We start from the raw sequence: 57,671 nt of genomic DNA, 5'->3' as shown, positions 1-57,671 counted from the left end.
CAACCAATGGGGCGCCACACTTTTTTGTTGCCCGGAGCCAGGTATTCCACCTTAAAATACGATTTTAAGGCCTCATCGAATTTCCCCAACTCAAGCAAACAATGCCCGATATTAAGCTGGATATTCAGGTTATCTTCATCCAGTTTTTCCGCCATGCGATAATATTCCAACGCCTTTTCGGGTTGTTTCAGATTGCGGTAACACAAGGCAATTTTATTGAGGTTCCACTTCCGGTTCAGGTCGTATAACTCAGCCTTTTTGTAGGTTTCAAGCGCTTCGCCAAAATCGTTGAGTTGCTGGTAACAATAACCCAGCTTTTGATACAACTCACCACTCTTTTCAAGTTTAAGCAGGTAATCGAAAACCTCTGCTGCCTCGCGATAATAATTCTTCGAAAAATAGTATTCAGCAATATTCCGAAGAATGGTATCGTCTTCTTTTAAAATTTCGCCCAGTGTTTTTTTGTTATGAAAATCGAAGCGCCAGGCAAAAATGTCCTCAAATCCGGCTTTGCGTGGATGCAGTTTATAGAAACGATACAAATCCTGGATAACCTGGTTCGATATCAATCCGGCTTTTTTCCCCGGATCGGTTAATTCTTCATCGTCCTGTAACTCGTTAAATTGATCCATTTCCGCTTTCATTCCTTCGGCCATAAACTCACGGTTTTCGGCAGGCAGGTTTTTCAAACTAAAACAGAACGAATATTTATCGGAGTTACAAAGTATCGGAGCAAAATCGATGGCTTTAATAAAGCGTGAATTTACCTCATCATTCATATCTATTGAATTGCTAATCTCCGGGTTTGAAGCAAAAAACGGCATGAACCAGTTTGTTACTTCACTAAAAAACGGGAACATTTTCAGCATCGAAAAAGAGCTCATAAAAACATCGGCTCCTTCCATCTGCATTTCTGAAAACTCTTCCATTTTATTCATCAAGCCCGGGGAATCTTCAAAAATCTTCTCCCACTCCGGATTTTTATCTTCACCCAAACTCTCGTCCATCAAACTGTCGAGATTTATCTTATCCTTCAGAGTCGGACTTATTTTGATCATTTCAGGAATGATCTCGTCGGTGATCTTTTTTTGTATTTTTTCGGTTTCCTTACTGCGGATGAACTGAATGATCACCGTTTCAAGGTTGCGCTTAAAATCGGGATTCTCGTTCAGCAATTTTAAGCGTCCGGTAATCGCCGGGTAAAATTCCATGCGATCGTCGTACTGATAAAATGCAACCAGCAATGCGATCATCGCACGCTGACTAATTTCGGGGAATTCGTTTTCGTAAGCATCAAAAAGAACCGAAAACTTTTCGGTATCGAAATAGCGTAACAAACTCATCAATAGCGAAGAGGTGATAAACGATTTATAAGGAACAGGAATCAATTCGCTTTGGTAAAAGTTGCCAAGAAAATCACTTTCAACATCACTTAATTTGTTGGAGAACCAGATGTGGTAAAACAAACGCACATATTTGTTCTGCAATTCCGAAGCATCCGCCGTTGATTTGTCGCGTACCACATCCGCTTCGCTGAGCAGGTTTTCCAGGTCATCTTCCAGCTCAAAACTTTCAAGCTCGGATAAATACCCTGAAAAATCGATTCGGCTCTCGAAACTCCGCTTCTTTTCAAACTCCAGCGACGACGAATATTTCTGCCGTACACCATCGTAAACCTTGTCCAGCAAACTAAAGGCTGAAACAATCAGACTCCGGTAAATTCTTTGACGTTCCGGATCCTTGATTCCTTCCACCGTATACTTCAGCATAAAACTGTAGGTTTGCTCCAGGTTGCGCCATTCATCCAAGAATAAAGGTTGCTCGCTTTCCTTTATCAATGTTTCCAGTTGATCGAAAGCCGGTTTTAATTTGCGTTCGGTTAAATGGCGACAAATTAATGCGTATTGTATATTTTGTTCCTTATCGGTCATATAATCAAAATTAAGTCACTCCCCAGAGAAACTCAAAAAACAATCCAAAAAACTTTTTTAGTAATTGTAGCTGACAATCGAACCGAAAGCCTGACAATGTTGCCAGAATATATGGAAGGAAGGATTGAAGGGTTGAAGGATTGAAGGGTTGAAGGATTGAGGGACTGCTGTAATGCATGAATGCCATAATGCGAGAATGCTCTAATAAAATTAATAGCTAAGATATGCTAACAAGTATCCAATATTCTATTTAGATGGTAAAAACTCGCAGCCCGGGGCTCACAACTTTTGTAACAAATTCCTCCCACCAACTGGCGGATTCGGAATAAGGAGTTAGATAAATATTTGAGCGGCGAAATACTATATATTTTCTTCTGTTTTACTTCTGCGCCGCCAGATATGATACATTCTTTGTCATCCCGAACGCATTGAGGGATCTGTATGTAGGCTGTATCGAAAATCCAGTATCCACAAACAAGTATCTAGTGTGAAAATGATAGCCATATTTTAATAATCCGGCAATTTGCCGTTCGAATGAATGATTTATATTTGCAGCATGTTTTTACACTACTGGGCGATAGGTATTCTTATTGGCATTTTGGCCATACTTCCGCTGGGACCACTGGGAATCGTGGTTATTCAGCGTACCTTGATCCATAACCGTAAAACAGGTTTTTATTCGGCGCTTGGCATTGTTTTGTCCGATACCATTTACGCATCGGTTACCGGGTTTGGAATGGCCTTGATTTTAGGGATCATCAGACAGCACGAATTGTGGTTTAAACTGGCCGGTGCACTCATTTTAATCGTTCTTGGCATTGTAATTTTTCTTTCGCACCCCGAACGTCAAACAGCAAAGAAACTCCGAAAAACATCCACTCCTGCCAAATACCTCGGAGGTACCTTCATGGTCGCCATTTCAAATCCATATGTGATGTTCTGGCTCCTGGCTATTTTTTCCGGTTTTGGTATTGCACTAAGTATTAACAAACCCATTATGGCATTCTTCATTCTGTTGGGCTTTTTTACTGGTGAAGTGCTATGGTGGATATTCGTTACCTGGCTGATGGACCGGCTGCGAAACCGTTTCAGTCTGAAATTTTTGTTATGGTTTAACCGGCTCGCCGGCGCAGGAATTGTGATTTTTATGATCATTTTCCTGGTGCACACCATCTACAAGGAAGTAGCGGCGTTATAAATAAATAGTGAGCTTATTTTAGCGGTGAATCAGGTTCGTTTTTGAAAACCTGGTACAGTGCCTGATCAACCAACCAGGCCCAAAGTTTGGCCACAAGCACCACTACTTTTCCATCCCAAAATGATATGATCATTTTCCTGCGACGATGTTTAATGGCCCGGTACATAATGCTGGCGCAACGTTCGGCCGACATCATTTTGCTTTCATTTCGTGGTGTGGCACCCTGCTGACTACCGTCTTTGGTAAGTGCCGTTTTTCTGATTTCGGAGGCCGTAAATCCTGGTGCTGCTACCAATACATGGAGCCCCGAGCGCAGGTATTCAATCCGTACGGTATCCAAAAATCCACGAACTGCGAATTTCGATCCTGAATAACCGGTACGACCAGGAAGTCCGATATAACCTCCGGTAGAAATCACGCCTACTATCGATCCTTTTTGTTCGAGAATATGCGGCAAAGCAAACTTGGTGCAGTAAACAGTTCCCCAGTAATTAACGTCCATCAGTTGGCGAAGAACGTCCATCTCAACTTCATCGAACGAAGCTCGCATGGAAATACCGGCATTGTTAATCAGAATATTGATCTTGCCAAATTTCTCAATGGCTTTGTCAATCAGATTTTTGCAGTCTGCTTCTTTCGTAACATCAGTCTGAACCGGCAACACTTCAACATTGCTGAGCTTTGCTTTGAGTTCTTCGAGCCGCTCGATACGACGCGCAGCTAAAACAAGGTTAAAACCTTCTGAGGCATATTTTTCGGCTAAGGCTTTACCAATCCCAGATGAAGCTCCTGTTATAACAACTACTTTTCTTTGCATAAATTTAAGAAGGCTGACGAGTGCTGCATGTTCTTATTGCCCGAAAATACGCATTTTTATTTTTGTACAGCGGATAAAAAATATATTGTTGAACAATTCGAAAAGTGTGTTAAACTAGAATTGACTATTTTTCAAACAATTTCAGCACTCCCTTTCCGAGTTTATCCAGCGAATTTTTCAGGTCGTCTTTTGTCGCATCGGCGATGGCTTTGGTGGTAAGAGCGAGATCGGGCTTTACCTCGGGATTGCCAACCGGACCTTTGATATTTACGCCTGCAGGCAAAATTTTAATTTTCTCGTTCCCCGGAATCACACCAAGCACCTTTTGAATATCGGGGCCAAACACATCGCGCTGTACCATAAAATCCAGTCGCATGTCAATCAGGTTTTCGGTATTCAAACTTCCGGCAACAGTGGTTTCCTGCCCGATTACTTTTGTTGTAAATGGTTTGAGTAGCAGATTTCCGTTTTCAATATTAACATGCGCCATAAAATCATCCACCTTAATATCGCGGAGTTTTTCTTTTTTCAGAATTCCACTCAACTGGTTAAACACCGGTGAATTCACAATTTCGAGGTTGTTGGTACTAAAAGTTCCTTTGCCGTTTAATGATGATGCAATAAGCCCCAGTTGTGGATTTAAGCGGCCTTTTATCCCCAGGTCGGTACTGATTTTTCCGGTGGAACTACCGGTCATCGGCATCATTTTCTGAATGCCTGCCAGTGTGTTATACATAGCCGGAATATCGATTTTAGAGATGTTGAAACCAAAATCAAAAAGTGGCTCATTCTGAACTGTATTCTGGTACGAACCGTTCATTTTAAGCTGACCTTCCAGCATGTCCATATCCAGGTTTTCAAGGGTCAGTTTTTCATCGGCAGCTTTAATAACACCGTTAATATTTCGAATAGGAATACGATTGATTACCGCCGTTTTAATGTTCGATTTCAACCTGAAATTGATACGCGGAGGCACATTAAACGCAAGCACCTCTTCTTCTGAGGTTTGTTTTGAACCGTTTGTTTCGGCCACCTGCAAACGCAACAGTTCGTTTAAATTGGCATGCTGCGAATTCAGCTGCAAGTCGCCGTTTAATGTTCCATTGCTGAATAAGTAGGATAGATAATCACTGACTGCTCCCGATAAATTAAAATCACTTGCTCCTATCAGCATGTGAAACTTACTCAGGTTGATCTGTTTAGGTGAAAAATCCATCTGTCCCTGTGGAACGCGTATCTCTTTGGTGAGTTCCGGTGACTGGTAAACAAAATCATTCAACAAAACAGCACCATCGGTTTTTATCTTTTGGTATTCCTCTTTTTCAATGGCCGAATACCTTCCCTGAGCCATGATGTTGGCATCAATAATTCCCGACATGTTCACGCTGTCGATCGGCAGTGCATTTTTCAGGTGTAAAAGGTTGACTTTTCCAACAAAAGTAGCATCGAAATAAGGATCGCTGACAGGCTGTGTTAGTTTGAGCAAAAGATCAACCGGATTATTTCGGATCTCTGCATGCGCATCTTCCACAACAATTTTGGTGAGATCGAGATCGCCCTGCGGTTTTGAAATACTCACTTTTGCCCTGATATTCTTAATGTCTTCGGGCATTCCTGCATATTGAAAATGGCCGTTGGCAATGCTTGCATTCAGGTTGAAACCCGGATAACTTTCGCCAAAATAGTAGCCTTTAATTGCTCCGTTGATGGTTGCCGAGCCACTGGTTGAAATATCTTTCAGGTACGACTCGTAAACCGGTGGAACAAGCGCCAGGAAGTTTTCGAAATCGGATGAATTGGTTTGGATACCCAGATCGAAAAATATAGAATCGGACGGCATACTTACATCACCGTTCAGTTGCAATGGCAAACGATTGATCAACAACTCATTTTCGGCAATAGTGAAGGTCATTGTTTCAAAATTAACATTGAGCAATGTATTGGTGCTCAGTTTTGTTTTTGAAATATAATTTACGCCGGCATAACTAAACGAAAACTCATTTACACCTCCGCTTGTTTTTAGCTGAGTTGACGAACCAAACATTTGACCCGAAACATCAAAATCGATGTCATCGAGTTGAAGCAGCATATCTGCTGCCTGATCAACATAAATTACCGATACATCACGAATTTCAATTTTATCAAGCTGTAAGTGAAATTCACTTTCAGCATCCTGCGTATCCTGCGTTTTAACTTCGCTGCCTGTGCTTGTTTTTTGAATGTCCCAGTTCGCTTCACCACTTTTAGCTACGAGCAAATTTATTTTGGCATTGTCAACCACAATTTCTTCGATATGCATATCCGATGGATGCAAAACTGATTTAAAATCGGTAGTTGTTCGCAGACTGTTCAGTTGCAATAAAGTGTCGTTTTCAAAAGTCCCTTTTCCCTGGATGACAACACCTTGCAATTCGACACTAACTTTTGGAAAACTACGAAAAAGCGATAGCTTCAAATCGGCAACTTCAACCTGTGCATTAAGTTGTTTGTTCAATGTATTTCGGGCGTAATCCAGTAAATTCTGCTTAAAAAATAAAGGCAGGGCCACTACTGTAGCAATCAGAATTACGACTATTATAATAACTATTGTTACTACTCGTTTCATGGATAAATGTTTGATTCAAAAATACAATATAGAAACGCAAAAAGCTGTTTGAAGTTGTTAAAAGAATGAAATATAGCCACGAGCTTTGAGCTGTGAGCCTGATTCCTCAGTCGTTTCTCCTTCGGAATGACAAAAGTAAGGTAATATTTCGCGGCACAGAAATGAACACCATCAAAACCCAATTCTCAACGTGCCGCAGAAGAATAAACCTCAGCATAGTACATTTAAGTATTTAGGCATTCAGGATTTCAATCCCTCAGACTCTCAGTCCTTCAATCCTTCAATCCTTCAGTCCTTCAACCTTTCATCCCTGTCTTCCAGCAACATTCTTCGCAGCATCTGCAGCGCAGTCTGGCTCGAACGAACAATATTCCTTTCGCGGTGATCACCCACAAACACGTATTTTTGGGCAAAAGTTTTATATGGACCCGAAATAGCGATCCAAACAGTGCCCACGGGTTTTTCTTCTGTTCCTCCGGTTGGTCCGGCAATTCCGGTTGTGGCAACGGCATAATCGGCATTCAACACACGTTTTACGCCTTCCACCATTTCAAGCGCCACCTGTTCGCTCACTGCTCCGTAGTTTTCGAGCGATTCCTTTCTAACTCCCAAAATATTTTGCTTGGCTTCGTTTGAATACGAGGTTACACCTCCCTGGTAATATTCAGAACATCCCGCAACCTCCGTCACTAAATGCGAAATATAACCACCTGTACAACTTTCGGCAACGGCCATGGTTTTTCCCATTTCAACGAGCATCCTTCCGCTAACTTCGGCCAGCGTTTCGGTATTGTAGCCAAAAATACTCTCCGGAATGATCTGCTGCAGTTTGGCAATTTCATTTTCAACTTCCGTTTCAAGTGTTCCCGCATCCGTTCCCATGGCCGACAAACGCAAACGCACCGCCATTGGATTGGGCAAATAAGCCAGTTTGATGTGTTTTGGCAGTGCATCTTCCCAATGCGCAATTCGTTCGGCCAGCATCGATTCAGGAACTCCCTGTGTCAGTACTGTTTTGTGGTAAATGGCTTTGGTTTTGCCGGTTTCGCGTAAACGTGGCAACAGTTCAAATTCAACCAGGTATTTCATTTCGAAAGGTACACCCGGCATCGAAACAAAAATGGTATCGTTTTTCTCGAACCACATTCCGGGAGCGGTTCCGAGTTTGTTGTGCAGAATGGTACATGCGGCGGGAATCAATGCCTGATCGCGATTCAATTTATTCATGTCGATACCACGCAGGTTAAATCGACGGATAATATGATCGAGTGTTGGCTGGTGGAATTCGAGTTCAGTATTGAAATATTCGCAAAGCGCGTGTTTGGTGATATCGTCTTTTGTTGGCCCCAAACCACCGGTAATCACCACCAGGTCGACATTCTTTTCGGCATTTGCTATGGCTTCCAGGATATGATCATGATCGTCGTGAACCGAAGTGATCTGGTAAATTTCAATGCCATTCAGGTTAAACTGCTCTCCTATCCAGGCCGAATTGGTATCTACAATCTGTCCGATTAATATCTCATCGCCAATGGTGATTATTTCTGCTTTCATGTATTGATGGTTTAAACCACCAAAAATAACATAATCAGGGCAGGCCGTGAAAAAGAAGCCAACATATTTATTCTGTTAAAGACCAAATAAGTCTACTAATCCAGTTTTTCCATTTCAACCCAAAAAGGAAAAATCTTTTTGTCTTTTACAAGATAGGTGGGGATTAATTCACCCTCGGAATCAGGTAAAACAACATCGTTTAACACAATAAGGTCAGTATTTTCGCCAATTTCTTTCCGATATACAATCCCATTGTTCTCCAGCAAAAGAGTGCCCCCTGCTTCCACAGGCTGAATAAATTTTATCCTGACCGAATAGGTTCCCTTATTAACTTTGACATTCCATTTGCCAAAAACCGCTTCCTGTGCCCAAATTCCGCGTTCTCCATCAGCATCGTTTCGGTTTAGGATTACCGGATTTTCATTTGGATTACCGATTTCAATCAAGGGTTGGTGCAGGATGTGTTCCGATGCTATCAATTCGCGGTACATACTGTCCATTTCAGATTTTAGAGCAGCTGCCAGTTCTGCATTTTCCGCCATAATGTTTATTTGTTCGTACTGATCGGCTTCAATGTTGAATAATTCGAAATCGCTTGTCTTTGCATCGAAAGAAGTTATACCGACCAACTTGTATTTACCTTTTTGTAGTGCCATATTGTTGTATAATTCGGGATAGCGGCGCGTCCAGTAGAAAAACAGCGAACGCTCGGGCCAGTCAGTGTTTGAGCTTTCAATCAATGGCTGTAAACTTTTGCCATCTATCGTTCTGTCTTGCGGCAGTGGGATGTTGCACATTTCGGCAATGGTTGGTAAAATATCGATGTGAGCAGTTGTAGCATTTATGTGTTTCGCTTCAGCAAATCGGGGATGATGCATAAAAAAAGGCACCCTCACTCCTCCCCGGTACACGCTCCCCTTTCTTCCGCGCATTCCGGCAATATATCTCGGTTGTTGCGGGCCATTGTCAGTCATAAAAATTACGACGGTATTATCTGAAAGCTGTAATTCATCCAGCCGGCTCAAAAGTTTACCTAAATTATCATCGATATTCGAAATCATGGCATAAACTTTCCGGGCATCTTCCTTATTCTTCTCGCTCATGGATGGGAATGGCCGGTCATCATTTTCAAAGCCTGTTGAAGGATCGATGTCCTGATACATTTTGTAGTACTTTTCAGGAACCTGCAGCGGAGTGTGTGGCGCGTTATAAGCCAGGTAACAGAAGAACGGCTTTTCTTTATTGGCATTAATAAAGCGAAGTGCCTCATCGGTAAAAATATCAGTACAGTATCCCGAATACGCCTGCTGCGTTCCATTGTGCCAAAGAACAGGATCGAAATAACTGCTGTCGCCACGAAACCAGGTTGTGATATCGCCAACCTGTCCCATTCCACCCGACAGGTGATAAACTGATTCATCGAATCCCTGATCGACGGGTCGCGAAGGATAGTTGTCACCAAGATGCCACTTGCCGAAAATGCCGGTGGTGTATCCCGCATCTTTCAGCATTTCGGCAATGGTAATTTCAGAGCTTGCCATAATTGCACCACCATTGTACGTATCTCTTACTCCGGTTCTTAAACTGAAACGCCCCGTCATTAAACTCGACCGGGTTGGTGCACAAACCGGGGATACATAAAAATTATCGAAACAAATACTTTCTTCTGCAAAACGATCGAGCACCGTTGTTTTAACATGCGGATTACCCGTAAATCCCAGATCACCATAGCCTTGATCGTCGGTCATGATCAAAATAATGTTGGGACGTTTTTGTTCCTGTGAGAAAAGCGATTCCTGCAAACAGATCAGAAAGAAAAGTAACAGGATCAATTTTATATTACCGTTCATTACGTCGAAGTTTTGGTTTAGTTGATTTTGGTTTATCGGTTTATATTTTGCTCATAAATTTCGATCCATTGCTGTGGTGTTAACTTTTTCATTAATTCCGCAATCAGATCGTACGGAAATTCATTCAGCTTTTTAAAACGTATACAACTTTTTCCCATATCCAGTTGGGTTTTGCAATATTTCGGATATTCAGCCACAAACCAATCATATATTGCTTTATCGGCATATACTCCTGAATGATAAACCGCGATAAAGTTTTTTTGAGAGGCGATGTGTACAAAAGGCAGTGGCAGTTTCGGATCGACATGATAACCGGCCGGATAAAGACTGTGAGGCACGACATAGCCGATCATCCCGTAACTCATCGTTTCTTCAAAACCTTCCGGAAGATTTTTCTGAATGACCTCACGTAGTTTTTGCATTGGTTCCTGTCGTTCTTCGGGAAGTTTCGAGATATAATCACCGGGAGAATTGGCTTGAATCTGCATAAAAGCTAATTTTTGCTTTAAATTATCATTTTTCTGTCAAAACAATAACACTTTCGCCGGCGGTTAGCTGTTCCCCTGAATGAAATAACCTGAAATTACCTTCTGTATTCTGAATTAATAAGGGTAGCATAGTATTTGTCTGATGTTCATTTTCATTCATCCATTGCAAACATGTCATATCTGATGATACCGGGCTACTCGCCTCTTCTACGTTTTCCTGTTGAATTTGCTGGAACCAACTATCAAGGCTAATCGATTTTGAGAACAGCACATTCCGGTTCTCTCCTGTTTCCAAAGCATCGTATTCTTTCGTATTAGCGGAAGACAATGCCACCAAAACTTCAGGAATGAGAAATGATTCTTTAGCCATTTTTGCAGCCGATATATTTACTTCGTTATTCGTTGTAATCCCTACAAAAGCAGCTTGGTTATCTGCATGTATTTCGTCCCAGATTTCTTCGGTCAACGCATTGCCGTATATACTTTTAAATCCTGCCTTCTCCGCCATTTCCGCTAATTCTTTGTTATTGTCGATTAGCAAAACCGGCTCCTGATCTTTTAAATACCGGGCCAAAATCAGGCTCAATGGATTAACACCAAGGAATACGAATCCTTTCCGTTCTTCGATGTACACCAATTCTCCACGTTTCCGGAGCCATTTGGTGGTCCAGCTTAACAACACCGGAACAGTTAGCGTGGTAAAAATGGCCATAAACACCAGGATCGAAAAAATGGTTTTGTCAATAATACCCATTTCGAGACCAATTTCAGCGATGATAATTTCCACCGCTCCCCTGCCGTTCATTCCTGTTCCGATGGTTATTCCTTCGCGCCAGCCATTTTTCGAAGGCAGGTAAAATAAGGCTGTTCCCACAATTTTTCCAACAATGGCCAGTGCGGTGATCAGAATCAACAATCCGAGATCGGTTTGAAATACGGTTACATCAACAAAGAATCCGGCCGACACAAAAAAGATGGGTGCCATAAAACCGATGGAAACATCGTAAAACGCTTTATTCAGTTCCTTCGATATGTTTTTAGGGAAAAGGTTATCCTTTATGAATAAACCGGCCATGAAAGCCCCAAGAATACTGTGCATTCCGGCCAGTTCGGCCAATTCGCTGTAGCCAAAAGCAACAATAAGAATCAGGGTAAAATAAGCCGTGCTGTTTTTTAACCCCGAACGTGAAATGTATTTCCCAAGCCGCGGCAGAACAAACACTCCAATCGATATGGTAAGGCCAAAAAACACGAGTATTTTGCTACCAATGATCAGCAGCTCGCGAACATTTACCACACTGGTTTCGGCAAAATTGGTAATGCCTGAAAATATTACCAGCGCCAGGGTATCAGAAATCAGCGCCCCGGCCATAAGTACATAGGCAATTCGCGTATTCAATAGCTTCAGATCAATGAGAATACGACTCTTGGTGGCGAGTGAAGTTACGCCGATTGCAATGGCAACAAACAAGCCTGAAATCGGTGTCCCACCCGACCAAACAATGGCATAATAACCCAGGAAAAATGGAACAAAGAAACCGCCAAAGGCAGCCAGCAATCCTGGCCAGGAAGCTTTTTTAAGGTCGCGAAAATCAATTTCCATTCCGATATAAACCATCAGCAAAACAATGCCGATTTCGGCCAGTATTTTGATTGATGCGGTATAATCGAGCCAACCTAATACAGCAGGTCCGAGAATGATGCCGATCAGCAATTCGCCAAGAATGGCCGGATAACCGATTTTTCGAATGGCAACACCCCCGAGATATGCTGCCAATAATACCGCCGAAATGTTAAGAATATTGATGTGAATTTCTTCCATAGGTCTGTTTTTAATGTTTTCGCCTTTCCCCAAGATAAGGAAATCGAACTAAATAAAATACCTGCAAGTACTTAATAATTTGTTAATGTGAGTTACAAAATTTAGATGGTCAACGTTCGGCTTAAATCGTGACATTTTTTTTGCAGAGATCAACAATTTAGCCTGATACTTATTTCGATGAAGTTTTCGTCACTTCCTTTTTGAACAAGACAGTAAACAGCACAGAAAGTACAATCAAAATAAACGAAACTGTTACAAAGGCAACACCGATGTTGAAGCTATCGGCCAGAAAACCAAAAACAACAGCAATGCCGGCGGTCATAATGGTTTTCAGGAGTGCCTGTGCCGAAATCACCGAGGCCAGAATATCGTTCGGAACATGATCGGTAATGTAGCCTGTAAGAATTGGCATCCTCAGGTTTTCGACCATGTAGATTCCGGCAAAAAACACCAGCGCCAATACCCTAAAATCAAGGAGGTTGAAGACGCCACTCAAGGTTCCGAAGCCAAAACCAATTAACAAGGTGATCAGTGCAAGGTTGGTTTTATACCTCGAGGCAATTCCATAGGCCATTCGCGAGGCACGGGATGTAAGCAGGTAAATCACAAAATAAAAAATACCGATGAGCACGCCGTTTCGTTGTTTGTTTTCGTAACCGACAAACAAGGGAACCAGAACCACAACATTCAGCATTAACAATTGGATGTAATCTTTAACGGCTTTTAAGTAGGCTGAATGCAAGGCGGCGGTATTGAGAATACGAAGCACGTTTTTGTGCTTCATCACGGTGTAAAGCGACTTAAAAGTGCTTTTAACATCTATCTTTCGTTCTTTGGATTCGGGGCGTTTGGTGTAATTCAGCTCTTTCGGATAGGTAAAAATGTTCACCAGGTTAATGAGGTAAGGAATAATAGAATACAAAAATACATTTCCGTAGTTGCCCTTATAAAACACAATAAAACCCGCAATCAAAGAGGATATTGCTGATCCCATTTGCGACCACGAACGTGTGTGCCCGTAATACGCGATCTTACTTTGTTCCCAGCTGTTCATCCGGAGGTAGTCCATAATCATGGCTTTGTGCGTACCTGAGCGGAAGGCATCACCAATACCGAAAAAAACAAAAGCCGCCAGAAACCAGGCAAAACTTCCCGAGAAATAGAAAATAATAAATGAAGCAATGTAAGCCAGAAACGAGCCAAGCAAAGCATTTTTTCGGCCGTAAACATCGGCAGCAAAACCCGACGGCACCTCCAATACATTGATCACGATTTCGCGAACGGCGTACAAAATACCAATCTGAGTATAGGGCAATCCCTTTTCAACCAGGTACAGAATAAAAAAGGCATCGAAAAAGCGCAGGTTTTTCAAAAACCCGTACATCGAGAACTTGTAATACTGCGTATTCTTTTTAATGCCGGCCATGCCGGAAGATAGTGAAAAATCGATTTTCAGAAATTAAAGACTCGATGAGTTTATTCAGAATTAACACAGATTACAACTCACTATGCAAAAAGCGGTAGTTCAGACTTCGACTTCGCTCAGCCTGGCAAGCAAGAAATGCCTAACAGACTACTTTTCAAACTGCTTTAAATGTGCCAGCCGCTGCAACAAAGTCGGGTGCGAATAATGGAAAAACACATACAATTTATGCGGGGTGAGGTTGCTCAAATTATTTATCGAAAGCTTTTTAAGCGCTGAACCAAGTGCTTCGGGCTTGTAATTCTCGGCAGCAAAACGATCGGCTTCATACTCATTTTTTCGCGATAGCATGTTCATAAAAATGCCGGTAAAAAACGAAATGGGCGAATACAAAACTCCAAAAGCAATCAGGCCGATATGAAAATTCGGCTCATCAACGCCAAGCGCTTTACTGAGTTCCGGACTTCCAATGAACAGTCCGAAAATAAACAGCACAATACCGGTTTGCACCAGGCCAATCAACAATCCCTGAACAACGTGTTTCTTTTTGTTGTGGCCAATCTCGTGAGCCAGCACAGCAACGATTTCTTCGGTACTCAGATCGTTTATCAGCGTATCGTAAAGCACAATTCGTTTTTTAGCCCCCAGGCCGGTGAAGTAGGCATTCGCTTTGGTGGAGCGTTTTGAGCCATCGATCACAAAAATATTATCGAGTTTAAATCCCACTTTCTTCGAAAAATCGCTGATGGCGTCACGCAATTCGCCTTCTTCAAGCGGCGTTTGTTTATTAAACAGCGGCACAATCAGGTTGGAATAGAACATGGCCATAAATATCGAGAAAGCTGAAATTACGATCCACGCATAAATCCAGAATAAATCTCCGGTCTTCTGATAAATAAAAATAACAAGCGCCAGTAAACCGCCGCCGATGACAGCGCTCACTACCCAACCTTTTAGTTTATCGAAGATGAAAGTTTTCGGAGTTGTGGTGTTAAAGCCGTATTTCTGTTCGATTTTAAAGGTATCGTACACCGAAAAAGGTGTATTAATAATGTCGGAAGCAAACATCAGAATTCCGAAAAACAACAAGGCTGCAATTACCGCGCTGGATGTAATATCCCAAACCCAGCCGTCGACAAGTGCAAAACCGAATAAGAGGAACATCGCCAGTGTGATTGCCATGTTCAGGCTGCTTGTCAGCATGCCGAACCGATGGTTCTCGCGGGTGTAAGCCTGTTGCTTTTTGTATTTCTCTTCGTCGTAAATGCCTTTAACCTCGTCGGGCAGGGTGTCGCTCCAACGAGTTGTATTCAGGTAATCGAGGTATTTTTCGAATAAAAAATCGACAACAAGGATTCCAATAATGATCCAAAACAGAATTTCGTGCATGCTTAAAATTTTTAAGAAGCAACAAATATAGCAGACAGAATGTTACAGGCTGTACCAAATGAAATAAACTTGAAGTAAGAACCTTTTCAGAAATTGCAAAATTTTACCACATTTGCACACTCAATTGAAACATTTATGAGCAAGTACATTGATTTGTTAAAGTCCCTCATATCAACACCTTCCTTTAGTAAAGAAGAGTCGGATGCAGCTAACCTGATGCGCGATTTTCTGAGCAAGGAAGGCATTCCTTTTAAAACGAAGGAAAATAATACCTGGTCACACTGCCTGCATTTTACGCCCGATAAACCGACTGTTTTGCTGAATTCGCACATCGACACGGTAAAACCCGCCAAAGGTTACACCAAAGATCCCTTCTCACCCATCGAGGAAGGCGACAAGCTTTATGGCCTGGGAAGCAACGATGCCGGAGGTCCGCTGGTTGCATTGCTGGCTACCTATATTCATTTTTACGAACGCCAAGACTTGCCTTTTAACCTGGTTTATGCCGCCACTGCCGAAGAAGAAATTTCGGGCCGAAGAGGATTGGAAATCGTGCTGCCTGAAATAGCACCTGTTAATTTTGCCATTGTTGGCGAACCCACCCGAATGGAGCTGGCCATGGCCGAAAAAGGCTTACTGGTACTCGATTGCTATGCACACGGAAAATCGGGTCATGCTGCGCGCGAAGAGGGAGAAAATGCCTTGTACAAAGCCCTCGACGACATTGAAAAGCTCCGCAATTTTGAATTCGAAAAAGTCTCGAAAGTGCTGGGTAAAGTAAAGATTTCGGTAACGCAGATTGAAGCCGGAACACAGCACAATGTAGTGCCCGACAATTGTCATTTTGTGGCCGATGTACGTACCAACGAATATTACACCAACAAAGAAGCCGCCCGTATTATCGACGAGTTGCTCGATTCGGAAGTTAAACCACGCTCGGTGCGTTTAAATTCTTCGGGAATCAGCGAAGAGCATCCCTTTGCGCAGATCGCCAAAAACCGAGGCATCAAAATTTACGGTTCGCCTACCACTTCCGACCAGGCCATTATGTCCTTCCCTTCGGTAAAAATGGGCCCCGGCGACTCGGCACGCTCGCACACAGCTGATGAATACATTTATAAAAGCGAAATTCTGAACGGGATTCAGCAGTACATTGAAATGCTGGAGCAGTTAAAGCTCTAAGGGCGCAGGCATAAAGCAGCCAACCATAGCGTATCATTGCATTGGCATTCGCGTTTATTTTACAAATAGTTTTAATCCAATTGAAAAATTGAAACCGGCCCTTAATCCTTCCTTTTGCCGGTATTCGAAGTCATCGTACATATCGCGTTCAAAACATTCGGTTGGCTCAGGATTAATAATGTCAGAAAATGAATTATTCCTGATCTTGAGTCCTATGCCCGTATAAAAATTCAGTCCCAGTTTTCGCCCCAAATTATTAAATGTCCCAATGTTGACATTGAAACCATATTTTTGTCTGAGATAATCCGCCTGGTCATAACTAAAACACCCGCCTTCAACCGGGATATAGCTTGAATTATGAAAAACATCTTTATGATTGATGTAATAAAGTTCGAATGAAGCGTATGTTGTTGCTTTTTGAGATCGCTTCCTCACATAATAAAGTTCCGGTCGAATTTCCCATAATTTATAATCCTCTTCAAATTTATCTGCAAAATAGGTGTAAGAAATGTTTTTATTTCCACAGCCCAAATTGAGTCCAACTTTCCATTTTGGATCGATATCCCGTATATATCCAACTCGCCACCTGGGGCTATAGGTATTTAAGGATGACAATACATCAAACGTGAAAAAGGATTCCAGCTTTGCAGGTGAATCTTCAATCCTAATATTTTCCTGAGCATTCAGCGTTAAGGCGCTTAGAAGAATTGCCAGTGAAATGAATATTCTGTGTAAGTGGTTCATCGGTTTAAAAGTCATGCGAATAGTTGGTAGTAGTTGTAAGAGCGGGATCGAAGAGCGTCACCGTCAGGTAGGTCGATACGGAGAAGAGATGAGTCGAGGCAAGGCACCGCACGAACCCCGCCTGCCATAAAATAATTAGTTATCATGCGTTTTTTAGTTGAAAATTATCAGTGCATCCTGACCAATTGCCGCATCAATTTTTTGTTTAGTCCAATCAATGTTCGTTTCTGTTTCAATTTTGTTGTTTACCACAGTATAATTTTTAAAATAGCTACCTTCTTCCGTTGAACCTTTCTTTTTATGCTGAAATTCAAGTTTTACTCTTTGGGCTGATAAAATTTTCAAAACCGATGGAGATTCGAGAATATGGCCCGGTTCATCAATTATAATTCTCGTATTCCGAGAGAATTGTATTACCATTTGTTTTTTATCTTCGGCATAGTCTATACGCAATATTTTAAGTGCGTTTTGATACGGTTCTCCATGCCAGTCTCCAAATATTTTCAGTGTCCCTCCCCGAAATATACTTTGATTTTTATAGTTTAGTTCAGTCAATTCTTTTGCAGTTCTTTTTTTTGTTTTACTGTTGGCGGTTTGTTCCAGGTTGTCTAAATCGGGAGAAGCAAAAACAACTGCCATAAAATCGACAATTCCGACACGCTGAATTTTTTGAAAAATCTGTATTCCAATCCAAGCTGCCAGTAGTTCAAGAATTACACAAAGAATAATCCCAAGTATATTTTGAAGCTCGTTGTTAATTAATAATCCAAAAATTCCGGCAATAATTAGCGGGGTAATTCCTGCTAGTATTCCGGCAATAAGGTTAACTAGTTTTTTCATGGTTCTTATTTTAGAATGCATGCATAACAGTCACTTCTTTGTGGCCGGGCGGGATTTCGAGATGAAATCCTGTCAGACCCGCAGGAAAGTGGGCGCAAGGTCTGACTTGTCAGACCGCTAAAACCCCCGCTTGCCATATACAAATTGTTAACGCCTGGTTTTTATTAATTCAGTAGTATAGATTCAGTTATATCTATTTTTTTTATTAAGTATTTTAATTTTAAATCATGAATATTTGAATAGTATCCTCGTGATGAATCTAAGAAACCCAAAAGTTTCGCGTTATTCTCAGATTTATCAAACTGAGATGTGAATGTCAATTTTTGTTTCGAGTCACTTTCGTCTTGTACTGTTAGTTTCTCTTTATTTTGGTACTCTCTTGAGTTATTATAGCTTCTCAATAGCATTGATAGAGTATATAAAAATATGTGTGAATCATCTTCTCCCACATTCTCAGGTAAGATTGACTCGACTTGATTAACTAATTCCTGTAAAGAGTACCTTTCGTTTTTCAGATTACAATAAATAGTGTTGTGCTTGAACTTGATATAAATTAGAAATATGAATAAACTTGGTACGACATAATTATTCGCAGGAAATTGTGTTAAAGCTAATCTTGCATGCGCAAATATTTTTTCTTGAACTCTTAATGTTAATCTTTCATAGTTAAACAGTGAGGCGGCAAACTTTATAAAAGTTGAATTGTCTTGTTGTAATTCACGATATTGAATTCTTTGTTCTTCTGCAAAGAATTCATCAAATCCAAAATATTCGTACAAGTATTTTGTAAAAGTTTTTATGTTTGGCTCGGGAATAGAATATTCGATATCAATAAATCTTCTTAGATATTCATTTGAATCTATTAAATCACTACCATAAACACCCCGAACTGCATTTCCTAATTGGATTTTATCAATTGATAATACGAATACTATTCCGGGAACAGAAAATAGATGTTTTAACTGCTCCAGTAATTCGACTGCATAATTTGGTCGACACCTGTCTAATTCATCAATTATGAAAACAACAGGTTTGTTTTCCGTTGTTTGGGAAACAAATTTTTCTAATGATTCTTTGAATTCAACGATGCTTTTTTTCTTACTCGCATAAATTTCAATTTGTTCTTGCAATCCGTCAGCCACGCTGTTTGAAGTTTGATTTATGAATTCTTGTACAAACTCATTGCCGACATGTTTTTCAATCTGAGTTTTAAGTAATCCCAAAGCCAAACTTTTTGCTAGTGGAAAAGCCTTATTAATTACTTTTTTAAATGATTCTTCGTTTTTGGAAGTTTTAAGTTCCTTTAATTCAGAAATCAATGTAACTAAAATATCTTGCTCGAAATCATTCTCCCAAGCATTAAAGTACAAAGTTTTAAAGTCGTTATTGTCCAAATACTGTTTCCACATTTTTACAAATGTGGTTTTTCCCGTTCCCCATTCATTGTCAATTGCTAATACAAATCCGTCATTGAAGTTTTTTACAATATCTGTTAGTACGAGAGCATATTCTTTTCTTCCCAATTTGCAATTTGAGAAAGGGTCTGTTTTATTGATTTCTATATCATTGTGTCTGATTCTCATATTTGTAGAATTTCAGTTTAAACTTGGCGTTAACGGTGGCGGTATGAAATCGTTGGGGATTGCGGGCTACTATCCTGTCCAGTTACACCGAACTTAATGCGTGGCAGAATGTTTGATAACCACTTAAACCCCAATGTTTTATACCGCGTGTTGTAGCCAGTAATTTATTCACAATTCATTATTAATCTGTTGTTTATATTCTCAATCCAACACTTATCTTCTGAATCTTGGATGGTGATTTTTTGATTATCAATACCAACTAAATCCAGATTTTTATTAATCATTATCCTTGGTTGTTTTGTATTAAAATCAATTATTGTTAAAAGTCCAGATTCACTCGCATAAACCCAGCCGAATAATCCAAGGATTTTCGTATTCTCAAAATCTGTCAATAAAAGCAAATCTGTATCAAGTTGATTTAATCTTTTTACTGAATCAGGGACGTAATAATTATTATCAAAGCGAACCCAACCATCAAAGTTTGTTTCAGTCCAGATAGTTCCATTATCTGTCGTAATTTGGATTTGTTGAAAATCGCCAGGGTCATTTTCCCAACCTTTAAGTCTTTTTAGAATTATCGTATCCGCTTTTTCATTATTATTTAAATCAGCGCAAAACGAAGCAATTGTATAAAATTGAAAATCTGGGTTATTTGGATTTAATCTGTCATCACGGTGAAATTCTGTAATCAAGTTGGGGTTTAAAACAAATCTGTTTGTATCTTTTTTGTCAATAGGCTTTGTATCAACTGTAAGCCACATATAAACATAAAATACCCCAACAACCAATCCGATTACATTAAGAACTATCAATCCGTTTTTACGATTATATTTTTTCGTAAAAGTCAAAATCGCTGGAATAAGTGACAGATGAATAATCATTAAAATCGGAATTAGTATTATTCCAAATCCGAATGGACCACCACCTGTCCTGAAAATCTTTATAGTATCAGGAATACAAGGATATATATTTATCCCTATTACAATCAATGCTATTATATGTCTGATGCGTCTCATATTATTGGCTACAACGTACGTGTATATTACTCTGTAACATATATCGTATTAGGCGTCACTTACGTAACTAACTGTAATTCTTTATTCTCCCGGCCAAAATACGGTCTGTTCGGCATTGGAGTTTTGCAAAAGTTGAGTTCATTGTATTTGGTACTTTGGTTTTTTATGTTTCCTAAAAATAAACAATTTTTCTTTGTCATGGCATTCTGCCACAGGCTGTTTATCGAAAACTTGACTACGTGGCAAGTTGCCACGACTTACTTTATCGAAAGGTTTAGCAATGGCAAATTGCCATTTAACGCAGAATCTAAAAACCAGGCCGTGGCAAATTGCCACGCTTCCGGAAAGCTAGAATTGGTAACGTGGCAGATTGCCATGCTCTAAAACAGTATGTAATCGATTGACATTCTGCTGCTTTTGCAATAATTTTAGTTAACCAAGAATTATAAGCGTCTAAAAACATCAAATTTTGTTCTTCGATGCTAATGTAAACCATTCAAAAAAAAACCGATTTATTATGATCCCAATTTTAATGAGTAAAAGCCGCGTCACTGAAGTTGACGCCGTGAGTATGCGCATGATAGGCGCGTACAAAACCACGAGCCTGAGTACCGACACGCACCTCAGCGAGATGTTCATCGATCTTGAAAGCCTTTCAGCGGCACTTACAGTAGCCATTAAGCGTAGCAAAGCCGAAAGCGACCTGGAAGAGAAAGACGAAGCCCGCGACCAGCCACTTCGCTCGTTAAGTTACCTGCTGGTGGGCTACCTCCACCACCCCGATCAGGCCGTACAGGCAGCTGCCGAATTGGTTGACGATGTTTTCGAGAAATATGGCCTGCGCATTATACATGAGAGTTATGCCTCCGAATCGTCGCTGATTGCCTCGCTGCTCGACGACCTGAGTAAACCGAAAATACAGGATGCCATCGCCCTGCTTCCGGGTTGCGCCGATACCGTAGCTGCACTGCAAACCGCACAGGTGGCATTCGAGGCTGCCCGCATTGCCTACGAACAGGAAAAAGCCGAAGAAAGCACCCAGGCCAATGCCACTAAAATGAAGGCTGACGTGCTATCGCTGATCAACGATAAGATTGTGGTGTACCTGCGTGCCATGGAACTGGTAGATGAGCCGGCCTATGGCGCCTTTGCCCGCACCGTGGCCACCATTATCGCCGAAAACAACGAGGTGGTAAAAAAACGCCGCAAAAAGGATGAGGCTGTGGTTGAATAAGCGGCGTTAATATCCCTTATGACTAACCCCAGACTGAAGTATGGGGATGCTATCATCACGATATCCACCCGGGCTTTAGCCCAATCAGCATCATCAAGGGCTTAAGCCCATTCCTGTCTGCTGCTCCTGATCTCCGGTCTAAAGACCGGAGTTATTCATTAACTTGAATATACACCAATGATGGCTCACTAACCCCGGCATTTATGCCGGGGACCAACGAAGCAACCCGAACGAACCGGGCTTTAGCCCAAAACCAGATTCAATGGCCTACATTAAAATATACCTCCACTGTGTATGGGGAACCAAGAACAGAATTCCATTCATTACCACAAGAAATAAGCAGACAATCCTCGATCATATTAAAGAAAATGCCCGTGATAAATCCATCCACATCGATTTTATTAATGGCCATGAGGAGCATATACATTGCCTTATTTCGTTAAAAGCCGATCAGATGGTGTCGAAATGCCTGCAACTAATTAAAGGGGAATCATCATATTGGATTAATAAACAGAGATTGACCAGCGGGAAGTTTGAGTGGGCGGATGAATATTTTGCAGTATCGGTTAGTGACTCTCAGGTTAACCGGGTTCGCGAATACATTAGAAATCAAGAGATACATCACAGGAACAAGAGTTGGGAGGAGGAATACCAGGAGTTTATCTCGAATTATGGCTTTGATACGGCACAGGGCTAAAGCCCATTCCTGTCGGCTGCTCCTGAGCTCCGGTCTAAAGACCGGAGTTATTCAATTACTTGAACTTACGCCCATGATCTCTGACTAACCCTGGCATTTATGCCGGGGACATGCAAGATGATAACAATAATCTAGGGCTTAAGCCCACTACCCTCCTGCGACTTCAAGTCCCCGGTCTGAAGACCGGAGTTATTCATTCGAAGCTCACGAGCAGTCAGCAACAAAAAAAGCCATCCGTCAATACGACGAATGGCTTTTCAATATGTTCTACTTTAAAAAGTCTTACTGAATACCGAGTTTTGCTTTAACCAGCGGCAGTATGTCAAGGCTTTGGTTCGATTTGTACAGAATAGTTCTGTTGTTCTGACCTGAGTCAAAAACATAAATCAAACCTTTTTCTTTAGCTACTTCTGCAATGGCATTTTCAGCTTTTTCGAAAACCGGTCCTAACAATTCGTTTTGTTTCTGGTTCATCTGCTGCTGGGCGGTTACCTGGTAATTTTGAATACGTTGTTGAATCTCTTGTATTTCGGTAACTTTTGCATCTCTTTTAATTTGAGATACTTCCTGTCCCATTTGTTCAAATTCACCATATTTGGTCTGTAAATCCTGTTGCATTTCTCCCAGGATCTCTTCAAGTTCGCCCTGAAATTTATTGTATTCCGCTTCAGCCGCAGTTCTTTCTGGCATTACCTGAACAAGTGCCTGAAGATCGATATGACCAAACTTTAAAGTTTGTGCATTAACAGTAGCAGCCGATACAGTTATCAAAAGTACTGCCAGTAGTTTCATTAAATTCTTCATAATTAACGTGGTCTTAATTTTTTGCTTGCAAATATAGTATTATATCTCTATTTATAACCGAGTTTTTGCAAAACCTGATCGCTTAAATCATAGCGCGGATTTGTATAGAATAAAGTGGTACCTCCGGCCTTGTCGAAAATTAAAGCATAGCTGCCATCAGTAGCAATTTCCTGCACGGCATTAAAGATATCGTCCTGGATAGGTTTTACCAGCCCCTGACGCTTTTTAAACAGGTCGCCACTTGGCCCGAAATACTTACGTTGCAGTTGTTTATAATCTTTTTCTTTTGAAATGATCACATCTTCGCGTTTGCGTTTCATGTCTTCCGACAACAACACGCTTTCGGCCTGAAAATCTTTATACATCTGTTCGATTTCAGCATGCATCGATTCCAGTTCTTTCTGGTACTGCGACGACAACTGATCGAGTTGTTCCTGTGCTGCATTAAATGCCGGAATATTATCCATTATGTATTCCGAATCGATAAAGCCGTACTTCTGTGCATTCGAAACTAAAGCGATCGAAAAAACTGCTATTAGCGTTAAAATTATCTTCTTCATGGCAAATTCTTTTTTAGTTAAACTGATGATCATCTATCATATTTTATGCCAAAACATTCTTTTTGTTTTTTAGAACTGCTGACCGATTACGAAATGGAACTGGCTTCCCCAGTTGTCGTTTGATCTTCCCGGAATCGGGTCGAAACCGTAACCCCAGTCGATACCCATCAATCCGAACATTGGCAGGAAGATACGAACTCCCATACCCGCCGAACGGTGCAATTTAAAAGGTGTATAGTTCTGGAACGCCATACCTGCATTACCTGCTTCGAGGAAGGTGAGTGCATAAATGGTCGCACTTGGTTTCAGCGTAATCGGGTAACGCAATTCCATGGTAAACTTGGTATACATGTTCGAACCATAGGTATTGGTACTTAAACTGTAATCTTTGTAACCACGCAGCGAAACGTAATCGGTACCGTACATGTTGTAACCCGACATACCCGATCCACCTACGATAAATCCTTCAAAAGGCGACTGCCTGTTTTTATCGTAGTAACCCAGGAATCCGAATTCGAACGCAGTACGCAGTACCAGGTTGGTATTTTTAGTTAGCGGATTATACAACTGTCCTTTAAACAACCATTTGTGGTATTCAATCCATTTGTATTTATCAGCATTCGACACATCGGGACTCGAATAATCTACCCCGTTAAACAAAGAGTAAGGAGGCGTAAGTTTCAGTGCCAGCGAAAAGCTCGAACCGCTGCGCGAATACAATGGATTATCTACAGAACTTCTTCCGAATACGGTTTTAAAATTGAAGTTGTTTGCTGTTCCGTTCACTTCTCCGTTTTCGTCGGCCAAGAACGGGAAATAGCTGCTCATATTCTGGAGCTTATAGTGCTCGAACGAGAGTTCGTGATACACCGTAAAGTAGTCATCGGGCCACGACAGGCGGTAACCATAACCTAAAGCCAAAGCTGTAGTTTCCCAGATCCGGTCCTTGCTGTTATCATCGTTTTCCGAATCGTAGTTATAGGAATACGTTGGGTAATAACTACCATAACCGCCATAACCGCCATAAGGATTGTAACCACCACCGTAAGAACTGTACGGATTATAATAACTACCGCCATAATACGAGTTGCCATAACCGTAATTGTTGTAATTCTGGTAGTATTTATTAGCACTGTAATTTACTCGTGAATGCGAAAGCGAAACCGAGAATGAATTTGGTTTCTTACCTCCTAACCAGGGCTCCATAAACGACAAACTTACGGTACGGTAATAACGTCCGCTGGTTTGATAACGCAAACTCAGGGTTTGACCATCGCCGGTTGGCAGCGGGCGCCATGCTTCCTTGTTAAAAATGTTACGCACCGAGAAGTTGGCAAATTTCAAACCTACCGATCCTACAAACATACCGGCACCCCAACCACCTGAAAGCTCGATCTGGTCGTTGGCTTTTTCCTGCAACTGGTATTCAATATCCACAGTCCCGTCTTCGGGGTGTGGCTGTACATCGGGGTTTATCGCTTCCGGATCGAAGTGTCCCAACTGGGCCAATTCCCTGTACGAACGCATGAGCAGGGTTTTGCTGAACAGGTCGCCCGGAAATGTTCGTAATTCGCGTCGTGCCACATGCTCGTGAGTTTTGGTGTTTCCCACAATTCGCACTTCGTTGATGGTGGCCTGTTTGCCTTCGTAAATACGCATTTCGTAATCGATGGTATCCTTGTCGATATTCACCTCAACCGGTTCGAGGTTGAAAAACAGGTAACCTTTATCGAGGTACACATTGTTCAAACCTTCGTCGTTATCGAAAAGACGCTTATCGAGTATTTTTTGGTTGAATACATCTCCTCTTTTAATACCTAAACGCATGCTTAAGTAATCAGAAGGATACACCGTATTTCCCACCCATTTGATGTCGCCGAAGTAGTATTTATCACCTTCTTCAACATCAATATCAATGTCGACACGTGTTTTTTGTTTCCGTCCAACCTGAACCTGCGAAATCGAATCATCCACAATTACGGCGTCGCGGTAACCTTTCTCGTTGTATTTATCAATCAGGTTGATTTTATCCTTATCGTACTCTTCTTGCAGGAATTTCTTTGTTTTGAAGAAATTGCGCAACGATTTTTCGTTGGTTTTCTTCATGGCACGTTCGAGCGTCACGTCGCTAAGTGCCTCGTTTCCCTCAATTTCGATGTTATTAACTTTTACCTTTTCCTTTTTATCCACATAGATATCGAGGATCACGCTGTTGTTTTGCGTGGTATCGTCGCGCTGCACAATATTTACTTCGGTATTCAGGAATCCTTTGGCATGAAAAATACCCATAATGGTACGTTCGGCACTGTTCACCTGGTGATCGGTGATCTGGCTACCACGCAACAAAAGTACTTTTTCGGTAATATCATCTTTTTCCGATTTCGAAACGCCATAGAAATTAACGTCTGCCAGACGCGGGCGTTCCTGCAGATAAATATCGAGCCAAATGTTGTTGCCAATAACTTTGGTTGCTGTGATTTTTACATCGGAAAACAAACCCTGCTGCCACAGTTTTTTGATGGCTTGGGTAATCTCGTCGCCGGGAACCATGATTTCGTCCCCCACTTTCAGTCCTGATAACTGGATCAGAACAGTTTTATCGAGGTAGCGAATTCCGGAAACCTGAATATCAGCAATGGTATATTCCTGAGCGCTCGAATAATAAATAGAAAAATTTGTGCTGTCAAGCTCTTCCTGCGCCATCAATGGCGGAGCCAGGAATATTGAAAGCAATAAAAGGGTTATCGTCGATCTTAAAAATTTACTCATACAACTAGCTCGTTAACTGTTCTCTGGTTTTTCCGAATCTTCTTTCTCTGTTCTGGTAATCTACAATCGCCTCAAAAAGGTCCTCTTTCCTGAAATCGGGCCATAACTTTTGCGTAAAATACAATTCGGAATAAGCAATTTGCCACAAAAGAAAATTACTAATCCGGTATTCACCGCTGGTCCTAATCAACAATTCAGGTTCAGGCACTTCGCTTGTCGACAAATAGCTACTGAACAGGTCATGATCAATGGTTTCTATATCTATTTTCTGGCTGGCAACATCCTGCGCTATCTTTTTTGTAGCGTTCAAAATGTCCCATTGTCCGCTGTAACTAAGGGCGAGAATCAAATTCAGGCCTGTATTGTTTTTTAAGCGGTCTTTACATTTATTCAAATTTTCAAGAACGTGAGCAGGCATGGGATCCAGGTCCCCGATGGCATCCAGCCGCACATTATTTTCCATCAACGAATCGGTTTCTGCTTCAATGGCCTGCACCAGCAATCCCATTAAGGCTTCAACTTCTTCCCTGGGACGGTCCCAGTTTTCGGTAGAAAAAGCATAAAGCGTAAGGTGTTGAACACCAATTTCGCCGGCTCCTTCAACCACCGAGCGAACCGATTCCACACCGTGTTCGTGCCCAACTACACGAATCTTGCCATGACGCTCAGCCCATCTGCCGTTACCATCCATAATGATGGCAACATGCTTTGGTATCTTGTTGTTATCTATCCTGTCTCTGAACGACATCATTCTTAATCTTTACTTTGGTAAGCAGGACAAGCTTTTTTACCGATATAAACTTTATAGGTAACATGAACTCCCAGGTATCCTGTCCAGTCGTTGTTATGATTTTGCGACGTGTAGTTAACCGTTTCGCCGATATCATTCACAAACGACAAGGGATCATCCAGGTCATCCAGTTTGTCACTCATGTGTTTTCTCATTTGGTATTCAACCCCAACACCAAGCCGTTGCCCGATGGCCCATTTCACACCAATACCAAAAGGCAGGGTTGGCACAACCAGCGACTCTTCCCTGTCGTTAGCTACAGGTTTGCCTGTGGCATCGTAATCTATTTCCGGGTAATTGGGATTAAACGTATAAATATCTTCGGGCCTAAAGTTATAGGTGTAGTACGACACTCCCAAACCAAGTGTAACGTATGGACTGAATTTCATTTTTTTTGATCCCAACACGTATTTCAGGTAATTGATTTCTGCCTGAACGGTAAGATCCTGAACGCCTTTATCAAAGCTCCATTCAGCATTCTCGACCATTCCGTCCCGCGACATTGAACCAGTTAAAAACATGGCACGTAACCCGACACGGGCGTTAAAATTATATCTGAAGTAAGCTCCAAAATTCAAATTTAGTTTATCAAACGGAGTGTTGTCGTCCATATCTCCCCATACGGTTCCTGTCCCACCCCAAATTCCGATATCCGCTGTTTTTTGTGCATGTCCTGATAAGGTTATCAAAACTATTGCAAACACCAATAGTAGTTTCTTCATCTTGGTATTCAAATTCGTTTCTTTAACAATGGTTTTGGACATGTTATTTTCTCGTTCTATCCGCTTTGTTTCGCCGGTAATTTTCAGGTGTCTCCCGCTTGTTGATCTTTACGTGTTTTTTCACAAATCAAGGCTTGGTTCGGTCCCAAAAACCACTCTCATAAACAATTGAATATCAGCAAATTTGATCGTTTTAAAACGACACTCTTTTTGTTTATAAAAGCTACAAAAGTAATATAATTCTAAAAATAACATAACCCAATGCTATTATAAAACACAAACAAAGATTAAAAATTGTTAAGTAGGCACGGAAATTCAGTTTCTACGGTCGATTCCCCACATTAGCTTGTTTCTGAGCGTGTAGAAAAAGGGCTGTTCAGGAAGCTGTAAAGTCTTCAATTTAAAGCGTGCTTTTTTTACGGTAATTACGGTTGAGAATTCAACGGCTACCGAACGTGAATCGAGCGAGGTGAGGTAGTTCGAACCACGGCCTTCAACTTTTAAGGTGATGGTGCAGTTATCGGGAACCACAATCGGACGAATGGTCAGGTTGTGCGGTGCCATTGGAGTAATTATAATATTCTCGGAATTTGGAGTCAATATCGGCCCGCCAACACTTAGCGAATAGGCTGTTGATCCGGTTGGTGTGGCAATAATCAAACCGTCGGCCCAGTAATTGTTCAGAAATTCGCCATCAATATAAGCTGCCACGTTCAACATCGATGAGTTGTCGGTTTTCAGTACCGTCATTTCGTTCAGCGCATAATTAAAGTCGAGGTTTTCGCGATCGGAAAACTCAATTTCAAGCATGGTACGCTCAACTACTTTGTAATTTTTACTGAATATATTAACGAGGGCATCGTTCACCTGATCTTCCGAAATGTCGGCCAAAAAACCAAGCCGGCCACTGTTCACGCCAATTACGGGTATCGAAAAATTACGGATCAGCAATACCGACTGCAAGAAGGTTCCATCGCCGCCAACACTAAATATATAACTGTTATCCGGATCGAAATCGGTATGTGAATGAAAAAATGATGTGTAGTATGTTTTCGACTGTAATTCTTCGGTAATAAAATTGTAGAATGGTTTGTACAACTGCACCTCGATTTCGCGTGCCTGCAAAAAGCCAAAAAACTCCTGAAGAACCGGAACAAAATCATCGGAAACCTGGGTGCCAAAAACTGCTACCTTCATGAATTGCGGTTTAAATGTTCATAAATTTCATGAACTGATCGTATCTGTCTTTATAAAGGTCATTTAACATCGACTCATCCTGGTAAACGGCTTTTACATTGTAATCGTATCGCATCAGCGCCTGCACCACACCCGAAAGCTCAACTGTGTTTAACTTCATAATCAGGTCGATGTTGCTGATCCCCGGTTTACGATCGATAAAGAAACTTAGTATCCTTACATCGTTACTTTCAATAATCTGGCAAACCTGGGAAACGGAATAATCACCAACTGTGGTTTCAATAACTATAACTCCCCCAATTTCCTGCAACGAGAATAGGCTGGCAAACCTTCGGGCCAAATCGTACAAGGTAATGGCACCCACGTAATAATGATCATCATCGAGAACAGGCAGCACACTAATTTTTAGCTTGTACATCACTACGGCCAGTTCAAAAATATGCTGACTGACGTGGGCGTGGGTGGTGTTCAGTTTATCCAGTTCTTTAGAGATAGGTTCATCAACCAGGTTCAGGTCGTATATTAACTTATCCGAAACCAATCCTAAATACTTCGAGTCGTCAACTACCGGAATATGCGACACCCGGTACACATCCATGTGACTCAGTGCTTTTCGCCCTTTTTCATCGCTTCTAACCGAAGGAATGGCATCCGATATGAGTTGTTCTGCTAACAAAACTTTAGTTTAAACGTTATTCGTTCAGCCCGAAAATTGTAACTTCGCTAATCAAAATTAGTATAAAATGACCAGGCTTAGTGTAAATATAAATAAAATTGCAACACTGCGAAACTCGCGTGGAGGTCAGGTGCCAAGCGTTAAAATGGCCACCATAAAATGTCAGGAATTTGGAGCACAGGGAATTACCGTACACCCCCGCCCCGATGAGCGCCACATTACCCGCAAAGATGTTTACGAAATTAAACCTCTGATTACCACAGAATTTAATATTGAAGGTTATCCAAACGAAGATTTTCTTCGCATGGTCACCGAAGTGCTACCCGACCAGGTAACACTTGTTCCCGACTCAGATAAACAGTTAACCAGCGACCACGGTTGGGACACCTGGAAACACATGGGTTTTCTGAAAGAAGTGATTGCCCGTTTAAAAGAAAGCGGTATACGCACTTCGATTTTTGTTGATCCGGATGAAGAAGCGGTTGAAGGTGCTGCCGAGATTAAAACCGACCGCATTGAGTTATACACCGAACCTTATGCAACACTCTACCCCATTGACCGCAACAAGGCAATAGAGGCTTTTGTGCATGCAGCAAAAGTTGCAGAGAACCTCGGGATTGATGTAAATGCCGGTCACGACCTGAGTCTGGAGAATTTGAATTTTATGTACCACAAAATACCCAATCTAAAAGAAGTCTCAATCGGACACGCCTTAATTGCCGATGCGCTTTACCTGGGGCTGGAAACAACCATTCAGAAATACTTGGATTGTTTGAAGTAATTTCTGGATACTCGATTTTGGATACTGGGTACTCGATGTTCGATACACGAAACTCGTAGCTCGCAGCTAATTACTAAAAACATGGAATTATTTTATCGTAAAGAAGGTAGCGGATCGCCGCTTGTTGTTGTACATGGATTGTATGGCTCGTCGGATAACTGGCTGAACATCGGGAAACGATTGGCCGAAAAGCATACGGTTTATATGATCGACCAGCGCAACCACGGCCGTTCGCCATTTGCGGAAACGCATACTTACGACGATATGCGAGACGATTTGGAAGAGTTCTTTATTAAGCACAACATTGAAAAAGCAACTTTACTGGGGCACAGTATGGGAGGCAAAGTAGCGATGTGGTTTGCTGCTGATTTCCCCGAACGTATAGAAAAACTGGTAATTGCCGATATAGCCCCAAAAGACTACCTTCAGTTGAAAGATGAAAGTCAGTTCTATTTGCATCGAAACATTTTGCTGGCCATGCAGGAAATCGATTTTTCGCAGGTAAAATCACGAAACGATGTGGATGATTTTATGGCTGAAAAAATTGATGATGCACGAATCCGGCAATTTCTGCTAAAAAATGTAGAGAAAAACAAAACAAGCAAACGATACCAGTGGCGGGTAAACGCTGAAGTTTTATACGATTACCTTGAAGAAATTGTAGGTGGCGTAAATAAAAGCTGGCTCGACGATCGTCTTCCAATTACGGCTTATCCGGTTATTTTTATCCGTGGGCTGCTTTCTAAGTATATCCAGGATGAAGACAAAGACCTGATTAAGGAAATTTACCCCGATGCCAACATTGTTGATATTCCAAATGCAGGTCATTGGTTGCATGCCGAGAGTCCCAAAGAATTTATGAAAGCTGTGATGTTGTGCTGTTAAAGCAGCCAACCGAATTAGTCAATTATTTTAAAAATCAGTCTTGTATTGATCGATGTATACAGCGTTAATTTGTTACCGTTGATTTGGAAACGCCTCGTTTTTCTTAACTCTGAAGAAAACGTTTCCTCCCAATAAGCCGATTCATTCCCCACACATCCTCTAAGGGTTTGGTGACATTTAAGAATTTTCAATTCATTTCCATTCGAAAGCTCATATTCACCTCCCATACCGTTACACGAAAATGAGCCCCCAAAAGTCCCGTCCTCATGAAAAGAAATATAACCGCCAACGCCATCCGCACATTCTTTCTTGTATGGTCGTTCTTTAACTTTTCCTAACAGCTCCCATGTGTTGTATAAATCATAGTCGGTCTGAATGTCAATTGTGGTATCAAAACATTCCGGATTTTCGTCTTCATCACAGGACAAAAAAGCCAGATTCAAAATCAACAAAAGAAATAAGTATTTGTATTTCATAGTTCAGGTTTTAAACTAAAGATCAAAATGCTGTCAAAAAGGTTGCGTAGCAATAAAATGAACTTACCAGAAATTAGCCAGCAGAAATACTATGATCACAAAAATACCCACCAAAGCTGCTACAAAGAAATAGTCGGCAATTCGTTCGCTGTTTTCTGCTCTTTTACTCCTTTTTGTCCGGATCGATACAGATGAAAACAAGGATGAGATAATCAGCAGAAAAGCAACTCCTGAAGTTAGCTCATCGATCAAAACATTTTCGGCGTGATTGGTTAAATGCAAGGAAGTTATTATAAAGAGGCAAAATCCCAGTAGATTTGCTGCTGTACCTAAAATATGTTGCGATGTTTTATTGGGCATATACATTCATTTAGTTTTCAAGCTCTAATAGTCGGGCCAGGTAAAAATTTCATTCGAAAATCGCCTGAAACAAGCCTTCGAAAGTTAAGCAAAATAATTTCCGTCATTCATTATTCAGACCTTATTTATTACATTTACCTTTCTAAATTATGTTTATATGCAGGAAACTGTCATTAGCAGTGTTGAAGTCATAAAACTCAACATTCCATACAAAGAACCATTTGTAATTTCATTGGGAGTTATACCCTCTGCCACCAATGTGGTGGTTAAAATAAACACCAACACCGGGCTAACCGGAATTGGCGAATGTGCTCCCTTTGTGTTCATTGTGGGAGAAACGCAGGAAACCGTTTTCGAACTGGCTCAACAGATCGGAAAACTGCTGAAAGGCAAAGATCCATTTGCAATTGAAGACCGGCTGGCGGAAATCGACCGGGCAGTCCAGGGAAATCCAACCATGAAAAGTGCTTTCGACATGGCTTTGTATGACCTGCTTGCCAAACAGGCCAATCTTCCGCTATACAAACTATTGGGTGGAAGCAACACCCGTGAAATTTACACCGATATGACCATCAGCATCGGATCGCCGGAAAAAATGGCCAATGATGCTTTGGAATTCAAGAAGGCAGGTTTCCCTGCCATTAAACTAAAATTGGGCACCACCACTGAAGCCGATGTAGCACGTGTAAAAGCCATACGCGAAGCCGTGGGTATGGACTACCCCATCAGGATCGATGCCAACCAGGGCTGGGATCCGGTTACAGCCATAAAAACGCTGAACGAACTGAATAAATACAACATTGAACATTGCGAGGAACCTATTCCGCACTGGAACAATAAAGAATTGGTGCGTGTTCGTGAAAACAGCCCGATATCGATTATGGCCGATGAATCTGTTTTTGATCATCACGACGCATTCCGCCTGGCAAGTATGGGCGCCTGCGACTATTTCAATATCAAGTTCTCCAAATCCGGTGGAATTTACAACGCATTGAAAATTGTTGCCGTTGCCGAATCAGCAGGTATAAAATGCCAGGTAGGTTGCATGTCCGAATCACGCTATGCCCTTACAGCGTTGATGCATGTTGTGGCTGCCCGCAAATCCATTGTCCATTACGACATCGATTCCTCGCTAATGCTGGCTGAAGATCCTGTTACCGGAGGAATTGAATACAAAGGCAATGGTAAATGGGAGCTTGGTGACACGCCCGGCATCGGAGCCGGTTTCGACGAAAGCTACCTGGAAAACATGGAACGAGTTATTGTTTAACCGTACACTTTTACAACCTTGAATTTGAAACCGCAGTATATTATCGATGGCGTTACGGGAACAGAGACGATCGTAAATGGTAAAAAATATTTGTATTTCGCCGGCACCGGCTACTTTCAGCTAAACGCACATCCTGAGCTAATAAAAGCAGCCAGTGATGCAACTTTGAAGTACGGAATTGCCACGGCCACTTCGCGTGCAATAACCGGGAACTCACACCTATTGATAGAAATAGAGAAAAAAGCCGTCGACTTTTTTAATACCGAAGATGCCGTTTACCTTCCATCAGGCTACCTCACAAACATCGCCGGACTTCAGGCGCTAAATGAATTGAATACGTTCGATATTATTTTTCTCGATGAAGGTGCACATTACAGCCTTTGCGAAGGAGCAAGAACCGTTGATAAGCCTTTAATCTTATTTAACCACTGCGACACAGAAGATCTGAAACAAAAACTCGAACAGCATTTGCAACCGGGGCAGCGTCCGCTTATAGCTTCCGACGGATTGTTTCCGATTCGTGCTAAAATTGCTCCGATTGAAACTTACCTGGAACTCGCCGATATATACAATGGTACGGTATGGATTGACGACGCGCACGGTGTTGGAATTCTCGGTGAGAACGGTCGCGGTACATGCGAGCACCTGGCACTGAAATCTCCCCGGCTGTTTATGGGAGCCACTTTATCAAAAGCATTTGGCGCCTACGGTGGTATCATTCCGGGAACGGCCAGATTTATTCAGCAAATAAAATCGGGAAGTGTAATGACCGGTTCCAGCTCACCCATGCATGCTGCCGTCGCCGCGGGAATTAAGGGACTCGAGATTGTACAGCAGCATCCCGAAATGCGGGAAAAACTGTGGGCGAACGCCCGCTATCTGAAGGAACAGATGCGCTCAATCGGAATTCAAACCGAAGACAATGAATTGCCCATTGTGGCCTTTTCGCCGGGAAATATGGAAACCATGACAAAAATCCACCAGGAATTGATGGAAAAAGGCGTTTACATCCAATTTGCAAATTACAAGGGTTCGGGAAACGATGGCATTTTGCGTATTGTCGTTTTCTCTACTCACACTCAAACGCAGATTAACATACTGACAGAGAAACTCGATAGTGCAATGAGGAAGTTCATTTCCTGAAAATCCAGCTCCTTTAAGGCATTTCTTAACCTTCCATAGCTCCAGGGCAATTTTATTTAAAGGAGGCAATTTGCATTTTATTAAATAATGTCCTACATCTTAAAATGTAGAGAAAAACTAGCAAAATTCAATTGAAATATTATATTTGTCATACAAATTTCCATCAGTTTTAGTTTGTTATGAAAAGAATTGCTGTTATTGTTTTACTGGTACTTTTCGCCTCATCCGCATTTGCCCAACTTCGTGCATTAGCGAAGAAAAAACACAACGTTAACCGTACTTTGAAACAGGTGGTAGAATACCCCGAATTTACAACTGCTGGTTTTGCATTTCTTGCCATCGATATCAATTCAGGTGCTGTTGTTGCTCAATACAACGCGGATAAATGTCTGAAGCCGGCCTCCACACAAAAGCTAATTTCAACAGCTACTGTTCTTGAATTACTCGGGCCTGATTGCCGGTTTGAAACCACCATTGAATATACCGGCGAAATTGACCGAACAAATAAAATATTACACGGCGATATCATCATCAAAGGCGGCGGAGATCCAACGCTTGGCTCAAAATATTTCGACACAACAAAAGATCATCAGTTTTTAAACGATTGGGTAACTGCCATAAAAGCTGCCGGAATTGATTCCGTAGCGGGCCGAATCATTGCTGACGATCGCATATATAGCAACGAAGTTCCTCCGGGATGGTCGTGGTCGGATATGGGAAATTATTACGGTGCAGGCCCGTGTGGATTGTCGATTTTCGATAATTACTATTCCTTGTATTTCGATACCAACAATTTTGGTGACACGGTCCGGATTGCGAAAATTAAGCCCGAAATTGCAGGATTGACCTTTGACAATACAATTACTGCCGACTCCATCATTTACGATGATTCATACATTTACGGAGCTCCGTATACCTACAACAGGTACATTCGAGGTCATCTGCCAATTCACAGAAACAGTTTTGAAGTAAAGGGTTCGCTGCCAGATCCTGCGCTAACAGCAGCCATTGCACTAGATTCATCATTAAAACTTGAGAGAGTCGGCACTGAGCGCGCTCCAACTACAGTTGAATTGGAAAAAGTGAATCCGGGAAAAGCCACGAAAGTCCTTTACACAACCTACTCGCCAACGCTTTCAGAAATTATTGAACAAACCAATGTACACAGTGTAAATTTATTTGCCGAACATTGCCTGATACAGGCCGGCGTTGCAATGGGGGCAGCTCCCGAAACAGAAATCGCTGCTGATTCTATGGTTTCATTTCTGGAGAAAAATGGAGTAGATACCCGGGGAATGCAAATATTCGATGGTAGCGGACTATCGCATTACAATGCCATTTCGCCACGACAAATGGTGGCTCTGCTGACTCACATGAAAAAGGAAAGTCCTTACTTCGAAACCTTTTTCCACTCAATGGCAAATGCCGGTGAAACCGGAACCATCAGAAATATGTTTAAGGGAACAGCAGCCGAAAGGCAATTGCGTGCCAAAAGTGGAACAATTAACAAAGTAAAAGCCTATGCCGGTTATGTGACATCGGAATCCGGTCGCGAAATTGCTTTCTCGATGGTGGTAAATAATTATAGCTGTTCATCATCGGAAGCCAGAGATCAGCTGGAAAAGCTGATGGTTTCGCTGGCAGAATTGAAAAAATAAAATTGTATGAAAAATTACTTAGATACTTTTAACACACTCAAAACCCCATTTTACTGGTACGATATGGATTTACTTGATCGTACTTTGATAAGCGTTAAACAAGAAGCCGATAAATACGGATTTCATGTTCATTATGCGGTAAAAGCGAATGCCAATCTGCCCATTCTTGAAAAAATTCGAGAATACGGTTTTGGAACTGATTGCGTGAGTGGCAACGAAGTGCTGCGCTCGCTGGAAGCCGGTTTTAAACCAAAAGAAATTGCTTTTGCAGGCGTTGGAAAAACCGATGAAGAAATTGCGATTGGCATCGAAAATGACATCTTCTCGTTTAATGTAGAATCGATTCCTGAACTGGAAGTGATCAATGAGATTGCGGCAAAACTTGGTAAAAGCACCAATGTGAGTCTTCGTCTGAATCCAAATGTGGCTGCAAATACGCACGAATACATCACAACCGGACTGAATGAAAACAAGTTTGGCATTAATATGATGGATATGGAGGAAGTGCTGAAGGTTTTGAAAACACTCAGTCACATCAAACTCACTGGCATTCATTTCCACATAGGTTCGCAAATAACTGATTTGAATGACTTTAAAAAATTGTGCGAACGGATCAATCAAATTCAGGACTGGTTCGAAGAACAGGATATAAAGCTGGAACACATCAACGCTGGCGGCGGACTGGGCATCGATTACCAAAATCCCGACGAAAACAGCGTTCCCGATTTCGCGAGTTATTTCAAAATTTTTGCAGAACATTTGAAACTGCGACCAAATCAACAGTTGCATTTCGAACTGGGCCGGTCGATTGTCGGTCAGTGTGGTTCGCTGCTTACAAAAGTGTTGTATGTAAAAAAAGGTGTGCAAAAGCAATTTGCCATTGTCGATGCCGGCTTTACAGAACTGATCAGGCCGGCACTGTACCAGGCCTACCATGAAATTGAAAATATTTCCTCCACACTTCCTGAAGAAAAATACGATGTAGTTGGGCCGATTTGCGAATCGACCGACTTCTTCAGAAAAGACGTAACACTTGCAGGAACAAAACGCAACGATATTATTGCAATAAAAAGTGCCGGCGCTTACGGTCAGGTTATGACGAGCCAATACAACCTGCGCACACCGGTAAAAGCCTATTATTCAGACAAACAAAACAAGTAAGAATGTACAGAAACTTATTTTTTATAATGCTCACCCTCCTTCCTGTTTTCAGTATAGCACAGTCGCTGATTCCTTATTCCGAAATGGAGGAAAAAAGCGACATCTGCAACCATATTGACGGCCTTAAATCAGCAGAAGCTGAATCAGATAATCCCCTACTCGATGCCTACGATATTACCTTCACAAAAATCGATATTGAAAGCGGCAACAGTTCAGATTATATTCGGGGTTATGCCTACATAGAAGCTAAAGTCACTGCCGATCAGCTGAGTAATTTTGTAATAGAACTGGCTCAGAATATGCGAATTGATTCTATTCAGTTTAATGGGAACACAGTTCAATATAGCCGGAGCGGAGCTGAAATCAATATCGGAATCAATAATCCACTTTCTAAAGAGGAAGCCTTTTCGGCAACCATTTATTATCGTGGTTACGGAAACGACGATTCCGATTATGCAGGCGGCTTGCACCATACGGCAAGCAGCACCTTCAATTACGATCACCTCACCTATTCTTTTACACAACCTTTTGGGGCTAACCTGTGGTTTCCATGCAAGCAGAAAATGAATGACAAAATCGATTCGCTTCATGTTTTTGTAACCACCTATGCCAGCGAAAAAGTATCGTCGAACGGGGTTTTGACCAACGTTGTTGAATTGCCAGGGAACAAACGACGCTACGAATGGAAAACAAAATATCCGATAGCCTACTACCTGGTGGCATTCAATATTTTCGATTATACGGAATACAATTTTTACACGCATCCCGAAGGATTCAGCGATTCCATTTTTATTCAGAACTTTCTGGTCGATCAGGCACATGTAAATGCCATGAAAGATGAGATCGACCGCACGCACGACGCAATGAACCTGTACTGTAATCTTTTCGGAATGTATCCCTTCAGCGACGAAAAATACGGACACACAATTTGGGGAAAAGGTTTTGGAATGGAACACCAGACCATGACATCAATGCCTTATAACATCGATTTCAGACGGCTGTCGCACGAACTCAGCCACCAGTGGTTTGGCAACTCGGTAACCTGTGGCTCGTGGCAGGATATCTGGCTGAATGAAGGTTTTGCCACCTATTTCGATTACCTGGCTATTAAAACCATTATTTCAGAGCAGGCCGGAAAAGACAGAATGAATTATTACCATTCAAAAGCAATGGATTATGTGAATGGCAGTGTTTATGTTCCGGATGCGGCGGCGCATCTCGAAAGCCGGATTTTCAATTACAGTCTGTCGTATTGCAAGGGCGGTGCTGTTTTGGGCATGCTTCGCAACGAACTTCAGGATGATGAATTGTTTTGGCAGGTGCTCCGGAATTACCTCGAAAAATTTAAAGGAGGATTTGCCAGAACACGTGACTTTCAGCATGTGGTTGAAGAAACTTCGGGAAAAGATTTTGCCTATTTCTTCGATCAGTGGATCTACGGCGAAGGTTTTCCAACGCTTTACGGCGACTGGTATCAAAGAGACGGGAAACTAACAATGATTGTGAAGGAGCAAACGTCAAGCACCAATACAACCTCCTTGTTCAAAATGCAGGTTCCCTATCAACTCAATTTTGAAGACGGAAGCGACAGTACCATCGTTCTGTTTCAGGAAAGCAGAAATCAGACCTTTGAAATTCCCTTGGATAAAGCAGTTAAAAGTATATACATCGACGCGGAAAATAAGATCCTGAATAAGAACCTGGGGATGACTAAAATAACGCCAACTTCGGTGAACACCAATAGTCTGTTGGATTGCAAAGTTTACCCCAATCCTTTCAGTGATGAAATTTCAGTTATTACGTCCGAAATTGGAGCTGATTCGAAACTAAGTATTTATAACGCCGGGGGAATTCTTGTGTTAGAACAAATACTTGGTAGTATGAATGAATCGATTGATGCTTCAACCTTGAGATCAGGAATGTACATCGTTGAAATCAGTTCTGAAAAAGGCTTTTTCCGACAGAAATTGATAAAACAATAAGCGATAATTTGTAACCGGAATAGCTTCCTTTTGGCAGTTTCATCAATTGTTTTCGCGGAAAGGTAAGACGAATCAAGAAACAGCCTTATCAAGTAGTTTCAACGTTTTTTTACCCGCATTCAATCTGGCTTTAACACCCGTAGGAAGTGTTATTTTTGAACTGATATGACCAAAAGGTAAGCCGTAAACAACGGGAATACCTAAAGGCTTTAGGAGGTCGGTAATTGCCTGTTTTAAGGTAAGCGAAGGCTCTTCTTCGTTATAATCGCAGCCGTTAAAAATACCAAGCGCAATTCCGGCAGCTTTTTTCAGATTTGTAGCATACAATAAGTGAAAAAGCATTTTATCGATCCGGTAGATCTTTTCATCAGTTTCTTCCAGGTAAACGATCTTGTTTTCAAAGTCAGGCTCGAATTTGCTTCCGATCATTGAATCCAATACACTCAGGTTTCCACCAATCAGTATTCCTTCAGCTTTTCCTTCCGATATGGCATACAGATCATATTCAGGATTTTCTTCGGTTTCCGCTTCCCGTTCGTAGGAATACTTGTATTTACCCTGCGATTTCATCAACACGTTTTCGAAGGCCTCCATCGTAAAATTGTTAAACGACGAAACTCCAACCGGCCCGTGAAAAGTCACCAATCCGGTGCGTTCGAAAATCACTGAAAGCAGTGCTGTAATATCGCTGTAACCAATCAAAGCCTTTGGATGTTGTTTAATCAGTTCGTAATCCAGCATATCGAGAATTCGAATGGCCCCATATCCGCCTCTAACACACAAAATTGCATCCACTTTGTCGTTGGCAAACATGTGCATCAACTCATCCGCTCTTTCAGTGTCGGTTCCTGCAAAATAACCATACTGCGATAGCACACTTGGTAAATAGTAGGTTTTAAATCCGAATTCTTTGAGTTTGCTCGCTGTGTTTTTGAGTTGTTCTTCTGTGATCGGACCTCCAGGCGTTACCAGGCCAATAGTGTCCCCTTTCTGCAAGCGCCGGGGTAAAATATTCCGTATCGACTTGTTCGAATATCCTTCGTTTTCTCCGGCGAGTAATTTTGATAAAGGCGTTACAGATACAGCTGTGAGTGCTGCTGAACTTTCAATAAATCTTCTTCGGCTGATCATTTTTATACGTTTGGTTTTATAAAGAAAGACAATCTTTTGGATTGTCTTTCTTATTACTTTTCAAGTTTTTAGCTATTTATTGGACACCTGAACGTGTATCCCACCAAATCTGGTAGCCCCAGTAATCGTGAACTTCATTCACGTCGGCTGGAACATTGGCACTGTTCAGTTTCCTTTCGGAGTCGGGATAAGAAAAACGGAATGGCGGACGATTATGGCCACTGTGAACCGAGTTTACCGCAGGCGAAAGCGCCGGAACATCAGTCCGTCGCATTTCTGCCCAGGCTTCCCAGCTCTGACGGAAAAGTGCAATCCATTTTTGCAGGTAAACCTGGTTCAGATCGTTTGCAAATTCTACATCAAATCCTTCAATGTAATTCGAAATGTCCCTTCTGCCTATTCCATATTCCTCGCAAGAAGCTGTAATGGCCGATTCGTAGGCATCTTTGGCGCTGCCATTAACGAACCCGCGCATAATGGCTTCGGTTCTGATAAACTGTACTTCAGCAAATTTCAGGAAATACACAGAACCACCGGGATTATTTACAAAAAGGTCGTTTACGCGCGAGTATTTGATATCGGCATCTTTACCAACTTCCAGACCACTGTACGTACCATCGGTAAGAGGTGCGGCGTAGAATTCCAAACGCGGATCTTCCAGATCGTTCATAACATCAACGATCGGTTTCGCCATCCAGTCGTCACCAATTGAACTGTGACGGGCTGTCCATGGCTCAATCCAGTCTTCATCGCCCGGGTAAGCAAGAAAAGCGTTATCCTCGTTGCTGGTAAAAACCGGATAGACATCGGGATTGCTGAGAATCTTCGAAATCTCTGCTTTTGCAGTTGTTTCATCCACATTCGACATCCGGATGGCAACACGCAGGTGCAGCGAATTACAAAATTTCTTCCATTTGGTGATATCGCCATAATACAGCAGGTCGCCGGCTCCCAGCAAACCATTCTCAGCTCCCGGAACCAGTTTCTCGTTGGCTTCATCCAACGTTTTAAGCAAATCGGCATAAATGGCTTCTTCCGAGTCATATTTTGGATGAATCAAACCATCGGCTCCCTGACCGGCTTCGAAATACGGAACTTTACCATACACATCGGTAACCATTTGCATCGCGTATGTTTTTAACACCGTAGCAGCCGCCCATAGATTGTTATTCTCGTTCTCCAGTGCACCTTCAATTACAAAGTTCACATTCGAAAGTGTTGACCGGTAGGTGCCGTTCCACATATCGGTACTTGGGCTTCCCTGGTAGTTGGTAACCGTGGTATAAGTCCCTTTAGTTACATGTCCGACATAAGCGGCCGGATATTCCATTTCTGTTGTTCCAAAACGCTCGGTGATGTCTTCAATCACATTCGCGAAGACGTTAGTCAACGGAGCAATATCCGGGTTGTTCGGATTGGTATTGATCTCTTCAAAGTTCTGTGTACAAGAGGATAAAACAAGAACTGCCGAGCTAAATAATGTTATCAATATTTTTGTTTTCATTGTAAGTCGGTTTTAAAATTTCACATTAAGTTTAAATCCTATCGTACGAGAAGGTGGCAGCTGATAAGCTTCCAGTCCTGCTCCTGCCAGAGTACTACCTGATGCTACTTCAGGATCGATATTAACATCGTTGCTTTCGTGGGTATAAAGCAGTGCCAGGTTACGTCCGTAAACCGACATGGTAAGGTCCTGCAAAAGGATGCTGTTTACGATTTTCTTCGGGAAACGATATGCCAGTACCACTTCTCTGAGTTTCACGTAACTTCCGTCAACGATAGCCAGTTCGGCCCAGTCTCTTGAATTTCGCCAGTAATCGCGTGCTGAAATCACCGATTGATTGGCTTGTCCGCTTACATCTTCTGCTGTTCCGTCGTTGTTCAGATCGAGCATCGTGCCATCTTCGTAAACGCCCTCAGCAATCATTCCTGTTTCACGAATACCTCCTTCAACGGTTGATTGCAGAATACCTGCTTTTTGTCCTACTGATTTTGTCATACTGAACACATCGCCACCAACTCGATAGTCGATCAGTGCAGTCAGGCTAAAACCTTTATACGTGAAAGTATTCCGGATTCCTCCAAAGTAATCGGGATTGATGTTTCCAAGGATTTCTGATTCGGTCGATGTTAAAGGCATACCGTTTCTGTCGACCAGAATATCGCCATTGTCGTTACGGGCAAAAGTGGTTCCGTACAAATCGCCAATTGGTTCGCCGGGAAATGCCATTAGCGACACATCGCCGTAAGAGTAGTAATACGCAAGTTGCAATTCGGTGAGTCCGTCGGCGAGTTCTACTACTTCGCCGGTATTAGTTGCCCAGTTCAATACTATATCCCAACTAAAATCTCGTGTTTTTACAGGAGTTCCGTACAATTGAACCTCGAAACCTTTGTTTAAGATCTCACCGGCATTTTTCATCCATGAACTATAACCTGATGAAACAGGAATATCAACGCTCAAAAGCTGATTTTTGGTAGTGGCATTGTAATATGTCAGGTCGAGTCCCAATCGGTTATTGAAAAACTTCATTTCACCACCTACCTCGAAACTATTGGTAAGTTCTGGTTTCAGGTTGTAGGAAGGCAGTGTTGATTGCGCACCAAAAAGGTTCACGCCGTTAAATGTTGTTCCGATAGAGTAAAAAACAGGCGACAAATTGTACGGCCCGGTATCGTTACCAACAACTGCATAACCACCACGTATTTTGGCATAATTCAACCAGCTTGATTCAAGTCCCAAAGCATCGGTTACAATAAAGCTCAGATTAGCCGAAGGGTACCAGTAGTTCCAGTTGTCGCTTGGCAGGGTCGAACTCCAGTCGCCACGTACGGTCATATCAAGGTATAAATACCGTTTAAAACCAATATTGGCCGAAGCAAAAACACTGTTAGTTACCTTCTTGTATTCGGTAAAACTAACGGTTGGCTCCCCTTCGAAGTTTGAAGTTGAGAAAAAGTCAGGTACAATCAGGTTTGATCCCGAGGTTGTTGCAAAGCGGTCAAAGGCCTGTCGGTAATTTCCACCAATTGTGGCCAAAATATCAAAATCGCCAACTGCTTTTGTTATCTCAAGCAATAAGTCGGCATTGGTTTCTTTTTCAATCCGGTATTGTTCCCAGAAATTTCCATTTGTCGAGAACTCATACATATCGGTCCAGTCGCGGGAATACTGATGATACTTAAATTTACGGTGCTCGTTAAAGAAGTCGGTCCCTACTCTACCAATCAAATCAATTCCCTTCGCAACATTCCAGGTAATGGCAGCATTACCAAATACACGGTTTCTTTCTCTCGACATGGTGTTCTTATACGCATTCCAGTATGGGTTTGGATGTTGCGAATCGTAATCCATCATCCAGTTGAAAGCAGTAGGTTTACCATTGTAAATGATGATATCGTCGTAATGTTCCTTCAGGTACTGTGTATTTACCTGGCGGCCAAACCATGAATTGAATTCCAACAATGGATTCCTCATTGAGTTACCCTGTTGAGGGAGGTTATCGTTCTGAAGGTCGGTGTAGGTTACATTTACATCGAACGACAATTTATCGGTGAGTTTAAACTCCGATTTAATTCCAATATTAATTTGACGCATATCGGTATTCGGAGCTGTACCTTTTTGTGTTTTATGCCCCAGCGTTAATCGGCCATTAGCCTTTTCGCTGCTGGCAGATAAAGCGATATTATTTACCGTTGAAATTCCGGTTTCGTAATAGTCTTTTACGTTATCGGGTTGCGACACCCATGGAGTCGGGATCACATTTCCGTTTTCATCGAGCGGTGAATCCATCTGAGCCACCATCAGGCCGGCATCCAGTCTCGATCCCCAGCTTTCGTCCCAGTCCATCCGGTAACCACTTCCATCCAATCCCCACCGGAATTCTCTCAGGTCGTGAAACTCCTGGTAAGTCAGATCAGAATAGTTTTTTTGCCATTCATATTCACTTCCGTTACGTCCTTGGCCGTATTCATTCTGATAATTGGGCAGAAGGTAAACATTATCGAAAGCTACCGATGATGAAAGCTCAACACCAAGTCCTTTATTCTGGCTGCCTTTTTTTGTAGTGATAAGAATTACACCGTTGGCAGCGCGGCTTCCGTACAAAGCAGATGCACTGGCACCTCGCAGTACCGAAACACTTTCTATTTCTGAAGGATCGATGTCCATAGCGGCATTACCAAAGTCGGTGTACGTACTCGACGACATGGCCGAGTTGATCGTGTTCATGATCGGTGTTCCATCCACCACAAACAAAGCCTGGTTTGATCCCTGAATACTTTTTATACCACGAATAACCACCGATGATGATGCTCCCACCTGCCCGGAAGAAGTAAGTATGCTAACACCTGCAACTTTTCCCGACAGTGCCGAAACAACGTTGGTTGGATTGGCAGCAGCTACTTCGTCGCCACCAACATCCTGGGCGCCATAACCGAGCGCTCGTTTTTCGCGCTTAATACCCATTGCTGTTACAACCACTTCTTCCAGTTGTTCAATGTCTTCTTTTAAACTAACGTTGATCTCAGTTTGAGAGCCAACTGTAACTTTCTCGGTTTTGTAACCTAAAAAGCTAAATACAATAATGTCGGTTCCCGTCGACACCTGAATTGTATAAGCGCCATCCGGTCCTGTGACGGTTCCCACGGTTGTCCCTTCTACCACCACAGAAGCTCCGGGAACTGGATCTCCTGAGGCATCATCAGTAACACGCCCCGTAATACTTGTCTGGGCGAATACCGATAAATTGAGAATTAGCAGGGCAACAAAAAATAATGTTCTTCTCATAATCCTGGTTTTAATTCTATTTATTTCTATTGTTTTCAAATTCCATAATACACTGTTTTTCTTCCACTTAATTCAACACTGCTTGGTCAGCAAAAACAAAAATCCCGGCTTTCACCGGGATTGATGTTCTTATTGGCTATTATTTCTGAATAATCAGCTTCTGAGTTTCGATACTTCCATTGTTTTTCAGAGCTCTAACAATGTACATACCAGTTTCTAAATTGCTTACGTTAACCGATGATCTGCTGCTTTCAACCAATGTGCTGAATACAGTTTGTCCGGCCATGTTAACAATATCGAATCGTTCAACATTTTCAGCCGTGTAATGCAACACATCGCTGGCAGGATTCGGATACAACCTGAATGTGGCTTCATCAACTACCGATTCAACCGCGGTTTCGATTCCAAGTGCACCCAAAGCCTCAACTTCTGCATCGGTAAGACTTATGCTGTAAATCATTACTTTATCAATCACTTTGGCACCGTCACGTGGAGGATCGTTGGCAGGAGCTGCTTCGTTATTTCCTCCTACTTTAAATGCTGCGTTGTCAGGCGACAGATCGGCGCCGTATGGAGCAGGACGTGCATCGAGGAAATTACCTTCCATTGAGCGAACCAAAACTCCGTCGACGTACATTTTAATGTATTCGCCAAGTTTGGCATTGTATACCACCCTGTGCCAGGTATTTTCTTTGATTACAACATCGGAGAAACCAAAGGCATCGGCACTTGATTTTGGAGCACCTATTGTACCAATTTTTCCACCTACAATTTCCATTTCTGAAGTATAACCTGTTGCATTTGGCGTTGGGTTTACTTCGAAAAGTGAATAGATAAGTGAAGTATCCGGAATCATAACATCCATTACAATTGCAAAGTCGTTAACGTAACTACCACCTCCGTTGGCAGGAATTCCGTGCCAGAATTTGAGCCAGTTGTGAGCATTCATCGAAATGGCATTGTCCTCAACACCGTCAACAACTGTCCAGTCAACGTCCTGGGTCGATGGTTTATCATCGGCACTGGTTTCAGTTGCTTCCGGATCGAACTGCATCACTCCGTCGCACTGAACTTTACCAATTCCATCTTCGGTGGCAAAGTTTTTAAACAGGTCGTTGGTATCTTCAAAAGTATAAACGCCGATGAGTATTCCGGCTTCCTCTTTATTTTCAGGTTTACCGAGCGCAGCCACTTCTTCGGCAGATAAACTCTTGTTGTAAACCGAAATCATATCCACATCCTTGTCGCCGTCGCGCGCAGGATCGTTGGCAGGTGCAGCTTCGTTGTTACCACAAACTTTAAAGGCTGCATCAGCCGGATCGGTATCGGCTCCGTATGGCGCAGGACGTGCGTCTGTGAAGTCGCCTTCCATTGATAAAGCCAGAACGCCATCAACATATACCTTGATATATTCGCCTAACTGGGCGGAATAAACAATTCGATGCCATTTATTTTCTTCGATTACCACATCAGAAAATCCTAAAGCTTCAGCACCTGATTTTGGGGCACCAATACTACCAACTCGTCCACCAACAATTTCAAGTTCCGAGGTATAACCGTTTCTGCTCGGAGTAGGATTTACTTCAAATAGCGAGTAAATTTTAGAAGTATCGGCAACGCGAACATCCATTACCAGGGAGAAATTGTTTACATAGCCGCCACCACCGTTAGCCGGTATTCCGTGCCAGATTTTGAACCAGTTGTGCGCTTTCAATGAAATAGCATTGTCGTTCTCCTGATCACCGGGAATTACCATCCAGTCAACGTCTTTTTCCGATGCTTTATCATCGGCATTCGAATCGGTTGCTTCAGGATCGTATTGCATAACGCCATCGCACTGAACAGTACCTACTCCAACTTCGGTAGCGTAGTTTTTAAACAGGTCTTCTGAATCTTCGAAGGTATATTGACCGATTAAACCGGTTTCTTCTTCTTCAACAATCTCAGGTTTTCCAAGCGCCTGAATTTCAAGGTCGGAAAGCGGACGGTTATAAACCAGGATCATGTCAACATCCTTATCACCATCGCGAGGAGGATTGTTTGCAGGAGCAGCTTCGTTGTTTCCACATACTTTAAATGCCGCATCTGCCGGATCAGTATCAGCTCCGTATGGTGCAGGACGAGCGTCGAGGAAATTGCCTTCCATTGAACGAACGAGCACACCGTCGACATACATTTTTATGTATTCGCCCAACTTAGCGTTGTAAACAACCCTGTGCCAGGTATTTTCCTCAATCACAACATCAGAAAATCCGAAAGGATCAGCACCGGAAGCAGGGGCTCCAACGGTACCAACTTTTCCGCCCGAAATTTCCATTTCAGATGTATAACCATTAACATGTGGTGTTGGATTTACTTCGAACAGCGAATAAATTGCAGAAGTATCAGCCACTCGAACATCCATAACAATTGCGTAATCGTTCACATAACTACCTCCGCCGTTAGCAGGGATGCCGTGCCATAATTTAAGCCAGTTGTGTGCTTTCAAGGAGATTGCGTTGTCTTTAGCTCCTTCAACAACCGACCAGTCTACATCTTTAGTCGAAGCTTTATCGTCGGCATTTGTGTCGGTTGCCGCCGGATCATACTGCATTACGCCATCGCACTGAACTTTACCAACACCGTCTTCAATTGCATAGTTTTTAAACAAATCATCAGTATCTTCAAAAGTGTATCTTCCAATTAATCCACCTGTTTCACCTGCTGATCCGGGAGCTCCCAGTGCAGCAATTTCAGCATCAGTAAGATCTCTGTTAAACACGGCGATCATATCAACGTCCTTGTCGCCATCGCGAGGCGGATCGTTCGCAGGTGCTGATTCGTTATTACCACCTATTTTCATTGCCGCATCGTCAGGGCTTGTATCTGCGCCATATGGTGCAGGACGTGCATCAAGAAAATTGCCTTCCATTGAGCGAACCAGAACGCCGTCGACAAATACCTTAATGTATTCACCAAGTTTGGCCACATATGCAATCCTGTACCATGTGTTTTCTTTAATAATTGGCTCGGAAAAACCAAAGGCATCTTCACCCGATGCCGGTGCACCAATCGATCCAACCGCTCCGCCTACGATTTCCATCTCAGAAGTATATCCACTTGCTGATGGAGTTGGATTAACTTCGAGCAATGAATAGATTTGTGCAGTGTCAGATACACGCACATCCACAATTACTGTAAAATCGTTAACGTAACTACCACCACCGTTGGCCGGGATACCGTGCCAAACTTTAAACCAGTTGTGCGCTTTTAGTGAAATAGCTTTGTCGCTAACTCCATCGATCACCGACCAGTCGCTGTCTTTTGTCGATGCTTTATCATCGGCACTGGCATCGGTAGCTGTCGGATCGAACTGCATAACACCTTCGCATTTTACGGTTCCAATACCTGCTTCAGTGGCATAATTCTTAAAAAGATCTGCTTCGTCCTGAAACGTATAGTACCCTACCATTCCTGAAATGTCGATTTGTGCATACGACATTGAGATGGCCACTAAGTACATAACAATGAATAAGGTAAATTTTTTCATAAGCTAATATTTAATTGTGTATAATATGTATGACATCGTATTGGGAATAATATTAATTGATTTTTGATAGATAACCAAAGTATTCATAACATTTTTCATGAAGTGAACTCTGTTTTTTAACAAAAAGGCAATATCACAATTTAGCTTATTTGGGTACTTCTGAGTAATACTTATATGTAAGTTATCACTTTTCTCTCTTGAAGTCAAATGTAAAAGTCAATCATAGTTCTGCCGAACGCCTGATTCCGTTATTCTTACTGTAATCATAATTCAAAACCGCAACTAATGAATATTCTGGACCCGAAACTTTAGAACAAATTTTCACATTACATTCCAATTTTAATAATACTATTGAATTAGTTTAGAATACAGATTATAAGTCATATGTTCATTTTAAACCAACTGAATATAGAAAAATGATGCATATTACTTTACAAAAAAAAAGAAAGTGAAAAAGCGGTGATACACTTACCATTTAACAATAAATGCATCATTCACTTCCATTTTAACAAAATTGTATGACGTGAACAAAACCTGGGGAATCAATCCTATAAAACTTCCAAAATATTGAAGGCGGCAGGACTTACCTGTTGTACTTTTCTGTTAAATCCTTCAGGTACTTTTTTTGATTTTGCCTGAGTTGTGACCAGAAAAAACGCCACTCCCAGTTACCGGTTGCGGTTCCGGGTGTATTCATCCTCGATTTGGAATCCAACTCCAGGACATCCTGCATGGGTACGATGGCAATATTTGCCACAGAAGCAAAGGCCATAGTCACAATCTGCTGAAGCTTGTTTTCAACCGGGCTTTCAACATATTTCCCGAGCATTGCCTTTTCTTCCGGTTTTAAGGCTTGAAGCCACCCCAATGTAGTATCGTTATCGTGAGTGCCCGTATACACAACAAAATTACTGTCGTAATTGTGAGGAAGATCTTTATTGGCAGCATCGGTGGTAAAGGCAAACTGGAGTACTTTCATTCCGGGAAGATCGAAATCATCGCGCATTTTATCCACTTCGGGAGTGATTATTCCCAGGTCTTCGGCAATGAATGGAAGATCGCCGAGATGTCCTTTTAAAATTTGAAGCAGGTTGGTTCCATGCGCAGGCAACCACGATCCGTTCATGGCAGTGGTATCGGTAGCCGGAATCGACCAGAATGACTCCAGCCCCCTGAAATGATCGATACGCACACAATTAAACATACGCAGGTTAAAATGTAATCGGGCCACCCACCAGTCATAATCGCGCTTACGCAGCCGCTCCCAATCAAAAACCGGGTTACCCCACAACTGGCCCGTTTCCGAGAAATAATCAGGTGGTACCCCTCCTACTTCAATGGGTTTTAATTGTTCGTCGAGTTTAAAAATATCGGTATTGGCCCACACATCAGCACTATCGCCACTTACGTACAACGGAACATCGCCAACAATATCAACGCCTTTTTCGTTGGCATAAGCTTTTAATCGGTGCCACTGTCTGAAGAACACAAACTGCAGGTATTTCTGAAAATCAATTTCATCGGAAAGTTCTGATGACAATTGTTGAATTGCCTTTTCTTCCCTGAATTTAACCGACTCATCCCATTTCCCCCATTCAACGCCTTTGAAATGTTTGCGGGCAGCCATAAACAAGGCGTAATCATTTAGCCACCACGAATGTTCATCGAGGAACCGCCAGTATTCATCCTGATAACGATGAAATTCCTTCCCGCGAAAATGTTGAAAAGACGCATTCAAAACAGGATATTTCCAGTCTTCCACTTTCTTAAAAGCTACCTTCTTTTTAATGAATGCAGGACGATCGTCGAGCACTTCTTGTGCCAACAAGCCTTCTTCAATCAACACCTCCGTATCGATTAAAAGCGGATTACCCGCATAAGCCGAATAACACTGATAGGGTGAATTCCCGGCACCGGCAGGACCCAGCGGCAGAATCTGCCAGAGTTTTTGCCCGCATTCTTTCAGAAAGTCGATAAACCGGTATGCCTCGGTTCCCAACGTTCCTATCCCGTCGTTGCCGGGTAAGGAAGTTATATGTAGTAAAATACCACTTTTACGCTTGTTCATTTTTGAATGTCTGTCTGAAAGTTTTTAAATGATCGGCTGTTTCCCTTACAATTCGCTGAACAGCCAGTCCGTGTTTCAAATCGGCAATATTTGCCTGCTGGTCATCTTCTGTAAAAAATAAGTAATGCGCATGTATCATCGATCGTAACCAACCCGGAGGAACATGCCCTGACGGGAAACTGCTCACCGGTTTGTAATTACTACCGATTATTTGTTTTACCCACTGGTTACTGCCTTCAAGGTAATACTCGTAATATTCAGAATGCTGCGATGAGTAGCGAAATGCCCCTTTTTCGGCATATATTTCCAGGTACACCAAATCGCCCGAACCCGAACTGATGCGGCTGGCTGACAAATTCCCAACGGCCCCTGATTTTGGCTCAAACAAAGCCAGCGAACTAAACAGATCGGAGCCTGCAGAAACTTTATCAAAATCACCGGCTTGCAGTGCCGATGTAATTTGCAGGTCTTCGCCCATAAACGCCATCAGCAAACTAATTCCGTGCGAACCCAGATCGGCCATGGCACCACCATCGGGAGCCGGTGTTAAACGTGTAACACGCTTTTCGCGGTAGCTTTCCTGTAAATAATCGCCATGGTAATATTTTAAATCGAAATGAATGGGTTTTCCCAACATACCCGACTTCCAGAAATTCAATCCTTCACGCACCGCCGATGTTTGCAAATACTGAAAGCCAACCTGAATTTTTATATCATCACCGGCCTTTTCCAGCAAGCTTTGCATTTGTTTCTCCTCTTCAAGCGACGAGCAAACCGGCTTTTCCAGATAAATGTATTTCACGCCCGGCATTTGAAGTGCCAGTTTAAAATGTTCGAAATGAACTTTATTGGGGCCAAGTATAAACACCGCATTTATGGCCGGATTGGCAGCGAATTCATCTAACGTTTGGGCTTGCCGGAATCCGTATTTTTCGGCAAAGTTTTCCCTGCTTTCTTTTCGGGACGAAGTCACCGACTCGAGTATGATTTCGGGAACCTCGTCGTAATAAAACTTCAGAGCCTCAATGGCATACACATGTGCCCGGGCAATACCCCCTGCTCCAATAAAACCAACATTAATATTTCGCATAATAAGAAAATGAAATACATGCCAAATTTACGCTTTTGAACGAAAATGCTTAGATTTAACAATACATTTTAGACCTAAAACCAATTTACGCAACAATGGGAATAAACATTCGTCGGATTCTACCAGGCTATTTTTTTCTGATTGGCCTTATTTTACTGGCATCTTGCGGAATTAGAGACAAAAAATGGAAAGGCCAGGCGCCTTTAGAACGGGTGGAAACCGCCACGCGCCCAATCCAATATCAGCTTAAAAAAACATACGCAGTTGGCAATGGCATTTATCTTTCGAATGAATTCGAAGGAGCACGTTTGAACGGAGTTGCACTCACGGGGAAAAACGAAGTTAGTGTTTTGATTACACCCGAAAACACCCCCATCAACGAAAGTCCCTGGTATGCATTTAAGATCTGGTCGGATACACCGCAGGAGATTCAGTTAAAACTAACCTACACTGCCGGATATTCGCATCGCTATTACCCAAAAATCAGCAACAATGGCAAAACGTGGACAAGGATTGATTCCAGTGCCTGTCATCCCGATCCTGCTGCATTAAACACCAAAGAAAGCCCGAAATACTGCACGCTTGATCTTTCGCTTACTTCGGATACATTATGGATCGCCGCGCAGGAATTAATCGTTTCAACCGATATTTACAAATGGGCTGAACAACTTTCCGAAAGTTCTTTTGTGGTTACGTCTGATTTGGCGAAAAGCCGCGAAGGCCGCCCGATAAAAATCATGCAGATAGGCAACCCGGAAAGTAAAAAATTACTGATGATACTGTCGCGGCAACATCCGCCGGAGGTTACAGGCTGGTTGGCCATGAAAGCTTTTGTTGAACGTTTATGTGTTCCTGAAGACTCGCTCGCATCCCTGTTCAGAAATGAATACTGTATTTATGTTGTGCCCTGTATGAATCCCGACGGTGTGGATAATGGCCACTGGCGAAATTCTTCGGCAGGAATTGACCTGAACCGTGACTGGGAAGCTTTTAACCAGCCCGAAACCCAGGCTGTAAGAAAATTTATGCAGGAAAAAATCCTCCAAAAACACACCTTTTATTTTGCCGTTGATTTTCATTCAACTTTTGAAGATATTTTCTACACCATTTCACCCAAATTGAAAGGAAATATGCCCGGGTTAGTTCCGAAAATTATAAAAACCATGGCTAAGCATATTCCGGGCTACGACCCAAACATTCGACCAAACGAAAAAGATGCGCTGCGAATCAATTCAACAGTTTCCATTTTTCATTCCTTTCATGCCGAAGCAATGACTTATGAAGTGGGCGACGATACTCCACGCGAACTGATTAAAAAGAAAGGTGAATTGACAGCTGAAAGTATGATGGAATTGATGCTCAGTGGAACAACCACACAAAACCACTAAGGTACGAAGGACACGAAGAAAATTTAATTTTAAAATCATCCAAACTTAGGGGCTTAGCTTTCTTCGTAGTTGGACTGCTGAATACATTTTAGGAACTAAAATGCCTAAGAAAATATTCACGGGGTGAGTAGGAATTTCATCCCAAACTCACCCGGTGAATTTATTGATTGCAAACGATCTCGTATTTGATATTTTCGAAATCCTTAAAAAATACGGCATAGTACGTTTTGCTGTATTCGGGATACAATTTTGGAGGAGTAACGATCACAGCTTTCATTTCCAACAGCTTACGGTATGCCTCGTCAACCTCTTCGCGGGATTCAGCCCGAAATGCAAGGTGATGCAATGCTCCCGGTTTTCGCCGGTGTACCTCCTCGTTTTTAAAAGCTTCGCGCGGCGAAGTAATTGCAAAAGCCAGTAATTCATGCGAATATTCGATTACATAAAAATCATGTTCCGGAATGAACGCTTTTACCTTGCGACTGATATCGAAGCCAAGAATCGGGAAAAAAGCATCATAGAATTTCTCAGCAACATCGAGATCCTTAACCGTGATTTGAATATGATCGATTACCGGTTTCATTATTTCAGCCACTTATCGAGCCAGTTAAAGAAAACACGCTGCCACAATATGCCGTTTTGCGGTTGCAGCACCCAGTGATTTTCTTCGGGCAAATACAAAAGCTGAGCAGGTACATCGCGTAAAACAGCAGCATTAAAGGCAGCCAAGCCTTGTTCTGCCGGTACACGGTAATCTTTTTCACCCTGAACGATAAGAATTGGAGTATCCCAGTTCTGAACAAATTTGTGGGGCGAGAACGAATAAGACCGCTGAGCTGCAGCATTTGTTTCATCCCAATACGCACCGCCGTAATCCCAATTTACGAACCACATTTCTTCGGTAGTGGTGTACATGTGCTCGAAATTGAAAATACCATCGTGAGCGATAAAAGCTTTAAACCTTTTTTCGTGATGGCCTGCCAAATACATGACCGAGAAACCGCCATAACTTGCGCCAACCGCACCCAGTTTGCTTTCGTCAACAAAAGGTTCTTTGACCATTTCGTCGATGGCAGTTAAAAGGTCTTTTATATTCTGACCGCCGTAATCTTTCGAAATCTGTTCGTTCCATTCCTGTCCAAATCCGGGTAAACCGCGGCGGTTCGGCGCCACAATAATATAATCGTTAGCAGCCATCATTTGAAAGTTCCAACGGTACGACCAAAACTGGCTAACCGTTCCCTGCGGACCTCCCTGATTGTACAACAACGTCGGGTATTTTTTCGATGGATCGAAGTGTGGCGGATAAATCACCCAAACTGCCATATCCTTGTCGTCGGTTGTTTTCATCCAGCGTTTTTCCACTTTTCCCATGGTCAGCTGATCGAGAATACCTTTGTTAATCGAAGTGAGCACTTCATCTTCGCCTGTAATTGGATCAACCATGTACAGTTCGGCCGGTTGCGACATCGAAACCTTTTGTGCCAGTAATTTATCTCCGGCAGGGCTCACACTTAGATAGTTGTGGACGCCATCAGTTAACCGGGCTATTGATCCGTCTGCCAGATCGAGACGATAGATCTCGTCGGTAGCATGAATATCGCTGATGAAATAAATCGATTTTCCATCGGCACTCCAATTTAGTCCGGCGGCATTCTGATCAAAATTCTCCGTGTAGTCTTTTTTCTCACCTGTTTCAAGTTCGGCAACAAACAAGCGGTTTTTATCCGCCTCGTAACCATCGCGTTCCATACTTTCCCAGGCGATGAATTTTCCATCGGGCGAAAACACCGGATTCTGATCATACCCCATCATTCCCGACGTAAAGTTGATGGTTTTTCCGGTTTCAATATTGTACAGGTAAATATCCGAATTGGTGGAAACAGCGTAAGCTTTTCCCACTTTCTTTTTACAGGTATAGGCAAGTGTCTTTCCATCCGGACTCCAGGCAATTTGCTCGGTACCGCCGAATGGTTTCATAGGCGAATCAAAACGCTCGCCTTCCAGAATATCAACACCGCCGGTGATTTTTCCTTTTGAATAATCGGCTACAAAAATGTGATTGTAAGTGTAATCGTGCCAGGTGTCCCAGTGGCGGTACATGATATCATTTTCCAACCGGGCATTTGCCTTTGGAAGATCGGGAAAAAGATCGTGAATATCATCATCGAGCTTCACGCTTTTCAGGTAGTAAATTTTCGACTGATCAGGTGAATACTGAAATCCGCTGATTCCGCCTTCGATATCGGAAATCTGTTTGGCACCGCTGCCATCGGGATTCATTTCCCAAAGTTGCGCACTACCGGAAACGGCTGACAAATAGCCGATCTTTTTTCCATCGGGGCGCCAAATCGCGTTAGCCTCATTGACAGGCGTGTTCGTGATATTCTTTGCCTCGCCACCCGATGCCGGGATGGTATAAATATCGCGGTACGATTTATTCTCCTCGATATTGTAATAAGTTACCGTGTATAAAACTGTTTCCCCGTCGGGCGAAAGTTGTGCGCTTCCCAATCGACCAAAGCTCCATAAAACTTCAGGTGTCATTATGTCCGATTCGAGTTGCGGAGTTTCGGGAACATAATTTTCAGTTTTTTTCATGACCGTTTCTTTTTGTTGACAGCCCAAAAGCATGGCCGCGATGACAATAAGTGCAATTTTTCTCATCTTTTTACTTTTAAAAAGTTCGGCATGAAAGTAATTAATTTGCAAGGAGCATTCAAACGAATATCCTGAAAAAAAGAAAAGGTGCCTCAACAGACACCTTCTCCCAAAACATTCATTCTTGTGAATATTATTGATTTGGCAATTCCAGGTTACTGTAATCGAAATCAACACTAAACGTGTGAGTCACTTCTTCGTAATCGGTTGACGAAATTTCGATTTTAACAACATCTGTTCCTTCCTGTCTTAACTGATTCAGGCTGAATGATACATAAGCCGTGAAATAAATGGCGTCCTGATCATCGTTTGCATTGTGTCGCAATTCCAGTTTAATATCTCCGTCATCGTTCACAGGATCAGTCGGATCCTGAACCAGGTTCAGAAAATGTGTTTCGGAATAACCGGCATAGCGCAATTTGAAATTCAGCAAACTATCTGTCATCCAGTATTCCTGAACAATTATCGGATCGTTTCCAATGCTGTCTGCATTTTCCTCAGTAATATCAAGGATTCCCTTCATCAGAATGTCGCTGATGTCATTCACTTTTACCAGGTATTTTGTAACATCGCCATTCTCGTCAGTCACATCGTCGAGAATTGTAAAATTCACCAACACTCTTCCGCCATCTTCCAGCCAATCAATGTGATCGGGGTGAACATTCCAGGCAACAGCCTGCAATTCATCACCATCATCCAGAATAATCGAATAATTGTCCGATTCAATTTTAATTATTCCAAACCCCAGCCAGTAATCTCCCAGCGAATAGCCGTCGTCATCGTTGCACGAAAAAAAAGCAACACTCAAAACGGCCAATACTACAAATGCAATTTTCTTCATCTTTCTTCAATTTAAATCCTACTCTAAATTTATACACAATCTTCTATATAGATTAGTTCAAACCGAAATGGGTTGCGTGGAAGACTTTAATCTGTCAAAAATTTATTGAACACTGACAGGAATACAGTTCAAATGTATTGGCACGAGCTTTGTATATACATATCTATATTTTTACATATATTTGCAAAATGAAGGGAATTATTTCAATAAGTGAACTAAAAGAGGTTTTCAAAACCAATAGTACGGTTTGGCTTCTTATGTACAAAAACGGATCGGAGCAGAGTGATTGTGCTTTCGCTAATTACCAAAAAGTTACTGCTGAAAATAGTGACGTTTCTCTGTTTTATGCCAATGTTGCAGAAGTTCGCGACATCCATCCGGAATACGGTATTACAAGTGTCCCTACCCTTTTAAAGTTTGAACAGGGAACCGTAAAGAAGATCATTAAAGGTTGTCATCAAGCTGAGCAATTCAAGGCTATGATTTCAGAAAATGCCTTTGTATCAGCCTCAAAAGATGAGAACAAACCGCAAAAGAATGTTGTTGTTTATACTACACCAACCTGTA

General features: G+C 42.1%; 44 protein-coding genes (2 of these 44 running past the window's edge). 13 read left to right on the top strand and 31 right to left on the bottom strand.

Translation table 11 applies throughout. The annotated features are described in order from the left end of the window. Window positions 1–1,931, bottom strand: partial view of a tetratricopeptide repeat protein gene (locus HFD85_RS17320; RefSeq protein ID WP_167612734.1) — the 5' portion only. Its footprint begins 292 nt before the window's first position; 1,931 of the gene's 2,223 nt are visible here — the first part of the coding sequence; it begins with the start codon at window positions 1,929–1,931; the stop codon falls past the left edge of the window. A 556-nt stretch (window positions 1,932–2,487) separates the two neighbouring features. Between HFD85_RS17320 and HFD85_RS17315 the strand changes: the two genes are divergently transcribed. Further along, entirely contained in the window at window positions 2,488–3,129 is a 642-nt protein-coding gene (locus tag HFD85_RS17315; RefSeq protein ID WP_167612732.1) for a LysE family translocator, read from the top strand. 13 nt (window positions 3,130–3,142) lie between these two features. Here HFD85_RS17315 and HFD85_RS17310 read toward each other — a convergent pair whose 3' ends face one another. From HFD85_RS17310 to HFD85_RS17275, 8 genes are all read right to left on the bottom strand, one after another. Further along, window positions 3,143–3,946: an SDR family oxidoreductase gene (locus HFD85_RS17310; protein WP_167612730.1), complete on the bottom strand. Its 804-nt coding sequence runs from the start codon at window positions 3,944–3,946 to the stop codon at window positions 3,143–3,145. A 124-nt stretch (window positions 3,947–4,070) separates the two neighbouring features. Continuing rightward, entirely contained in the window at window positions 4,071–6,551 is a 2,481-nt protein-coding gene (locus tag HFD85_RS17305; protein ID WP_167612728.1) for an AsmA-like C-terminal region-containing protein, read from the bottom strand. A gap of 288 nt (window positions 6,552–6,839) precedes the next feature. Further along, window positions 6,840–8,105: a competence/damage-inducible protein A gene (locus HFD85_RS17300; RefSeq protein ID WP_167612726.1), complete on the bottom strand. Its 1,266-nt coding sequence runs from the start codon at window positions 8,103–8,105 to the stop codon at window positions 6,840–6,842. A gap of 95 nt (window positions 8,106–8,200) precedes the next feature. Then, on the bottom strand, window positions 8,201–9,955 hold the full coding sequence (locus HFD85_RS17295; protein ID WP_167612724.1) for an arylsulfatase: 1,755 nt from the start codon (window positions 9,953–9,955) through the stop codon (window positions 8,201–8,203). Window positions 9,956–9,987: 32 nt separating this feature from the next. Next, window positions 9,988–10,443, bottom strand: coding sequence for a DUF1801 domain-containing protein (locus HFD85_RS17290; protein ID WP_167612722.1), 456 nt, complete (start codon window positions 10,441–10,443; stop codon window positions 9,988–9,990). Between the two features lie 25 nt (window positions 10,444–10,468). Continuing rightward, window positions 10,469–12,265 (bottom strand): cation:proton antiporter, encoded by a 1,797-nt coding sequence (locus HFD85_RS17285; protein ID WP_167612720.1) that lies wholly within the window; start codon window positions 12,263–12,265, stop codon window positions 10,469–10,471. A 169-nt stretch (window positions 12,266–12,434) separates the two neighbouring features. Beyond that, complete coding sequence (locus HFD85_RS17280) at window positions 12,435–13,691, bottom strand: MFS transporter (RefSeq protein ID WP_167612718.1); 1,257 nt, start codon at window positions 13,689–13,691, stop codon at window positions 12,435–12,437. A gap of 147 nt (window positions 13,692–13,838) precedes the next feature. Then, window positions 13,839–15,077 (bottom strand): M48 family metallopeptidase, encoded by a 1,239-nt coding sequence (locus HFD85_RS17275; protein WP_167612715.1) that lies wholly within the window; start codon window positions 15,075–15,077, stop codon window positions 13,839–13,841. 135 nt (window positions 15,078–15,212) lie between these two features. Here HFD85_RS17275 and HFD85_RS17270 point away from each other — a divergent pair, with 135 nt between their 5' ends. Continuing rightward, window positions 15,213–16,259, top strand: coding sequence for a M20 family metallo-hydrolase (locus HFD85_RS17270; RefSeq protein ID WP_167612713.1), 1,047 nt, complete (start codon window positions 15,213–15,215; stop codon window positions 16,257–16,259). A 54-nt stretch (window positions 16,260–16,313) separates the two neighbouring features. Here the strand turns inward: HFD85_RS17270 and HFD85_RS17265 are convergent, their stop codons facing one another. The 4 genes from HFD85_RS17265 to HFD85_RS17250 all read right to left on the bottom strand — a co-directional run bounded on the left by HFD85_RS17265 (window position 16,314) and on the right by HFD85_RS17250 (window position 20,442). Next, window positions 16,314–17,003 carry a hypothetical protein gene (locus HFD85_RS17265; protein ID WP_167612711.1) on the bottom strand — a complete coding sequence of 230 codons (690 nt, stop codon included), beginning with the start codon at window positions 17,001–17,003 and terminating at the stop codon, window positions 16,314–16,316. Between the two features lie 153 nt (window positions 17,004–17,156). Beyond that, a complete protein-coding gene (locus tag HFD85_RS17260) occupies window positions 17,157–17,864 on the bottom strand; it encodes a hypothetical protein (RefSeq protein ID WP_167612709.1) in 708 nt (235 codons plus the stop codon). 143 nt (window positions 17,865–18,007) lie between these two features. Continuing rightward, window positions 18,008–19,426, bottom strand: coding sequence for a KAP family P-loop NTPase fold protein (locus HFD85_RS17255; protein WP_167612707.1), 1,419 nt, complete (start codon window positions 19,424–19,426; stop codon window positions 18,008–18,010). 164 nt (window positions 19,427–19,590) lie between these two features. Then, window positions 19,591–20,442: a hypothetical protein gene (locus HFD85_RS17250; protein ID WP_167612705.1), complete on the bottom strand. Its 852-nt coding sequence runs from the start codon at window positions 20,440–20,442 to the stop codon at window positions 19,591–19,593. 517 nt (window positions 20,443–20,959) lie between these two features. Here HFD85_RS17250 and HFD85_RS17245 point away from each other — a divergent pair. Both HFD85_RS17245 and tnpA read left to right on the top strand, forming a co-directional pair. Next, window positions 20,960–21,676, top strand: a complete 717-nt coding sequence (locus HFD85_RS17245; RefSeq protein ID WP_167612703.1) for a DUF6261 family protein — start codon at window positions 20,960–20,962, stop codon at window positions 21,674–21,676. A 262-nt stretch (window positions 21,677–21,938) separates the two neighbouring features. Next, entirely contained in the window at window positions 21,939–22,373 is a 435-nt protein-coding gene (tnpA, locus tag HFD85_RS17240) for an IS200/IS605 family transposase (protein WP_167612701.1), read from the top strand. A gap of 282 nt (window positions 22,374–22,655) precedes the next feature. Here tnpA and HFD85_RS17235 read toward each other — a convergent pair whose 3' ends face one another. The 7 genes from HFD85_RS17235 to HFD85_RS17205 form a co-directional block, all read right to left on the bottom strand. Next, a complete protein-coding gene (locus HFD85_RS17235; RefSeq protein ID WP_167612699.1) occupies window positions 22,656–23,177 on the bottom strand; it encodes an OmpH/Skp family outer membrane protein in 522 nt (173 codons plus the stop codon). Window positions 23,178–23,224: 47 nt separating this feature from the next. After that, window positions 23,225–23,737: an OmpH/Skp family outer membrane protein gene (locus HFD85_RS17230; protein WP_167612697.1), complete on the bottom strand. Its 513-nt coding sequence runs from the start codon at window positions 23,735–23,737 to the stop codon at window positions 23,225–23,227. Window positions 23,738–23,806: 69 nt separating this feature from the next. Continuing rightward, the gene (bamA, locus tag HFD85_RS17225) at window positions 23,807–26,506 is read right to left on the bottom strand and encodes an outer membrane protein assembly factor BamA (RefSeq protein WP_167612695.1); all 2,700 of its coding nucleotides are present in this window, start codon (window positions 26,504–26,506) and stop codon (window positions 23,807–23,809) included. A gap of 4 nt (window positions 26,507–26,510) precedes the next feature. After that, a complete protein-coding gene (locus tag HFD85_RS17220) occupies window positions 26,511–27,257 on the bottom strand; it encodes an isoprenyl transferase (RefSeq protein ID WP_240925070.1) in 747 nt (248 codons plus the stop codon). A gap of 2 nt (window positions 27,258–27,259) precedes the next feature. Further along, window positions 27,260–28,018: a type IX secretion system protein PorG gene (gene porG / locus HFD85_RS17215; RefSeq protein ID WP_167612693.1), complete on the bottom strand. Its 759-nt coding sequence runs from the start codon at window positions 28,016–28,018 to the stop codon at window positions 27,260–27,262. A gap of 315 nt (window positions 28,019–28,333) precedes the next feature. After that, entirely contained in the window at window positions 28,334–29,215 is an 882-nt protein-coding gene (locus tag HFD85_RS17210; RefSeq protein ID WP_167612691.1) for an NAD kinase, read from the bottom strand. A 10-nt stretch (window positions 29,216–29,225) separates the two neighbouring features. Beyond that, a complete protein-coding gene (locus tag HFD85_RS17205; RefSeq protein ID WP_167612689.1) occupies window positions 29,226–29,891 on the bottom strand; it encodes a CBS domain-containing protein in 666 nt (221 codons plus the stop codon). Between the two features lie 67 nt (window positions 29,892–29,958). Between HFD85_RS17205 and HFD85_RS17200 the strand changes: the two genes are divergently transcribed. Both HFD85_RS17200 and HFD85_RS17195 read left to right on the top strand, forming a co-directional pair. After that, window positions 29,959–30,672: a pyridoxine 5'-phosphate synthase gene (locus tag HFD85_RS17200; RefSeq protein ID WP_167612686.1), complete on the top strand. Its 714-nt coding sequence runs from the start codon at window positions 29,959–29,961 to the stop codon at window positions 30,670–30,672. Window positions 30,673–30,753: 81 nt separating this feature from the next. Continuing rightward, complete coding sequence (locus HFD85_RS17195; protein ID WP_167612684.1) at window positions 30,754–31,557, top strand: alpha/beta fold hydrolase; 804 nt, start codon at window positions 30,754–30,756, stop codon at window positions 31,555–31,557. A gap of 14 nt (window positions 31,558–31,571) precedes the next feature. Here HFD85_RS17195 and HFD85_RS17190 read toward each other — a convergent pair whose 3' ends face one another. Together HFD85_RS17190 and HFD85_RS17185 are read right to left on the bottom strand one after the other, a co-directional pair. Continuing rightward, a complete protein-coding gene (locus HFD85_RS17190) occupies window positions 31,572–32,033 on the bottom strand; it encodes an META domain-containing protein (RefSeq protein WP_167612682.1) in 462 nt (153 codons plus the stop codon). Between the two features lie 63 nt (window positions 32,034–32,096). Further along, window positions 32,097–32,393, bottom strand: coding sequence for a hypothetical protein (locus HFD85_RS17185; protein WP_167612680.1), 297 nt, complete (start codon window positions 32,391–32,393; stop codon window positions 32,097–32,099). Between the two features lie 157 nt (window positions 32,394–32,550). Between HFD85_RS17185 and HFD85_RS17180 the strand changes: the two genes are divergently transcribed. From HFD85_RS17180 to HFD85_RS17160, 5 genes are all read left to right on the top strand, one after another. Beyond that, window positions 32,551–33,663, top strand: coding sequence for a mandelate racemase/muconate lactonizing enzyme family protein (locus HFD85_RS17180; RefSeq protein WP_167612678.1), 1,113 nt, complete (start codon window positions 32,551–32,553; stop codon window positions 33,661–33,663). A 24-nt stretch (window positions 33,664–33,687) separates the two neighbouring features. After that, window positions 33,688–34,806: an aminotransferase class I/II-fold pyridoxal phosphate-dependent enzyme gene (locus tag HFD85_RS17175; RefSeq protein ID WP_167612676.1), complete on the top strand. Its 1,119-nt coding sequence runs from the start codon at window positions 33,688–33,690 to the stop codon at window positions 34,804–34,806. Window positions 34,807–34,985: 179 nt separating this feature from the next. After that, window positions 34,986–36,464 (top strand): D-alanyl-D-alanine carboxypeptidase/D-alanyl-D-alanine endopeptidase, encoded by a 1,479-nt coding sequence (gene dacB, locus HFD85_RS17170; protein ID WP_167612674.1) that lies wholly within the window; start codon window positions 34,986–34,988, stop codon window positions 36,462–36,464. A 6-nt stretch (window positions 36,465–36,470) separates the two neighbouring features. After that, window positions 36,471–37,625 (top strand): diaminopimelate decarboxylase, encoded by a 1,155-nt coding sequence (gene lysA, locus HFD85_RS17165; RefSeq protein ID WP_167612672.1) that lies wholly within the window; start codon window positions 36,471–36,473, stop codon window positions 37,623–37,625. Window positions 37,626–37,627: 2 nt separating this feature from the next. Beyond that, the gene (locus tag HFD85_RS17160) at window positions 37,628–39,607 is read left to right on the top strand and encodes a M1 family metallopeptidase (protein ID WP_167612670.1); all 1,980 of its coding nucleotides are present in this window, start codon (window positions 37,628–37,630) and stop codon (window positions 39,605–39,607) included. Between the two features lie 72 nt (window positions 39,608–39,679). On the opposite strand, the gene HFD85_RS17155 is transcribed toward HFD85_RS17160, so the two are convergent. The 6 genes from HFD85_RS17155 to HFD85_RS17130 form a co-directional block, all read right to left on the bottom strand. Then, the gene (locus tag HFD85_RS17155) at window positions 39,680–40,738 is read right to left on the bottom strand and encodes a S66 peptidase family protein (RefSeq protein ID WP_167612668.1); all 1,059 of its coding nucleotides are present in this window, start codon (window positions 40,736–40,738) and stop codon (window positions 39,680–39,682) included. A 76-nt stretch (window positions 40,739–40,814) separates the two neighbouring features. Then, window positions 40,815–42,242, bottom strand: coding sequence for a SusD/RagB family nutrient-binding outer membrane lipoprotein (locus HFD85_RS17150; protein ID WP_167612666.1), 1,428 nt, complete (start codon window positions 42,240–42,242; stop codon window positions 40,815–40,817). Between the two features lie 12 nt (window positions 42,243–42,254). Continuing rightward, the gene (locus tag HFD85_RS17145) at window positions 42,255–45,527 is read right to left on the bottom strand and encodes a SusC/RagA family TonB-linked outer membrane protein (protein WP_167612664.1); all 3,273 of its coding nucleotides are present in this window, start codon (window positions 45,525–45,527) and stop codon (window positions 42,255–42,257) included. A 139-nt stretch (window positions 45,528–45,666) separates the two neighbouring features. Further along, a complete protein-coding gene (locus HFD85_RS17140; protein ID WP_167612662.1) occupies window positions 45,667–49,056 on the bottom strand; it encodes a T9SS type A sorting domain-containing protein in 3,390 nt (1,129 codons plus the stop codon). A gap of 583 nt (window positions 49,057–49,639) precedes the next feature. Further along, window positions 49,640–51,124, bottom strand: a complete 1,485-nt coding sequence (malQ, locus tag HFD85_RS17135; protein WP_167612660.1) for a 4-alpha-glucanotransferase — start codon at window positions 51,122–51,124, stop codon at window positions 49,640–49,642. Next, the gene (locus tag HFD85_RS17130) at window positions 51,111–52,214 is read right to left on the bottom strand and encodes a Gfo/Idh/MocA family protein (RefSeq protein ID WP_167612658.1); all 1,104 of its coding nucleotides are present in this window, start codon (window positions 52,212–52,214) and stop codon (window positions 51,111–51,113) included. Before HFD85_RS17130 ends, malQ begins: the two co-directional genes overlap by 14 nt. Window positions 52,215–52,309: 95 nt before the next feature. Here HFD85_RS17130 and HFD85_RS17125 point away from each other — a divergent pair, with 95 nt between their 5' ends. Continuing rightward, window positions 52,310–53,602, top strand: coding sequence for a M14 family metallopeptidase (locus HFD85_RS17125; RefSeq protein WP_167612656.1), 1,293 nt, complete (start codon window positions 52,310–52,312; stop codon window positions 53,600–53,602). 160 nt (window positions 53,603–53,762) lie between these two features. Here HFD85_RS17125 and HFD85_RS17120 read toward each other — a convergent pair whose 3' ends face one another. The 3 genes from HFD85_RS17120 to HFD85_RS17110 form a co-directional block, all read right to left on the bottom strand. Further along, window positions 53,763–54,197: a VOC family protein gene (locus HFD85_RS17120; RefSeq protein ID WP_206082008.1), complete on the bottom strand. Its 435-nt coding sequence runs from the start codon at window positions 54,195–54,197 to the stop codon at window positions 53,763–53,765. Beyond that, the gene (gene dpp5 / locus HFD85_RS17115) at window positions 54,185–56,203 is read right to left on the bottom strand and encodes a dipeptidyl-peptidase Dpp5 (protein WP_240925069.1); all 2,019 of its coding nucleotides are present in this window, start codon (window positions 56,201–56,203) and stop codon (window positions 54,185–54,187) included. The genes HFD85_RS17120 and dpp5 overlap by 13 nt, the downstream gene beginning before the upstream one ends. Window positions 56,204–56,396: 193 nt before the next feature. Further along, window positions 56,397–57,104, bottom strand: coding sequence for a NigD1/NigD2 family lipoprotein (locus tag HFD85_RS17110; protein WP_167612652.1), 708 nt, complete (start codon window positions 57,102–57,104; stop codon window positions 56,397–56,399). A 188-nt stretch (window positions 57,105–57,292) separates the two neighbouring features. Here HFD85_RS17110 and HFD85_RS17105 point away from each other — a divergent pair, with 188 nt between their 5' ends. Further along, window positions 57,293–57,671 carry the 5' portion of a thioredoxin family protein gene (locus HFD85_RS17105; protein WP_206082007.1) on the top strand. It continues 200 nt past the right edge of the window, so only the first 379 of its 579 coding nucleotides appear in the window; the start codon lies at window positions 57,293–57,295; its stop codon lies off the right edge, out of view.

This window comes from Maribellus sediminis, from assembly GCF_011799805.1.
GTDB lineage: Bacteria > Bacteroidota > Bacteroidia > Bacteroidales > Prolixibacteraceae > Draconibacterium > Draconibacterium sediminis_A.
The sequence above is the reverse complement of the archived record's forward strand: the minus strand, read 5'-3'. Positions and strand labels throughout refer to the sequence as shown.

Bases quoted from the DNA above. Each gene is read 5' to 3' on its own strand.
- HFD85_RS17315 (WP_167612732.1), top strand. From the start codon at position 2,488: ATGTTTTTACACTACTGGGCGATAGGTATTCTTATTGGCATTTTGGCC.
- HFD85_RS17310 (WP_167612730.1), bottom strand. From the start codon at position 3,946: ATGCAAAGAAAAGTAGTTGTTATAACAGGAGCTTCATCTGGGATTGGT.
- HFD85_RS17305 (WP_167612728.1), bottom strand. From the start codon at position 6,551: ATGAAACGAGTAGTAACAATAGTTATTATAATAGTCGTAATTCTGATT.
- HFD85_RS17300 (WP_167612726.1), bottom strand. From the start codon at position 8,105: ATGAAAGCAGAAATAATCACCATTGGCGATGAGATATTAATCGGACAG.
- HFD85_RS17295 (WP_167612724.1), bottom strand. From the start codon at position 9,955: ATGAACGGTAATATAAAATTGATCCTGTTACTTTTCTTTCTGATCTGT.
- HFD85_RS17290 (WP_167612722.1), bottom strand. From the start codon at position 10,443: ATGCAGATTCAAGCCAATTCTCCCGGTGATTATATCTCGAAACTTCCC.
- HFD85_RS17285 (WP_167612720.1), bottom strand. From the start codon at position 12,265: ATGGAAGAAATTCACATCAATATTCTTAACATTTCGGCGGTATTATTG.
- HFD85_RS17280 (WP_167612718.1), bottom strand. From the start codon at position 13,691: ATGGCCGGCATTAAAAAGAATACGCAGTATTACAAGTTCTCGATGTAC.
- HFD85_RS17275 (WP_167612715.1), bottom strand. From the start codon at position 15,077: ATGCACGAAATTCTGTTTTGGATCATTATTGGAATCCTTGTTGTCGAT.
- HFD85_RS17270 (WP_167612713.1), top strand. From the start codon at position 15,213: ATGAGCAAGTACATTGATTTGTTAAAGTCCCTCATATCAACACCTTCC.
- HFD85_RS17265 (WP_167612711.1), bottom strand. From the start codon at position 17,003: ATGAACCACTTACACAGAATATTCATTTCACTGGCAATTCTTCTAAGC.
- HFD85_RS17260 (WP_167612709.1), bottom strand. From the start codon at position 17,864: ATGCATTCTAAAATAAGAACCATGAAAAAACTAGTTAACCTTATTGCC.
- HFD85_RS17255 (WP_167612707.1), bottom strand. From the start codon at position 19,426: ATGAGAATCAGACACAATGATATAGAAATCAATAAAACAGACCCTTTC.
- HFD85_RS17250 (WP_167612705.1), bottom strand. From the start codon at position 20,442: ATGAGACGCATCAGACATATAATAGCATTGATTGTAATAGGGATAAAT.
- HFD85_RS17245 (WP_167612703.1), top strand. From the start codon at position 20,960: ATGATCCCAATTTTAATGAGTAAAAGCCGCGTCACTGAAGTTGACGCC.
- tnpA (WP_167612701.1), top strand. From the start codon at position 21,939: ATGGCCTACATTAAAATATACCTCCACTGTGTATGGGGAACCAAGAAC.
- HFD85_RS17235 (WP_167612699.1), bottom strand. From the start codon at position 23,177: ATGAAGAATTTAATGAAACTACTGGCAGTACTTTTGATAACTGTATCG.
- HFD85_RS17230 (WP_167612697.1), bottom strand. From the start codon at position 23,737: ATGAAGAAGATAATTTTAACGCTAATAGCAGTTTTTTCGATCGCTTTA.
- bamA (WP_167612695.1), bottom strand. From the start codon at position 26,506: ATGAGTAAATTTTTAAGATCGACGATAACCCTTTTATTGCTTTCAATA.
- HFD85_RS17220 (WP_240925070.1), bottom strand. From the start codon at position 27,257: ATGATGTCGTTCAGAGACAGGATAGATAACAACAAGATACCAAAGCAT.
- porG (WP_167612693.1), bottom strand. From the start codon at position 28,018: ATGAAGAAACTACTATTGGTGTTTGCAATAGTTTTGATAACCTTATCA.
- HFD85_RS17210 (WP_167612691.1), bottom strand. From the start codon at position 29,215: ATGAAGGTAGCAGTTTTTGGCACCCAGGTTTCCGATGATTTTGTTCCG.
- HFD85_RS17200 (WP_167612686.1), top strand. From the start codon at position 29,959: ATGACCAGGCTTAGTGTAAATATAAATAAAATTGCAACACTGCGAAAC.
- HFD85_RS17195 (WP_167612684.1), top strand. From the start codon at position 30,754: ATGGAATTATTTTATCGTAAAGAAGGTAGCGGATCGCCGCTTGTTGTT.
- HFD85_RS17190 (WP_167612682.1), bottom strand. From the start codon at position 32,033: ATGAAATACAAATACTTATTTCTTTTGTTGATTTTGAATCTGGCTTTT.
- HFD85_RS17185 (WP_167612680.1), bottom strand. From the start codon at position 32,393: ATGCCCAATAAAACATCGCAACATATTTTAGGTACAGCAGCAAATCTA.
- HFD85_RS17180 (WP_167612678.1), top strand. From the start codon at position 32,551: ATGCAGGAAACTGTCATTAGCAGTGTTGAAGTCATAAAACTCAACATT.
- dacB (WP_167612674.1), top strand. From the start codon at position 34,986: ATGAAAAGAATTGCTGTTATTGTTTTACTGGTACTTTTCGCCTCATCC.
- lysA (WP_167612672.1), top strand. From the start codon at position 36,471: ATGAAAAATTACTTAGATACTTTTAACACACTCAAAACCCCATTTTAC.
- HFD85_RS17160 (WP_167612670.1), top strand. From the start codon at position 37,628: ATGTACAGAAACTTATTTTTTATAATGCTCACCCTCCTTCCTGTTTTC.
- HFD85_RS17155 (WP_167612668.1), bottom strand. From the start codon at position 40,738: ATGATCAGCCGAAGAAGATTTATTGAAAGTTCAGCAGCACTCACAGCT.
- HFD85_RS17150 (WP_167612666.1), bottom strand. From the start codon at position 42,242: ATGAAAACAAAAATATTGATAACATTATTTAGCTCGGCAGTTCTTGTT.
- HFD85_RS17145 (WP_167612664.1), bottom strand. From the start codon at position 45,527: ATGAGAAGAACATTATTTTTTGTTGCCCTGCTAATTCTCAATTTATCG.
- HFD85_RS17140 (WP_167612662.1), bottom strand. From the start codon at position 49,056: ATGAAAAAATTTACCTTATTCATTGTTATGTACTTAGTGGCCATCTCA.
- malQ (WP_167612660.1), bottom strand. From the start codon at position 51,124: ATGAACAAGCGTAAAAGTGGTATTTTACTACATATAACTTCCTTACCC.
- HFD85_RS17130 (WP_167612658.1), bottom strand. From the start codon at position 52,214: ATGCGAAATATTAATGTTGGTTTTATTGGAGCAGGGGGTATTGCCCGG.
- HFD85_RS17125 (WP_167612656.1), top strand. From the start codon at position 52,310: ATGGGAATAAACATTCGTCGGATTCTACCAGGCTATTTTTTTCTGATT.
- dpp5 (WP_240925069.1), bottom strand. From the start codon at position 56,203: ATGAAAAAAACTGAAAATTATGTTCCCGAAACTCCGCAACTCGAATCG.
- HFD85_RS17110 (WP_167612652.1), bottom strand. From the start codon at position 57,104: ATGAAGAAAATTGCATTTGTAGTATTGGCCGTTTTGAGTGTTGCTTTT.